A 57,073-nucleotide genomic window follows, 5' to 3' on the forward strand; every position below is an offset into this window, starting at 1 on the left:
TTAACTTCATCACCCGCCTGGCCAAGCAATACGACTGCACCGCCAAGGTGGCCGAAGGCAAGCTGCTGGTCATGCCGCGTCAGGGCGGGCAGAGCACCACCGGCAAGGCCATGTCGGTGGTGACGATCAACAAGACCGACGTGAACCGGTACCAATTCCGGCTTGGCGATCGCAGCACGCAGAAGGCGGTGAAGACCCAGCACCAAGACCAGAAGACCGGAAAGCTGCAGGTGGTCGAGCTGGGCAACGACGACGCCCCGGACAGCCTGCCGCCGGTGCATACCGATCGGCACGTCTACCCCAACAAGACCGCTGCCCAGCAGGCCGCCAAGGCGCGTTTGGCAGCGTTCAACCGCAGCACCGCCGGCGTGCGCATCGAGATGCCTGGGCGCACTGATCTGTTCGCCGAACGCTCGATCAACGCCCAGGGGTTCAAGCCTGGCTTGGACGGCGAGTACCTGGTGGATGGAGTCGATCAAATGTTCACCCAGTCCGGGTGGACCACGACCGTGGAGTGCAACGGCGGCAAGAAGGGCAAGGCGAAAGCCAAAGGCAAGAAGACCAAGAAAACCGACAAACCGCTTCGTGCGGTGCAGGTGTAACGCGGGGCTATGCCCCCTATCTGGAGAAGCAAGATGACCATCACCGTTCGACAGCTGCAGCAGATTTTCCCCAACGCCGGCCGCAACGCCGGCGTTTTTGTTCCTGCGCTCAATGCGGCCATGGGCAAATGGGGCATCGTCACCCGACTGCGCCGCGCGGCCTTCCTGGCCCAGGTCGGGCACGAGTCCGGGCAGTTCCGCTATGTGCGCGAGCTGGGCAGTGACAAGTACCTGTCCAAGTATGATACCGGCCCCCTGGCCGCGCGTCTGGGCAACACGCCCGAGGCCGACGGCGACGGGCAGAAGTATCGCGGCCACGGCCTGATCCAGATCACTGGGCGCGACAACCACGCGCGCTGCGGTGAGGCCCTGGGCCTGGACCTGCTCAACCACCCCGAACTGCTCGAGCAGCCAGAGCATGCGGCGAACTCGGCGGCCTGGTTTTGGCATAAGGAGGGGCTGAACAGCCTGGCCGACAAGGGGGCTTTCGTGACCATCACCAAGCGGATCAATGGCGGCACCAACGGCCTGCAGGAGCGTCAGGCGTTCTACGAGGCTGCGCTGAAGGTGCTGCAGTGACCTGGTTAGCGCGGCTTGGCTTGCTGGCCCTGGTACTGGCGTCGTATTGGGGGGCCTACCAGCACGGTCGATCGGTGGAGCGCAGCCTGGGCCTGACTGCATCGGCGCAGCGCGACAGCGGCGAATGGCAGGCCGAGGCCCTGGGCCAGCGCGATGCCCGCGAAGAAGAACAACGACGCGCTCAGGCGCAGGAAGAGGCAAGAACCCATGCACACGAACAAATCCAAATGGCTGACGCTGGTGCTGCTGGCGCCGCTGCTGCTGGCCAGCGGCTGCAGCACGCCGCCGCCCAGCTCGCCGCCACCGTCAGTTGCCCCAGCCCGGATCCCGCCGCTGTCGCCCGAGGCCAGGCAGCCACCCGCGCCGCCATGGTGCTCTCCGACCTGCTCGCACGGGCTGATGCTCGAGCGGGAGAGCTGGCGAAAGCGTATGACCGAGCTGAGATAGCTGGCCTAGCCTGCGAAGCCTCCTATACTGCGCTGATCAACAGCAGGGAGCAGTTGCCATGAGCAATCGCGAGCAGATCATGCCAGACCATCCACTGTACTTACAGGCCAGAGGCGCCCATCGGGACTACCTGGAGGCAAAGGAACGTGGCGATCCAGCGGCCGCAATTAACCGATTGCGCTTGATTTATGAAGCGCAAATGAAAGCTGCGATCCACTATCATATGCACGCAGGTACGGCCGTCCTGCCTGTCCAATAATGGCTAAAAATTAGCCACGTCACATTATTGGTTTTGGTTCTTCCGTGTGGACTGGCCACTCAAGCTAGGAAGGCAGATTTTTCTGCCTTCGCAGCAGTAGAATGGATTGTAGTGATGAAGTGTCGAGAATTGCATAGAAAGGAGTTCTAAATTGAGTACAAAGGTAGAAGGTTGGATTCTTGATGCGGCTGTTTCACCATGCGCCAGTTTAACGCAAGGGGATTTGATTTTTTTTGAAAAAGAAGAAGATCCTCTTAGGAGGAGTGGAATAGTCGTAACTGCTGATTGCGATCTGGAAAAGGGTAAGCATGCTAGGCTAGTAACCTTGATTCCGGTTGTTTCGGTAAGAGAGCTTCTTGAGAATTACTTATTTCTTGAAGATTGTGAAGGCAAGCGAGATTCGATTAGGCATTTTGCCTTCAGGAGCTTTGAGGTTGAAAAGTCTTCTGAGGTTGAGGTCAGGCTTGCAATTTTGAAAGATAAGGTGGCAGGCTGTAGTTTGCGTGAGGATGATCCAATTCTCTTAGCAGCAAAAGTTGCTTTGGGTGACCTCAATTTCATCTCGGTTGCTAGTTATAAGGCTCTTATGAGTGCCGTTAAGAGCGATTTAAAAAAGGCAAGTTCGTTGAGTCAGCAGATAGGAAGCAGAGGCGACGTTTTAAATCTGCCCTGTACCAAGGCCTTAGGAATTGAAGGTAGTATTGCTTGGGTAAGGCACATTTGGCAGGTTCCGTTAAATTCGATAGCAATTAGGACGTCGGAAATAAGCAAAAGACCTGGCGAGAGGATAGCCAGGCTAGATTCTCCTTTTCGTTATAGGCTAACCCAAATCATGGCTCAGGTTTTCTCGGATATTGGGCTGCCCGATATTCCTAAGGTCCTTGAAGAAAGTGTTGACGAGGTATACCGCAGTGTCTAAATATATTATTGTTACTGAGGCTGCGTTAGACTTGTGTCTCTTGTCTGGAGGCTTCGATGAGTACTTCTTTCCCGTGAGCCAACAAGGCGTGCATAAGCTGGAATTATCAAGCAGCATAGATGCATACGTGACCGCAGAAGAAGCTGATCGACCATATTTTGCTCTTATTAATTCAGATTGCTTGCTAGATTTAGCAGGTATGAATGTAAATCCAAGTGACATATATCGCAGAATAGCTAGGGTGGTAAAAGGATTCAAAACTCCACCGATCCATTTGCCAAGGCAGTGGTCGGAATATCATCATAAAAATTTCTTAGCCTTTTTTGTATTGTCGAAGCTGAATTCCTCTAAAAGATGGATTGCAGACTTGGATGGTGATAAGAATTGCGTTAGGTTCGACTTGTTGGCATCGAGTGGATCAGAGGTGAATTTGGCAATGTATACGCCGTCACCTTGGCCAGAAAACCTATCTAATTTAATTCCTGCGCTTAGCCGTGTTAAGCCTGAAGCCTCTGACCAGCAGCATGCGAATGCTCTTGCTGCTGAAGTTGACTTAAAGGCAATTGGCAGTACGTCTGTAACGCATAGTAGAACTTATGAGCAATGGCTAGGGGATCTGACTGAGTCTCAAAGAAGAGCTATTAGCCATCCTTCTACGATATCCATCCGCATAGTGGGTCCAGCGGGTTCTGGGAAGACTTTAGCCCTATGCATGCGAGCTATTCAGCTGTCACGAGATGGTGAAGTGATAGCAAAAGGTAGTAAGATTTTAGTGGTGACCCATAGCTGGGCAATGGCTGAGCGGATTGATGGGGTTCTTACTACTTTGAATGGTGGTCAGATGTGTCTGAACATCACCACCCTCCCCTTAATTGCGTTGCTCGAACAGCATGTTGGCAGTTTTGGGAATAACCGTATTGAATTGATTGGGGATGACTCAAGTGATGGGAGATTAAAGTCCCTGGAAATAATTAAAAAAATTGTTTCTAGTAGCTATGAAACCACGCGCGAGGAGAGCCTGTCAGGCTGGATAAAAGATGCGCTTGATTCCGATGAAGGCAGTCGCGCTAGGCTTGAGCTTTTGCTTAATTTATATGAAGAAATATCAGGTGTGCTGAGCGCATCTGGAGTAGCTACCGATGATCAGGAGTCAGTACGAAAATATATAAACAGTCAGCGAGAAGACTGGATGCCTCCTTTTGTCACGGCCGTTGATCGAGGGTATGTTATAGCCGTGTACAAAAAATTTATGCAGGAATTGATAGATAGATCTTCAATTACAACTGATCAATTTATACTAGATGCTATTAGGGTGCTTGAGACGTTCTCATGGCGGATGCGTAAAGAAACTGAGGGCTACGATTACATTTTTGTAGATGAATTGCAGCTTTTTGATCCGCAGGAGCGTTCCGCATTAGAACTTCTAGGAAGAAGTAGAGAAGGCGTGCCATTTATCACTGCAGAAGACCCTTCGCAGGGCGTTTTTGCTGCGCTAAATACTCGCACAGGAATTGCTCAGAATGAACCAGTCTACTTGGACACTGTTCATCGCTTCAATGCAGAAATTTTTGAGCTTATTAATTTTTTCTACCAGAAGTTTCCCTTGAATGCACTGCCTCTGAAAATTGAGGATTATAAGAAAACTGGCAATAAGAGACCCGTTCTTTACTCGTTTGATAATGATATAAAGGCTGTGTATGAAGCGGCCAAGCTGGCTCAGAAATATTATTCGGAGGCAACTATAAATGATCGGATTTGTATAGCAACTTTAGGGGATGTGGATGGGTTGTTGATAGAGAGCCTGGAGCTAAAAAAGCTTCCTGTAAAGCGTCTTGCAAGCTTCGATGATGTAGAGCAGCTTTCTTATACTAAGCGTTCAGTGATCGTCGCGCCTTGGCAGTTCGTAGGTGGTACTCAGTTTAGTCATGTAATATTAGTTGCTGCAGGAGCGATTCAGCCAGCATCGCAATTCGGAAGATTACGTGAGCTAATCTCGATTTACCTATCCTGCAGTCGCGCTGCTCAATCGCTGAGTATAGTTTGTGCTACTTACGTCCCTTCAGTAATTTCTGAGGCTAAAGATCAAGGGTTGCTGGAGTTGGAGGGTTAGGCTGATCATGAAAATGCCGAGCTACATTTGTTGTTCGGCATCAAGCTTATGCAGGTGGTCTATCTGGTTTCCGCGATAGTTTTACCTCAAAATCAATTCCGCAACTGGGTGGCAATCTATTGATTTTAAAGGCTTTTGGGTCATTTGAAATATTAGCAATGCGGAAATGGTATCTTCGCAAGTAATTGAAATTTAAGGAAATTAATATCGGATTGCAAATCCGTCTACGCCGGTTCGATTCCGACCTCGGCCTCCATATTCGAAAGCCCCGCAGCCATTGAGGTTGCGGGGCTTTTTTGTGCCTTCGGATTTTGTCCCAGGCCGGATTTGGGACAAATTTGGGACACCGATGGAAATTGCGTGTCCCCGGCAAAATCCGGTGCATGGCTATTTATGAACAGCAATGAGCTGCTGGGCCTGCGCCGCGAGACCGTTAAGGCAAGCACGCGCTGCTGGAGGACACCAAGAACGGCACCCGTCGGCTGGTGCTGCTCTCTTCGACGGCGCGGGCGCTTCTGGATGGCCTGCCGGCGTGGCTGGGCGGCAAGGTCTTCTCCCTGGCGCCGCACTCGGTGAGCCAGTACTTCAACCGCGCATGCAAGGCGGCCGCTGCCTATCAGATCGCAGCCGTGCTTCGTAGCAGCGGGCCGCCGAGTGCCCATTCTTCCTGGGGTTGTGCCGCTCGAGCCTGTCGGTTGATTCGCCAGCGCGGCGCAGAAACATGCGCAAGAGGTTGCCGTACTGCGGCGGCTCGATATGCACCTGGCGCCGCGGCGCATTTCTTCATGCCTTCGCCGTTGACCAGCAACCTCAACGCCCTAAGCATTGGCGCCGGCAACTACATCGAGGTGGTTTCCAGCCCCGCCGATGGCTGGGCATGGGTCAAGGTCATGGCCGGAGCTACTTACACCTTCAGCGTCTACGTGCGCGGGTCGGATGCGCCTGGCTTCTTGCGCATGTACCCCCATTTCCTCGACACCGATGGCGGGGTGCTGGGCGAGAGCTTCGCCTGCTACACAAGCGCGGGCACATCACTATCAAGGGCTACATGACCGGGGTGGAGGCCAAGACCAACGCTGGAAACTATGGCCTGACCTACTGTCCCGGCGCTCTATTTGGTCGGGCTGGCCACCTCACCCACCCGACGAGAGCCCCGCTTGGTGATCTGCTACTCCGAGTGCCCGAGCAGCCTGCTGGCGTTTATGATGCCATCGATCGCTGAAGCCGCTTTCGGTCTAATATCCCGGAACTGAACTGCCGGGTCTTGGCAGCCAGCTCGGCGTTGTCGAAGCGATAGGCACACCATGGCACACCGGGCACGGCAGGGCCTCATCGACTTTTCCCTGACTGACGCGTTTTCGAAGGTGAGGCTCTGGCCGTCATGGCTGATGCCCTCTAGCTGCAACTCAAGGTGGCTTGGCACAGAAGCTGCTACGGCCATCTGAATGCCAGTTTGATGACGCTTATGAAATCTTCATTCCCCCTGTCGACGCCTCTTCGCCGCATGCTGCTTACAAGAGCGGTCATTGGGTTCATAGCGCTCGTGTGTCTTTCACTGATTCTCGCCACGGCTTGGCAAATGAACCAATCCAGGGTTGAGCGCAGAGCCAACGCCGAGATGACTGTTCGCAATATCGTTCGCGCTGCTGAGCAGCACGCTCAGGACACGGTAAAGCAGGCAGATAACACGCTGCGGGATCTCGTTGAGCGTCTAGAGCATGATGGGATTTTGGAGGGCGCCGAAAGAGCGCGACTCACCAAGCTCATGGTTCAGAACGTCGTGAATAATGAAGGTCTCCAGGGGCTCTTTGTCTATGACAAGCAAGGGACGTGGGTGGCTAATTCATTTGCCAGCAATGTGAATTCTGGAAATAACAGCGATCGCGCTTATTTCAGGTATCATCGAGAGCATGTGGATGACGCCGTGCATATCGGCGCCATTGTGGAGAGCCGTACAACCGGAGAGTTGATCATTCCGGTCAGTCGGCGCATCAACGCGGCGGATGGCAGTTTCGGCGGTGTGGCCTTGGCCACGATACCTGTCGCTTACCTTCAGAATTTTTTTGAGCGGCTGGACGTGGACGCAAATGGTGTGATCTTCCTGGCACTGAACAATGGTGACTTGTTGGCCAGGCGGCCTGCTCTGGCCCAGTTGAAGACTACCAATGTGTCCAAAGGTGAGCTCTTCAGTCTCTACCTGCCGCGTCACAACAGCGGCACTGCCGTGTTCAAATCAATAGTCGATGGCGTGGAGCGCGTGTATGCCTATCGTCGACTTGCTGAACTACCGATCGTCGCCGCTGCGGGGGTGTCATTTGAGCAAGTCTTTGCCTCCTGGTGGACGTATGCATACCGATCAATTGCAATGGTCAGCCTGATCGTGTTGGCCTTGGCTTTTCTGGGCGGGTTGCTGTATAGGCACATCCAACGATTGGTCGACGCGGAGGTGGAACTCAATGCCGCCAAGAATGAGTTGGAGATTATGGCTCATACGGACAGCCTGACGCGTTTGGCCAATCGCCGCTGCTTTGACCTGGCTCTACAAAAAGAGTGGGGGCGAGCAGGCAGAAACCAATCCCCTCTGTCGCTGATATTGCTGGATGTGGACTGGTTTAAACAGTTCAATGATCACTATGGTCATCTCCAGGGCGATCACTGCTTGACGCTGATTGCCGACCTCATAAGGGTGCATGCCAAAAGGCCAATGGACATGCCCGCTAGATTCGGTGGAGAAGAATTCGTAGTCATGTTGCCTGACACGGATCTCGAGGGCGCGCTGCGTGTCGCTGAACACATAAGATCTGCGGTCACCAATGCTCAGATAGAGCATGCGGGGAGCCCGTTAAAGAAAGTAACCATTAGCGCAGGCGTGGTGGCCATCCAGGCGCCTGAAAAAGAGGGTTATACCATGGCCTTGGCTGAAGCGGACAGGCTGCTTTACGTTGCGAAAAGCAAAGGTCGCAATTGCGTTCAAGGCCAGTTATTGCACAACTGTTCGGCGGCACCTGGATTGGATCAGTCCTCGTCTGAGCATACGGATGCATGAGCGTCACTGTATTCGAATGACGTAGGCGTTGCTGGCCATCCAGTACGTGAACGGCCTGCCACTTCATCGTTTCGAAAAAGTGCTGGGACGTCACGACCTTACGTCAAACCCTGACACGTTGGGTCATCCCGTGCGGCGGGCACATGCAGCCGCTGCTCACTGCCTACGAAACATAGCGCCCACCCCCGCATTGGACTGTTCGGCCCATTTCACCCAGTAAGCTGTGCGATGACATCGTCCGAGGACATAATGGTGGCATATTCAGCGCCGAGTATGGCTAACGTCAACGCGTGAACGGTGTCGGCATCCCAAGACCTTTCTTGATGCCCAATGACAGGCACGGCCGTCGTCGCGTCTGCGGGGAGAATGATGCTGTATCCCAGCGCTTTCCCTGCCCGGATGGTGGCATCCATGCTGTTGTGAATGACTACCCCTGTCAGCACGAAGCGCTTTGCCTGCATCTCGCGAAGAAGGTGATCCAGCTCGGTGCCGATAAAGGCACAATTTTCGTGCTTGGTGACGATTGCTTCGCCTTCGATCGGCATGACCTCTTTCTTGATACCGTTCCAGGGGCCGTAGGTAAAATAAGGAGAGGACGAGGTGGGTTCGTCGTGCTTGATATGAAGAACCGGCCAACCGTTCGATCGCCAGTGGGCAAGCAGGCGTTGGATCACCTCCAAATAGCCAGGGTTGTTCTTGCCGTTCCAGCAGGGGAGGTCAATCGCATCTTGGACATCCAGGATGACAAGGGGCGTGGGACAGGATCGATCCTTCATGGGTCCATTTCCTTCGATGGGGCTTGAACGTACCGTAATGACTGTCAACATTCCAAGTAGAGTAGAACCCCAGAGGGCGTGGGCAGGGGCGACATCCACTCAGGCTCGTTTCGCCAAGATGAAACGAAACGCCTGGCGCTCGACTGGGCGTATAACCCATTGACCTGCTGCTCGCCCATCAAGGCGTACCAACGACGTACGACGTAGCAAAATCCAGGCTGCTCAAGCTGAGTGAGCCCATGCACCCGAAAACGAGAACTGCATCGATCGTGAACGCATGATCATTGGACCCATTGAGCATGTCCCGCGTAACGATTCCGATATCCTCAGGTAGTAAGCGTCCCCCGTGAAGCTAAAAGCGCCAATGACTGCAAGCGTCCAATCGTTCAGGTCTGCATGCGTCATTGAAGTGGGCGCTTGTCCATTCCAGCCCTGGGTCTACCAGGGTGTCAATGGTCGGTGGCGCTTGGCTTTTTGACGTGCACGATAAGCGACAAGCGGTAGCTCAGGTCACCGCAAACACGCCGCGCGCCTTTCGCTATACCTTTCCATCAACGCGAAGTAGGCCTTGGGCCAACCCGACATGGCCGTACTCGCTTGGTCGATGGAGGCCAGCTTCTCTTCCGGGGTGCGGGCCATGAGCCCAAGCTGTATCACCCTGGCGAGTTTGAACGTTTGGGCCGCGAGCTCCCCGGGAGCGTATGCCGTAAAGCGCATGGCGCTGTCCAAGACATCCTGGCCCAGTAGGTGGAAGCCCTCCAGCGTCATGTGCGGCGCTTGCGATTTACTGCCCATCGCCGCAATGCTTGCCAGGAGCAATTCAGCTTTTTCCCTGATCAGCGTTTCTTGCGCGTCCACGCGTCTTATGCAGCTTTCCGAGGCCGCTTGCTGGGTCGATCGGTAGGTTGCATACCATGTCATGGCGCCACCGGAGAGTGTCACGACCAACCCCAATACGGCGATCAGTGTCGGCCATCTGACATTGGGTGCATCCTTGACCATTGGTGTTTTCTCCTTGATAAAGGGCCGGCTCGCTGTCAAGGCCTGCGACAGGATTTCGTCATCTCTGACATCCATGCCGCAGGCGACACGCTCGACGGTGTAATATCCAGCGTCCATGGACGCGTACCACATCCCTGGACGAACGCCAGCCTCAGCGCTGCGCTCGAACCGCCTCGACGAGTGGGTTGACCAGGCCTGTCTCATTCGCCATCCCGACTACCGAAAGTCCATCTTTCATGGGTCAGTCTCATGCACTGATGAATGCTGATTGGACGAACGTATGCGTCAAAAGACACATGCGCCTCGCTTCGTGCCGATGCTTTCATGCCCATGGAGCAGGAGGGTAGGGCATTGTGGACAGGGCGAATGGTAGACTCCAACGCTGACCCGGCAGCAGGAGGCCTGATGCGCTTGCAAGAAAAGCACAAAGCGTTCCAGCGATGGTTCACACCGAAGCGCAAGCGCTGGGCGGGGGCAGCACTGACCTTGCTTGCCCTGGTCGGAATGGTCTTAAACCCAGAGAGCCGGTGGTCGTGGGTGCTTGCGACAGGTGTCATCTGGCTCCTCTCCGCCTGGCGTCGACCATGTCACCGAGGGCACCGATAAGACGCAGGCCGAGGACCAGAAGCGCTCCACACCCTCACGGCACGACAGCCAACCCCGCCACCCGCCATTGCCTCAACAGCCACCCCCCCTGACCCTTGAACCCTTCCTCGAGCAGCGTCAGCGCCTGGATACGGTCCAGTCTGAAATGCCGAAAGTCCTGCCGGGTCTCGCACCAGGCGGCCAGGATGTCCGCCTGGTCGAAATAGCCGATCCCTACCGGCCTGACGACACGCACCGACAGGCTGGCGCTGTCACCGTGGTACGACACTCTGACCTTGCGTTCTCCCCGAATGGCCTCACGCAAGATCCGTGGATCGAAGGCAAGAGGGGTGTCCGGTCGAGCGCCGGCGGCAAACAGCGCCGTGCGGTTCAAGCGTTCGGCGCCACCGGGCGGCAAGATGGCCTCGGCCTTGGCCAGCACGTCATGGGCCGCCTGCGACAACGCCGGATCCGCACGGTGTGCGACCCAGCGCATCCCCAGCATCAGCGCCTCGAGTTCGTGTTCGGTGAACATCATCGGCGGGAGGGTGAAACCGGGGTGCAACACATAACCCAGGCCGGGTTCGCCACGGATGTCTGCGCCCTGGGCTTGCAAGGTGGCGATGTCGCGGTACAGGGTCCGCAGGCTGATGGAGAGCGACTGGGCAAGCTGCTGGCCCGTCACGGGATAGCGGTGCGCGCGCAACAGGCGCACCACGGCAAGAAGGCGTTCGGCACGGGTCATGGACGGATGCTGACAGGTTCTGTCAGCAGTGTCGAATAGCCTTGTGGCTTCTTCGAACCAGGAGGTGTCATGAGTCATCAGCATCTGATCTTGTTGTACGTACGCGACCCGCAGGCAAGCGCTGCTTTCTATGAACAGCTGCTAGGTACGAGCACGCAGTCAATGTTTCCGCACTATGTCTCTTTCGCGCTGAATGAAGGGACAGCGCTGGGGCTATGGTCCATCGCGGCCCGTGACTTCAGAAGTGGAGGTCGTGGTCATCGTGGCGAGGTCGCGTTCTTGGTGGATACGCCTGAGCACGTGGAGACGCTATACCGCCAGTGGGCCGAACACGGTGTGCGTATCGAGCAACCGTTGCACGAAGCGGTGTTCGGGCTGACGTTCGTGGCCCTGGATCTGGACGGTCACCGCCTGCGCGTCTGCCTGCCCGATTGAGCACGTCACACATGACAGGGAGCGGTCAGTCGCAGCTGGCCCCGCCATCGCTCGAGCTGCCACTGTCGCTCGATGAACTGCCGCTGTCGTGATTGCCAGAGTGCCCTGGTTCGCATGCGCTACTCGAGCGGGAAGGCTCGCATGCGTCCGGCAGCAGGACGAGCGGCGCAAGAAGGGCAGGCGCGGGCACGTCGGACACGTGACCGGTGCCGGACGCCGTCGAGGTACGCTGCTGTTTGCGCACCTTGCGGCGTTCGAACAGAGCCGTCAGAAACTCGAACATCCCTTATGCTCCTTGGCCATCGAAGCCATCAGCGTGTCGTCGCTCGCTCGTTGAGGGCAAGCGACGATGAATTGCCCGGGCCGCGCACCGTACGAAAACGACGCGCTGCGCGCAACCCGGTGAGCAGGTATCGGCGTCTCGATTCAGGCGGGCTGAACGGGATGAGGGCGTGCCAGCGTCCAGTTGCCCAGCAGCGTCAACAGCACGATACCTGCCAGGTACACCTGGGCTGCACCTGCCAGACCCAGCCAGGACACGGTCACGCTGACCAGCAGTACGGGCACGCAGAAGGCCAGGTAGCTGAGCGCGTAGAACGCTGCCAGCAGCCCTGCGCGCTGGTCGGGTTCGGCCAACGGGAACAGACTGCGCGTGGCGCCCAGGAAACCGCTGCCGAAACCGATGCCGGTGATCAGGGTGCCGAGGGCGAACAGCCAGAGGTGGCCGCTCGCCACGGCCAGCCACAGTACCACTGGGCCCGCGCACAGCGCGCCGCTGCCCAGGCGCAGCAGGCGCTCGCCGGGCCAGTGCCTCAACCCATGCAGGCAGACTGCGCCGCTCAGAGTCAGGCCCGCCACGACCGAACCGCCGACGAGCACCGACGTGGTTCCGGTGGCGGCCTTGATCAGGCCTGGCATCAGGGACAGGTAGAACCCGCTGATGGCCCACACCGCCAACTCGACCGGCAGCACACGCCAGAGCATCGCGCGTGCCTGGGGCGGCACTGCCAGCCGAGGTCGCAGGCCAGCCAGCAGACCAGGGCGTGGCCGCAGCACATCAGGCAGCATCGCCAGCCCGATGCCCAGCACCAGGAAGACCCCGAGAAACACCTGGTAGACCCGCTGCAGTGGCGCCGGGGCAAAGGTGACCAGCAGGCCACAGCCCAGCGCCCCCGCCGTCATGCCCAGCAACGGTGCCAGGCTGTTGAGCCAGGGGCCACGGCGTGCATCGCTGTCCAGCAACGCTGCGCCCAGGGCACTGGTGGCGATACCGGTGGCCCACCCTTGCAGGGCCCTGGCCAGCAGCAGGTCGGCCATCGCTTGAGCCTGGTGAAACAGTACCAGTGCGCCGGCCTCCATCACCACGGCGGCCAGGATGACGACGCGACGCCCCAGGTGATCGGACAGCCGACCGCCAACCAGCAGGGCGGCGAGCAGCGCAAAGGCATAGACGGCAAAGACCCAGGTCAGCCAGAACGTCGAGAACCCCCAGGCCTCCTGGTAGCGTGCGTATAAAGGGGTCGGGGCGCTGGAAGCGGCCATGAAGGTGAAAAGTAGAGCGCCCAGCACGATCAGACGCGTGTGGGTATCGAAACGAGAAAGGGTCATCCACTCACCACTAAAGCTAAAAAGTTGCGTTAGGGTAGGGTGTCTTCCTCTTAAAAGCAATTAATTAGCTTTATTGGTGGGGTATCATGCCCGCATGACGACCAAACACTCTCGCCCCGGTGGCCGTAGCGCCCGGGTGCAGCATGCCATCCACGAAGCGGTGCGGGCGCTACTCGACGAGCAGCCCCGTGATGCGCTGACGGTTCCACTGATCGCCGCACGCGCGGGTGTAACGCCTTCGACCCTCTACCGTCGCTGGGGCAACCTGTCGAGCCTGCTGGCCGATGTCGACCTGCAACGGCTCCAGCCCGACGCGCCGCCTGAGGATACCGGCAGCTTGCGCACAGACTTGGTGATCTGGCTCGAGCGCTATGTCGACGATCTGGTCTCCCGGCCTGGACAAGCCATGCTGCGTGATGCACTGACGGCGACCAACATGGGATGCCCTGTACGCTGCACCGAACCGACCCGCGAGCGGCTGACGATGCTGCTCGAGCGTGCACAGGCTCGCGGTGAACCTGCGCCATCGATCGACATCCTGATGGATGGCCTGGTGGCGCCGTTGATCTTCAGGACCCTGTTCGGTGGTGAGCAGCCAGACGCCGCGCTTCAGCGGCGCCTGCTCGATCGAGCGCTGTATGCCGAGGACGAAACCGGGGCCGTAGGAGGGCCGTCCTGAGCCTTCAGCCTTTCAGGCGCGTCGCGCAGTCAGCAGCAGCGAGGCCGCCAGCGATAGCAGCATTGCGCAGCCGCGGTTGAAACGTCGGCAGGCGACAGGTTCGCGTGTCCAACGTTGCAGGCGCAGCCCCATGTAGGCATAAAGCCCGATGGCCACGGCTTCCAGCACCAGGAACAGGGCACCTAACAGGGCCAGTTGTGGGCCGGCTTCCTGCCCAGGCTCGATGAACTGAGGGAGAAACGCCGTAAAGATCAGAATGGCTTTGGGATTGCCCGCCGCCACGAAGAACTCCTGCCTGGCCAGTCCCCACAAACTGTGGGTTACGCCACCCTTCGAACCCTGCTCGACGGTGACATTCGCGTGCCAGAGCCGATACGCCAGGTAGAGCAGGTAGAGCCCGCCGACGATCTTGATGGCCTGGAAAATCGCCTCCGACGTCCGCAAGACCACGGCCAGCCCCGCCGAGGCCAGGGTGATCATCAAGGCGAAGGCCAGCAGGCGGCCCAGTCCGGCGACGCACGAGGAACCCCATCCATAGCGTGTCGCGTTATGGATCGAGAGAAGGTTGTTGGGCCCCGGGGCCAGGTTGAGTGCGAAGCACGCGGGCAGAAAGAGCATCAGGGTCGTGGCGTTCATCGGCATCCTTGCAGGCCGGTCCAGGATCGGGATACTGACCGCACCCGACCGATCGGACGCGGCAGTGCATCGAGCGTAGCTCAATACCTGACGTCCCTGAACCTGTTTTTGCCAGAGCAGTCTCAACCAGGCCATACCGTGCAATCGATACCGGTACGGGCACATCCAAGGCATGATTTTTCCAGTCATTCAAAAGAGGCGGCCATGACACTCTCCCTGAGAAGCGCATCATTTTCACTGTTGGCCTTGATCCTGTCGGGGTGCGATGCCAACACGTCCTCGAAAACCAACGCAGCGCAGCTGATCTCGACCTTTCAGGGCGACTGGAAGGTGACGAGCGTGGCCGTCTCGGATACCGGCGTGCAGGCGTTGCAGGACAACGATCCTACCTTCATGGGCAAACACGCCAGCTTCACGCCCGATGCATTGACCTGGGTGCCCGCAGACAGTGCCGAAGACGCCTGCAAGCAGCCCACCTTCCGCAAGCTGACCGTGGCGCCGGACCCGGATGTCCAGGGCCGGCTCGACAAGCTGGGGCTGTCGCGTGGCACGCCCTATAGCGTACGGTGTGGCTCGGGCAGCTGGGGCCCAATGGGTGAGGAAGACCCTGCGTTCTTCGTCGGTGCGGACGGCACGCTGGGTCTGCTCTGGTACGACGGCGGGCTGCTCAAGCTGACACGTACGGCGCGCTGAAGCGAGTCCCTGCAATGGGGCATGTATACGGCCAGGTCAACGGTTGAGCGTTCCACAGGGGTATTCCTGTCTCCAATCATGAGTGCCCCTGTCATTAGTCCCCCTCATCGGGGAATCGACTTTTCTCTGAACCATGACATCCCACATCAGGTCACCCGCATAAGCAGTTGTAAAAACACTTCTTTCCAGGGAATCGATGTCATGTCGCCAAAAGACGATGCTGCACAGTTCGAGGCGTATCAGTTGATCAAGCAACTGAATGAGGTCGTGACGGACACCATGAAGCATGTTGCCTATGGCCATCTACCTGATGTGCAGTGGCGCGAGGTCGTCAGCACCCATCGCCAGGCCTTTGAACAATGGCTGGCCTTTGCCGAAAGCAAGGCTGTGACGCAGGAGATGGAGCAGCGACGTGAAGGGATGCGTCATGAGGAGCAACACAGAAGGCGCGAGCTGATGATGCCCGTGCACGAGACCTGCGAAGGCCGCGATCGTGACGGCTGATCCCAGGCGGGTAGTGACTTGAAGGTTGATGAGGTCAGTGGTCACTTCATGGCGAGCATGGCAGCCTGCTGGCCCTGTTCAGCCGACAAGAGGCCATCCTTGATCTGCTTGTTCAACGCTGTGCTGGCCGTGGTCAGTGCGGCAGACAGTGAGCCCAGTTCCGATTGCATGCCAGCGGCCTTCAGCTGCCGCATCTGCGGATCCAGGCCAGGGTCCACCAGCACGGTTTGCAGCTCGGCCTGCTTTTCCTGAATCTTCTGCTTCAGCTCGCGAATCATCTTCAGAATCTTCTGAGTCGTGTCCGGCAAACCGCTTTCTTCGATGTCCCGGTTCGAAGCCGCCTTCTGCGCGGAGGCCGCCTTCTGCAGCGCCAGGCCCGAGAGCGATACCTTGACCGCTTCGGTGCGTTGACGACCCTCTGAAGGCGGGCCACCGGTCGACGTCTCACGGCCTTGGGTCAGGGTAGAAGTCTGGGAAGCATTTAGCACCGTCTGGTTCGACGCTGGGGGAAGGGTCAACATGTACCGGCCTTGGAGGTGAGGGGCGCCTCTGTATCGGCCTGCTCGAACGATGCTTGAATGCGCTGCGCCAGGCTCATCGAGTCAGGCATCAAGCCTGATCTTCGCTGGCCACGGTACCCCATAGCGATGCCCGATGCGGACCGTTCATCGACCTTGGGGACACTTTGCCAGGGTAGATGCCTCACATGTAGGCACTCAGCCACTTTGCAGCCAAGAAGGAGAGCCAACATGATCAAAGACAACAACGGTCCGACAGCGCCCTACCCAGGCCCGTCGGAACCCCGCGATACCGGTGACGAGCACGGCTCCGGCATTGAGCAAGCCAGTTCGGAACCCAAGCAGGGTACCGGCGAGCAGGCCGAAAAGCCGGAAGACTGGACCCCGCCGGCCGGCAACCCGGGCTCCGATCAGGATTCGCTGGTCGACCGCGACAACGGGACAGCCAAGACCCAAACGCCAACACCCAACCGTTGACGCGTTTGACGGTGCGCAGGCGCATTCGATGCCTGTGCGTTCCCGTCGAGCAGGCTGCCTGGGCAAATAGGATGCACCAGGCGTAAGGGGCACCATCGGTGCCCCGGCCGGCGCCTCAGTTTTTCGATGTCTTCTCTGCTTCCTCCTGCGCCTCCTCGATCTGCTGCTCTGCCATCGCCCTGTAGGCCTTTCGCAGGCGCTGCAGCTCACGGCTGCTCATGGTTTCCAGGTCGAGTACCGAGTTTTCCGCCGACTTGGTGGCGCGGATCAGCTCATCCAGCTTCACATGAAGGATGTCGTTGTCACGATTTTGCGTATTCTGGATCAGGAAGACCATCAGGAACGTGATGATGGTGGTGCCTGTGTTGATGATCAGCTGCCAGGTGTCGTTGTAATCGAAGTAGGGGCCGGTGGTGGCCCAGACGATGATCAGCGCCAGGGCGAGCAAGAAGGTCCCTGAGCTGCCAGAGCGGTTGGACAGCCATTGGCAGAATCTCGAGAACGTCATGGTGTGGCTCCTTTTTGCAATGATTGGAGTGTGTGACAACCGTGGCGCGCTGAAATTTATTTTTACATTCATGGACGGCACTCGAATGCCAGCTCGGACTGAACCGTGTGGGCTCGACAGTGCCCAACGGAAACCACTCTGGAGATCACGACCATGACAGACCCAAAGACGGACGAGCAGCCCGCCAAAAACCCTGAACCGGACGACGTGCCCGCGCATTCGACCCCGGAGGAGCGCGAGCGACTGAAGGACGTCAACAAGGACGGCATTCCGCCAGGTTCCTGCTGAGCCGGCCGACGTCGTAACGAGTTCGCCCCAGATCCGGCCCAGGCCGGGTCTCAATCAAGCGGGCGGATCAGTTCAGGTCCTTGATTACGCACGTTGCCCACCGCAGGGCTCACCCGGTACCACTCGAAGACCTCGGCCGGCTCACCCAGATGCAACACCATCTGCTCGGCGCGCTCGCCTTCCAGCGTCTCACCAAGCCATGAGCGCGCCAGCTCAGGTGCCAGCACCACCGGTCTTCGGTCGTGCACATCGACCATGCCGCCTTGCGCATCGGCCGTGATGATCACGAAGCCATCCTGCTCGTCCCCCTTGAAGCGACCGATGCTGGCACACAGGGCAGGGCGACCGTCCCGTCGGCGAATCAGGTAAGGCTGCTTGCGCGGGCCGCCTTCATCGACCCATTCGTACCAACCATCGATCGGTGTGATCGCGCGGTGGGGCCAGATGGCGCGGAAAAAGGCGCCATGGGCGACTTTCTCTGCCCGTGCATTGATCGGCGCGGCCCGGTCCGTCGCCCAGTGCGGACGCCAGCCCCACCGCACACGTTCGGCACGCAAGGCCTGGGCCTCCTGGCGCAAGACGGTAACGGACGTGGCAGGCGCGACATTGAAACGCGGCGCTGCCTGCCCTTCGAGCCTGTCATGCCAGGTGCGTTCCCATCCCAGGGCAGCGACAAATTCGGAGGTATCGCTGTATTGGGTCACTCGTCCACACATGGGGCGTTCCTCTTCGACAGACATTCAGACGGGCCAGCCCATGGATCACCCTCGATGAGCAGGAGGGCGATGCTGTCAGGCAGGCACCCATGGATGCTCGATTGGACCTTGCAGGGCGGAAAGCATTCGCTGTAATGTAATAGTATTACATAAACAGGAGCGTCATCATGCAGGTGTTGTCATCTCTCAAAAACGCCAAACTGCGCCACCGCGACTGTCAGGTCGTCAAGCGCCGCGGTCGGCTCTATGTGATCTGCAAGTCCAATCCACGCTTCAAGGCCCGTCAAGGCGGGGTCAAAAAACGCGGTTGAAAGGGCACCGATCCGCGTACACTGCGCCTCATTCCGGTCGAAACGAATCGAGGGTGCGCAAGCGTGGAATGGCAGCAAGGCTTCGTCCTCACGCGGCATTGGCAGGACCTGCCAGAGGGCACCCAGGTGACCTTCTGGCTGGCCACCGAGGCGGGGCCGCGCTGCGTACGGCTGGCGCTTCAGACTTCGGTGGCGTTCGTGCCGGTCGAGCAGCGCGACCTGACCTTGACTGTCGTGGGCGACGAACCGGGCGTCGAACTCAAGCCGCTCGCACTGCGCGACTTTGCCCGGCGCCCGGTATTCGGTCTGTACTGCCGCCATTACCGGCAACTGCTGGCCCTCGAGCATCGCCTGAGGGCCGCAGGCGTGGACGTGTTCGAAGCCGACATCAAGCCGCCCGAGCGCTACCTCATGGAACGCTTCATCACCGCTCCCGTGCGTTTCACCGGCACGCTCCGGGCCGATGGCGCGTTCGACGACGCCGTGCTCAGGCCCGAACCCGATTACCGTCCCACCTTGCGCGTGGTGTCGCTGGACATCGAGACCACCGCCCAGGGCGAGCTCTACTGCATCGGGCTGGAGGGCTGCGGGCAGCGACAGGTCTACATGCTCGGCCCGCCCACTGGATCAGACGACGATCAGGACGTCGAGCTGATCTACCGCGCCACGCGTGCCGAGCTGATCGAATGCCTGGACCACTGGCTGCAGCAGCATGACCCCGACGCGATCATCGGCTGGAACGTGGTGCAGTTCGACCTGCGCCTGCTGCACAAGCACGCAGCCAATCTCCAGATGCCCTTGCGCATGGGTCGTGACGGCAGCCCCCTGCAGGTGCGCGAACAAGGCCAGCATGGGCATGCCAGCATCAGCGCCGTCGGGCGCTTGCTGATCGACGGGGTCGAGGCCCTGCGTGCGGCAACCTGGAACTTTCCGTCCTTCAGCCTGGAAAACGTCTCGCGCACCCTGCTGGGCGACGGCAAGGCCATCACCACGCCCTACCACCGCATGGACGAGATCAATCGCCTGTTCGCCGAGGACAAGCCCGCCCTGGCACGTTACAACATCAAGGACTGCGAACTGGTCACACGGATCTTCGCCCACACCCGGTTGATGGCGTTCCTGCTCGAGCGAGCGACGGTGACCGGGTTGCCCGTGGACCGCAGTGCCGGTTCGGTGGCCGCGTTCAGCCACCTCTACTTGCCGGCGATGCACCGCCAGGGGTTCGTCGCGCCCAATCTGGGTAGCCAGCCGGACCTGCCCAGCCCCGGTGGTTTCGTCATGGACTCACGCCCTGGCCTCTACGACTCGGTGCTGGTGCTCGACTACAAGAGCCTGTACCCCTCGATCATCCGGACCTTCCTGATCGACCCGGTCGGTTTGGTCGAGGGGCTGGCCGACCCTGACCCCACGCACGCGGTGGAGGGCTTTCGCGAGGCCTGGTTCTCCCGGACCCGACATTGTCTGCCGCACATCGTCGAACGCGTGTGGCAGGGGCGCGAAGCGGCCAAGCGGGACGGCAACGCGCCACTGTCACAAGCACTGAAGATCATCATGAACGCGTTCTATGGCGTACTAGGGACGCCCAGCTGCCGGTTCTTCGATGCACGCCTGGCGTCGTCCATCACCCTGCGTGGACACCAGATCATGCACCAGACCCGCGCCCTGATCGAGGCACGTGGCCTGGAGGTGATCTATGGCGACACCGACTCTACCTTCGTGTGCCTGCGCCAGGCGCTCAGCGAGGAGGAGGCGATGCACCTGGGGCACACGCTGGTCACCGAGATCAACCAGTGGTGGCGCGATCACCTGCGCCAGACCCAACAGCTCGACAGCGCCCTGGAGCTGCAGGTGGACACGCATTTCCGTCGCTTCCTGATGCCGACCATCCGCGGCGCAGAGGAGGGCAGCAAGAAACGCTACGCCGGCCTGACACGCCATGGCGAAGGTGAGGACAGGCTGGTGTTCAAGGGCATGGAATCGGTGCGTACCGACTGGTCGCCTCTGGCGCGCGAGTTCCAGCGTGAACTGTACGGCCGCATCTTCCGCCGCCAGCCTTACCAGGCGTACGTGTGCGAGTACGTGCGCCAGACCCTGGCCGGCGAGCACGATGACCTGCTGGTGTACCGCAAGCGGCTGCGTCGGCCCCTGGCAGACTACGAGCGCAACGTACCGCCGCACGTGCGCGCCGCGCGCCTGGCCGAGGCCTACCATGCCGGGCTGGGACGGCCCAGCGCCTACAAGAAAGGTGGCTGGATCAGCTACCTGATCACGCTGTCCGGGCCTGAGCCCCTGGACCATCATCCGTCGCCGATCGACTACGAGCATTACGTGTCGCGCCAGCTCAAGCCCATCGCCGATGCCATCCTGCCGTTCGTGGACGATGACTTCACGGCGCTGACCGGACAGCAGATGCCGTTGTTCTGACGGCGTTCTGTCATAGGCTAAGGCGCCGGTCTCGACCGTCAGCGGGTGGCCATGGGCTATGCTCAGGGAAGCAGGGCAGGCCGAGGCGCTCAAGACGCCCGAGATCATCCATTACAGGTTTCGGCGTGAGCCGAGCGGCCAGATGGTTTAGGCTTTCATGACAGATATTTCGTTTTGAACTGTAGTCACGGATACATAAGGAGAGACCCATGCTCGCGCGGTCATTGACCTTCGCCACGTTGCTCGCCGTTGCCGGACCGCTATGGGCGGCCAACAACGATGGACCCTTGACCAGTGAGCTGGGTAAGTCGAGGCCGCTGGTGGTGATTGCACCGAGTACCGCCGACCCGACGCTCAAGCAGCTGACCGAGGCCTTGAATGCACCCGAAACCCAGGCAGGGTTCAAGGAGCGTAGCCTGGTGCTGTTCAGCGTCGCCGGCCTGGTGGGCAAGCGGGACGACAAGTTCCTCGAACAGCAAGCGACCATGGCATTGATCCGCGAGCTGAAGCTGAGCGCCAGCAAGGGTACCAAGGTCATTCTGATCGGGAAGGATGGACAGCAGCACATGCTCAAGGACGAGCAGACGACCGATGCGATCGATGCGCAGGCGGTGTTCAAGGCAGTGGATGAGTTGCCGGCCAGTGAGAAGGCAGTCTCGACGCCCGAGCCGGTGGCCAGTGCAGCCGAAGCGGCCACAAAGGACGCCAAGGCAGGCAAGCCGGCTAAACCCGCCGCACCTGCCAAGCCGCCAAAACCGCTGGAAGACTGAAAGGCGCGTCGCCTGGCGATCCCTTCGCCAGGCGACGCCGTCCATCATTCCTCGTCGCGTTGCAGCTCCAGCAGCAGCAGGGAGCGACCCGTCACGTCGAACGTCGAGCCGAACTCCAGGCGCTCCTTCTTGCGTAGCGTCGGACGATCAGTGTCGATCAGGCAGTTCCAGTATCCGCCCTCGGGCACTTCAGGCAGCTGGAAGGGCACGACATCGTGATGGGCGTTGACGATCAGCAGCAGGGTGGCGTCCGAGCCGGGGCGCGCGATGTCACTGACCTGGGCACGCCCGTCCATCAGCATGCCCAGGCAACGGCCGTTCGGGTCTTCCCATTGCTCAACCGACATCTCGTTGCCATCCGGTGCGAGCCAGGTGACGTCCTTGACCCCGATAGCTTCGTTGTACTCACCCACCAGGAAGCGCGAGCGGCACAGGATCGGGTAGGCACGGCGCAGCTTGGTCAGGCGCTTGACGAAGGCCAGCAGCTCGGTGCCTTCCTCGTCCAGCTCCCAGTTGATCCAGCCGATCTCGCTGTCCTGGCAGTAGGCGTTGTTGTTGCCGCCCTGGGTGCGGCTGAACTCGTCGCCTGCCACGATCATCGGCGTGCCTTGCGACAGCAGCAGGGTCGAGAAGAAGTTGCGCATCTGGCGCATGCGCAGCGCCTTGATCTCTGGATCGTCGGTCTCGCCTTCGGCACCACAGTTCCAGGAAATGTTGTTGCTGGTGCCGTCCTGGTTGTTCTCCTCGTTGGCCTCGTTGTGCTTGTCGTTGTACGACACCAGGTCGCGCAAGGTGAAGCCGTCGTGGGCGGTGATGAAGTTGACCGATGCGTAAGGACGGCGCCCACGGTTGTTGAACATGTCGCCCGAGGCGGTCAAGCGAGCGGCGAAGTCGGCCAACTGGCCTTCGTCACCTTTCCAGAACGCCCGTACAGTGTCGCGGAACTTGTCGTTCCACTCGGCCCAGCCTGGTGCGAAGTGACCGACCTGGTAGCCGCCCGGACCACAGTCCCACGGTTCGGCGATCAGCTTGACTTGGCGCAGCAGGGGGTCCTGGCGGCAGGCGACCAGGAAGCTGTGGCGTTCGTCGAAGCCGTCGTGATAACGACCCAGAATGGTCGCCAGGTCGAAGCGGAAGCCATCGACGTGCATCTCGGCCGCCCAGTAGCGCAGCGAGTCGGTCACCAGCTGCAGCACGCAAGGGTGGCTGAGGTCGAGGGTGTTGCCGGTGCCCGAATCGTTGATGTAGTAACGCTTGTCGTCCGGCATCAGGCGGTAGTAAGAGGCGTTGTCGATGCCGCGCATGGACAGCGTCGGGCCTTGCTCGTTGCCTTCGGCGGTGTGGTTGTAGACCACGTCCAGGATGACTTCCAGGCCGGCCTTGTGCACGCGCCCGACCATTTCCTTGAACTCGGCGATCTTGCCGCTGGCCAGGTATTCGGGGTGCGGTGCGAAGAACGCGATGCTGTTGTAGCCCCAGTAGTTGTTCAGGCCCTTGTCCAGCAGGTGCTGGTCGTTGACGTAGGCATGGATGGGCAGCAGCTCGATGGACGAGACGCCCAGGTCCTTGATGTGCTTGAGCAACTGGTCGTTGCCCAGGCCGGCGAAGGTGCCACGGTCTTTCTCCGGCACGTCCGGGTGACGCATGCTCAGGCCACGGGCGTGGGCCTCGTAGACGATGGTGCGCTCCCACGGGATCTGCACACGCTCATCACGCCCCCAGGTGAACGCCGGATCGATGACCTTGCACTTGGGCACGAACGGCGCGCTGTCGCGCTCGTCGAAGCTCAGGTCGCCATCGGGGTGACCCAGGGTATAACCGAACAGCGCTTCGGACCATTTCAGCTCGCCGACCAGTTGCTTGGCATAGGGGTCGATCAGCAGTTTGTTGTGGTTGAAACGGTGACCGTTCTGTGGCTCGTACGGACCGTACACGCGGTACCCGTAGACCATGCCAGGGTGCGCGTCGGGTAGGTACCCGTGGTAGATCTCGTCGGTGTATTCCGGCAGTTCGATGCGCTCGAGCTCGTGCTCGCCCGTGGAGTCGAAGATGCACAGCTCGACCTTGGTGGCATTGGCCGAGAACAGCGCGAAGTTGACGCCTACGCCATCCCAGGTGGCACCCAGCGGGAATGGCAGGCCTTCACGGATGCGCGTAGGCGCGACGGAGCGGTTGGACTTCTTTTTTTGCGTTTGCGAAGACATGGCGTTCTCTCATTCGACCGAACATTGCAGTGGAAGCGTGTGACTGAAGCCCTTCGGCAGGTCGAGTGATCTGACATCAGGCGAGTGACAGCAGTTGTGAGCGCCTCCCTGCGCCTTGAAACCCCACACAGACCTCATGAAACGGTTGAGCACCGTGATGCGCGCACAGGCGCACCGCAGCTCAGCAGGAGCCGTGAAAAACACAGTGGGGGTTCAGTGGAAACCAGGCGCGTGGTGCACGCCTGGGTCAATCGAGCCGGGTGCTGCCGACTTAGCCAGCCTCGGGCTTCTTGGCAGCGCGAGGCTTCTTGGGGGCAGCGGGCTTGGCCGACGCCTCAGGCTTGGGAGCCGGTGCCTTGGCAGGCTTTGCCGATTTCGCGGGCTTGGCAGGCTTTGCCGCATTCGATGCGGTCTTGCCAGCCTGCGCCGACTCGAGCGCCTCGGCCGCTAGCTTCGACTTGGCAGGCGCCGGCTTCTTGCGTGGTGCTTCCTTTGGCGCCTTGGACTCGGCCTCGGCCAGCTTGCGGGCCTTGGTCCAGTGTTCGTCTTCACGGCCCTCGGGTTTGCCCTCCGACTCCCAGATCTGGTAGGCGAATTCACGGATACGTTTTTCATCGACACTCATCACGACGCTCCTGGTGTTCAAAAGTGTTCAATCAACAGGTTGACCGGAAACTCTGCCAGTACTGCGCTCAACATCAGCTCCCTTGATTGGCTGACCACATCACCGGCAAAAAGTCCCGTGCAATTGCCAGCGGTCAGGTCGAACGGCAGACTGACCCGCGTGTCGCCCCATTGCTCTTTCGAGATCCACGGTATCGTCGCCTCCTCCAGCAGCGGGCTGGCCAGACGCGGCATGACCACGATCGCGCGTGCCTCGTCGCCCACTCGGGCAAAGGCCAAGACGCGGTCGGCATGCCGGCCTTCGACGGCCAGCGGCACGTAGTCACCGCGTGCGAACAGCTGCGGATGACGGCGTCGGCAGTCCAGCACGCGTGCGATCAGGGTCTGCTTGATGTGCCCGTCCCGCCAATGCTCCAGCAGGGTCGGCAACGGCGTCTGCTGTTCGAGCGACGCCTCCCGGGCGGGGTAGTCCACGGGGCGACGGTTGTCCGGGTCGACCAGCGTGAGGTCCCAGTATTCGTTGCCCTGATACAGGTCCGGTACGCCCGGCACGGTCATGCGCAGCAACGTCTGCACCAGGCCATTGAGTGCGCCCGCGCTGTCGATCGAGTGCGCAGCGTCCGCGATGGCCTGGCGCAGAGCCGTTTGTCCGGCATCGAGCAGCAGGGCATCGATGTAGGCCGCGCAGAGGCCTTCGTAGGTCTCGTTTGCCGCACTCCAGCTGCTGCGCAGCTTGGCTTCGCGCAGGGCCTTCTGCTGCCATTGACGCAACCGCTCGGCGTACTGTTCGAGCGCCGGCTGGTCGTCGAAGGCCAGTTCCAGCGGCCAGCTGGCGAGCAGGGTCTGGAACAGCAGCATCTCATCGCCCGGGCTGGGCGCCGGTCCATCGTCGAGGTCCTGACGCAAGGGTGCGGCCAGCGTGCGCCACTGCTCGACACACTGGGCGAACCACTCGCCACGTTCGCTCACCACGGCCAGGCGTGCCCGGCAGTCTTCGCCACGCTTGTGGTCATGGGTCGCCGTGGTCAGCAAGTTGTCCGGAAAATCACGCAGGCGCCGCTGGGCTTCGTCGTTGAAGTGAGCAGGGTCGGCGCTGAAGATGTCCGCCTCGAAACCCACGTCGTTGCGCGACAGCAGCCGCGCCGAGCGATAGAACGCCGTGTCCTCGACCGCCTTGGCCGCGCTCGGTGCAGTCAACTGCTGGAAGCGCACGCAGGCGTGGCGCAAGCGTTTGCGCGCACGACCTGGCGGCAGGCTGCGCCAGCGCTGGCCGCCCAGCCAGCGCTGCAGCTGCTCGAGCATGGGCCAGTCGTTTTCACTGAGGCTTTCCCGGGCGCCGTTCACAGCCTGCTGGAAGAACGGCTCGTCTTCGGCCGGACGGCCCAAGGCGTTGATATAGGTCCGGTAGACCGGGTAGTGCTCGACCAGCGCCATCAGCGTGCGGCGAATGGCGCCCAGGGTCAGGTCGCGGGTCATCAGGTCGTCGCGCGCCACGGCCAGCAAGGCCTGGGCGACCGATTCGAAGTCGCCGGCCAGGGTGCCATTGAGCACCAGGTTGCGCGCTTGACGAACCTCTTCCTCGAACGCCGGGCGCTCGCTGACGCGGTGCCACAACTCGGTGAGCGGCGCTTCTCCGGCAGGGTCATGCTGCAACAGCGAGACCTGGTTCATGAATTCGTAGCCAGTGGTGCCATCCACCTGCCAGTCCGTGTGAACGTGCTCGCCGCTGCCAAGGATCTTCTCGACGTAGATCGGGAAATGATCCAGTGTGGCCTCGGCAGGACGTGTCGCCAGCAGGCCCTCGACACGACGGCGTAGCTTGCGGCAATAACCCCGAGGATCGGCCAGGCCATCGATGTGGTCGATGCGCAGGCCGTCGACCAACCCACGCTCGATCAACTCGAACAGCTTGGCGTGGGTCGCTTCGAATACGGTCGCGCGCTCGACCCGCAGGCCGCCCAGCTCGTTGATGTCGAAGAACCGCCGCCAGTTGATGTCGTCGGCTGCCGTGCGCCAGCTGGCCAGGCGATAGGTCTGGCGTTCGAGCAAGGCGTGCAGGCGCTGGAAGCCAGCGTCGGTACGGCTGTCGAAGACGGCTAGGGTCTCGTCGAGCGTGACGCCGTTACGGACCGCTTCAGCCAGCGCCTGGTGCAAGGGCGCGGCCTCGGCCAAGGGGTCGGTGCTGTCACGCAGCGCCGCGAAGCGCTCACCCAGCGTCTGCAACTCGGCCGACGAGCTATGGCCCAGTACCCGACCGTAATCCAGCGGACAGATCGGGAAGCGGTGTTCGTAGTGTTCGATCTCCAGCACGCCATGCTTGGCATCGAAGGTCAGCGGAATTTCGCCGTCCTGAAGCGCCTTGCCATAATCGTTGCCGAGAAACGGCAGCAACAGCTGGCCTTCCATCAGCGGGTCGCTGGAGTGCCATTGGATGTCGAAGAATTCCGAGTAGGGGCTGCGTCGGCCCCAGGCCAGCAGGCTCTGCCACCAAGGGTTGTCGGCACCGCCCACGGCCATGTGGTTGGATACGGTGTCGAGCAGCAGCCCCATGTCGTGCTTGCGCAGGGCGGCCACCAAGCGTTCCAGGGCCGCCTCGCCACCCAGTTCCGGGTTCACCCGGGTCGGGTCCACCACGTCGTAGCCGTGCCGGGAGCCGGCGCGGGCGGTAAGGATCGGCGAAGCGTAGACGTGACTGATGCCCAGACGTGCGAAGTAGGGCACCAGAGGGGTCGCGTCGTCGAGGGTGAAGTCACTGTGCAGCTGCAAGCGAATGGTCGCGGTCAAGGGCTTCACTGGTCGCGCTCCCAGGCTTGTTCGCGGGACTGCGCGATGATCTCGAGGCGCCGCGCGGCATGCGGATCGTCAAGCACCTCGCGGGCCTTTGCGTCGAAGCGACGACGCCAGTTGGGGTGGCCCTCGGTGGTGCCGGGCAGGTTGGGTTGCTCTTCGTTGCCCAGCAGGTCTTCCAGGGGAAGCAAGACGAGCGGTGCCTGGGTATGGCCGATGTAGCGAATGGCGGCGTCGATCATGGTGTCGTTGTCCTGAAGAGGGCCATATTCACGTTCAAGGCTGCTGTGCAGACCTGTCAGTTCGACCTGTCGCGAGGCCCGCCATTCCTTTTCTTTTGCCTCATCGATCAGCCCCAGTTCTTTCTGCCAATCGATGTCCCGCCCCTTGAGCCAGCCGGCCATCGTCGGCAGGTCATGGGTGCCGGTGGTGGCCAGTGCGTCGTCAGGCCATTGCTCGACGGGCAGGAAGTGCCCCGGAGGATCCTGCTCGAATTGCAGCACACGCATGCCCAGGATGGCTTTCTCGGCCAGGTCCTCGCGCAGGCCATCGGGCACCGTGCCCAGGTCTTCGCCGAGCACGATCGCTTCGTGTCTGTGCGATTCCAGCGCCAGCAGTCGCAGCATGTCCTGCACGGGCAGCTCGACATAGGCGCCTTCGTTGGGCTTGGCCCCCTTGGGGATCAGCCACAGTCGACGCAGCCCCATCACGTGGTCGATGCGCAGGCCACCGGCGTGGCGGAAATTGGCCTGCAGCATCTCGATGAAGGCGCGAAAGCCGTTGCGTTTGAGGCCTTCGGGCGAGAAGGCGCTGATGCCCCAGTCCTGCCCGGTACGGTTGAGGATGTCAGGCGGCGCACCCACGGTAAGGTCGGCCAGCAGCTCGTCCTGACGGCTCCAGGCCTGACTGCCGCCACCGTCGGCGCCCACGGCCAGGTCGGCGATCAGGCCGACGGCCATCTTCCCTTCACAGGCCACCTGCTGCACCCGCTGCAGGCTGCGTTCGGTCAACCATTGGCAGAAGGCATGGAAGTCCAGCTCCTGAGGTTGGGAGGCGGTCACCTCTTCCACGGCAGGGCTGGACGGGTCTTGCCACTGGACAGGCCATTGACGCCAGTCGGCGCCGTGACCTTCGGCCATGGTCTGGGCCTGCAGCACCTCAAAGCGGCAATGCAGCTCGAGCGCTTGCCCGGCCTCCTGGCGAAACGCCTCGAAATCCTGGCGCAGGCCGCGTTCGTCCACCTCGTGTTCCTGCGCCTGCTCGCTGACGAAATCCTTGTGCAGCGCGCGCAAGACCTGCAAGCGCGCTTCGGCAGCAGCGGGCCAGTCGACGAGCGAGTGTGCTTCCAGCCCACGCAAGGTGGCGGTCAGGCCACAGGTCTCGATGGCCTTTTGCACCGCGTGCTCGCCCAGCAGAATGGCCGGGCTGGCGTACAGGATGTTGAGCAACAGGCGGCTGGAGGGCGAGTAGGGGCTGAAGTGGCTCTGCTCGGCCATGGACAAGGCATGGATAGGGCTGATGGCCACGGCATCGGCGCCGCGCTCGGCCGCGCTGCGGACCAGGTCCTCGAGCGCCTGGCAGTCGCCATAGCCGCAGCCGTCGTCGCGGCGCAGGCTGTAGAGCTGCACGGCGATGCCCCAGCAGCGGGGCGGCGGTTCGACCGCATCCTGCAGGCCGTAGCAGCGTACGGGGGCCACGGCCAGGGTCAGGGTGTGCTGCTCGACATTGAGTTGGTGATAACCGACAGGCAAGTCGAGTGAGACGTTGCCATCGGCCTCCACCTGAGCCTCGTGGACGATGCCGTCCTCGCGTTCGAGGCGTACGGACATTCCGGCAAAGCGTTGACCCACTTCGATCGTGTCGCCCACGGTCACGCTCATCAAGGGTGGCAGGGCGTGCTGGCGAACGTGCTCGTCAAACGCCTGGAGGCTGGCAACGACGGCGGTGTCGTCGTCTGCCGGATGACCCAGGCCCGCCAGGACCTTGCGCAGGACCTCATCGCTCACCTGCTGGGGGTTGCCGTTGGCATCGGTCCAGTCACGGGCGATGCCGGCACGTGCAGCCAGATCGTGCAGGGGCTGAAGGCTCATACGGTGCCCTCGTCAGCAGGCATCAAGCTGGCGACACAGCTGGCCGGTGCCAGTTGCCCGGCCTGGGTGTTACTGCGTGAGCTGTCATACAGCCAGAAGGCCGCATCAGGCAGGTCGACATCGCACGGCGTCTCGCCCAGATTGAGGTCGATGCGCAGCAGATCGCCGTTCTCCAGGCGCCAGCGTGCGCTCAGCGCCTTGTCAGCGAGCACCGTGACGCCTTCGGATCTGATACCAGGCAGGGAGGGCACCACATGCTTGCGGCGCAATTCCAGCAGGGTCCGGTACAGCGCCTGCCACTCTTCGGCGGCGGGGGTATCGGTCAAGGGACGAGACGCCTCGAAGGTCTTCGGGCTATTGGGGTCGGGAATCTGCTCACGGTCCTCGGACGACTCGAAGGCGGCGAAGCCCTTGAACTCCGCGCGCCGGCCTTCGCGCACGGCGTCGGCCAGTTCGTCATGGTGGTCGGTGAAGAACAGGAACGGGCTGCGGCTGCCTTGCTCGTCGCCCATGAACAACAGCGGAATCATTGGCGACAGCAGCAGCAGGGTCGTGGCCGCGCGCAATGCTTCAGGCGCGCACAGCCGGGTCAGGCGTTCACCCAGGGCGCGGTTGCCGACTTGGTCGTGGTTCTGCAGGAACAGGACGAACGCGCTGGGCGGCAGGTGGCCGCTCGGCTCGCCACGCGCCTTGCCATGACGGTTCTGCTGGCCCTGGAAGACGAAACCCTCACCCAGGCAACGCGCCAGTTTCTGGATCGGCTGGTCTTCGTAGTCCTGGTAGTACCCTTCGGTCTCGCCCGTGAGCAGCACGTGCAGGGCGTTATGGCCATCGTCGTTCCATTGGGCATCGAAGCCTTCTTCGAGCAGGAATGCCTGGTTGTGCTCGTTTTCCAGCACCAGCCAGACCTTGCGACCCGGCTCGACGGCGGCGCGCACCCGGCGGGCCAGCTCCTTGAGGAAGTCCGGGTTGTCGATGGCATGCACGGCGTCCAGACGCAGGCCGTCGAAGCGGTATTCGCAGACCCACATCAAGGCGTTCTGGATGAAGAACTCACGGACCTCAGGGCGCTTGAAGTCGATGCTGGCGCCCCAGGGCGTCTGCTTGCCTTCGTCGAAGAAATCGTCGGCGTAGCTGTGCAGGTAGTTGCCATCGGGGCCGAAGTGGTTATAGACCACGTCGAGCATGACCGACAGCCCCAGGCCATGCGCCTGGTCAACCAGGCGCGCCAGTTCTTCAGGTTTGCCATAGCTGTTCTGTGGGGCGAAGGGCAGGACGCCGTCGTACCCCCAGTTGCGCTTGCCGGGGAACTGGGCGACAGGCATCAACTCGATGGCCGTGATCCCCAGCTCCGCCAAGCGTGGCAATTGTGCTGCCACGCCGGCATAGCCGCCATGCACACCGACGTGCTGCTCATGGATCACCGCTTCGTGCCAGGCGCGCCCCGTCCAGGTGTCGTGTTGCCATTCGAAGGCACCGGTGTCGACTGCCTGACTGGGACCGTGCACGCCGTCAGGCTGATACCGCGAAGCCGGATCGGGAACGTCCTGGCTTTCGCCTTGGGCATTGGTGAAGCGATAGAGGTAGTGGTCGCCTGGCTGGCACGCGACCTCACCGATGAACCAGCCGTCCGCCTCGGACCGCAGCGCGAACGCCTGCTGTCCAATGACGACGCTCACGTCACGCGCGTTTGGCGCCCAGAGGGCGAAGCGCGCCGACGTGGCGTCCAAGAAATGTACGCCATGCCTGTGCATCTTCGACTCCTCGAATCAGTAGTGAGCGGTCTGTGTCTGGTGCACCAGTTCTTCGTACAGACGGGCGTAGGGTTCGACCGCCTGGCACCAGTTGAAGGGCTGAGTCATCGACAGGCAGCGCATGGCATTGAGCAGGTCCTTCTTCTCGTAGACGTAGAAGGCACGGCTCAGCGCTTCGCGGTAGCTGTCGGCGGTGGATTCATCGAACAGGAAGCCGGTGACGCCATCTTCGATGGTGTCGGCCAGGCCGCCGGTGTTGCGTGCGACCGGCAGGGAGCCGAAGCGCTGCGCGTACATCTGGCTCAGACCGCAAGGCTCATAGCGCGACGGCATCAGCAGGAAATCGCTGCCGGCGAACATGCGCCGGGCATCGGTCTCGTTGAAGCCGATGCGTACGCCGATGCGCCCTGGGTGGCGCTTGGCCAACTCGCGCATGGCCTGCTCTTCTTCGGGCTCGCCTCGGCCGATGATCGCGATCTGGCCGCCTTGCTCGACGATATACTCGGCCACGGCCAGCGTCAGGTCCAGGCCCTTCTGGTAGACCAGGCGCGAGACCACGGCGAACAAAGGGCCTTCGCAGGCATCGAGCTCGAAGAGGGCGCGGACCTCATCGGCGTTGCGTGCCTTGCCTTCCCAGTCGTTGATGCTGAAGTTGTGTTGCAGGTGGCTGTCGGTGGCGGCATCCCAGCTTTCGTCGATGCCGTTGGGGATGCCGCCGAGCAGGCCCATCTCGGCCTTGCTGGCCAGGAAGCCATCCAGCCCGCAGCCGAAGGCCGGGGTGGTGATTTCGCGAGCATAGGTCGCGCTGACCGTGGTGATATGGCTGGAGTACGCCAGGCCTGCCTTCAGGTAGGACAGCTTGCCGTAGAACTCCATGCCTTCCTGTTGCAGCGCGTGGTCGGGAATCCCCAGCTCCGGGCAGCTGCCCAGGCTGTAGACGCCCTGATAGGCCAGGTTGTGGATGGTGAACAGGGTCGGCACGTTCACGCCACGCCAGTGCATGTACGCCGGTGCCAGGCCGGTCGGCCAGTCATGGGCGTGCACCAGTTCTGGGCGCCAATGGGTCATGCCTTCGCCAGCAGCCATTTCGGCAGCGGCCAGGCTCAGACGAGCGAAGCGAATATGGTTGTCGGCCCAGTCGCGACCTTCGTTGTCGCCATAGGGCGTACCTTCACGCTCGTACAGTTCGGGGCAGATCAGCACATAGATGACCAGTCCATCGGCCAGGTCCATGCGGCCGATCTGGCACGGCGGCAAGGCAGCATGGCCGCCCAGCTGACCGACGATGTGAATGGGGTTGTTGCTGTTCATTACCTGAGGATAGCCAGGGATGAGGATGCGCACGTCATGCAAGTGGCTCAGCGCGCGTGGCAGGGCGGCTGACACATCGCCCAGGCCGCCGGTCTTCACCAGGTCGGCGATTTCCGAGGTAACGAAGAGAACCTTGCGTTTGTTGGGGTTGTGCTGGCGCTGCGCGCCAGGTGCCTTGGCTGCCGTCACGATGTCCTTGCGCGGCACTTCGTGAGCGTCCTGGGTGAAGGTGGTTACATGGGGTTCGACAGCGGCACTGATCATACTTCTCTCCGTCCCTAAACGAGCGCCCTGCACTCGCGGTGTTGTCTCAAGCGTTGGTCTCTCTGAATGCGCGTGTACGTCTTGCAATCCATGCCCCGGTGAGTGGCTTACAGACACGGCACAGTGCGGCGATCCAGCCGCCAGGCGCTTGGTCTGTTCAGGGGTGGGCAGGCCCGGCAAAGGTGATGCCTTTTTCCGCAGCGTGCTTAAGTGCTGACCTGTGCCGATCTCGGAAAGTTCGACTTGTTTTCGTCATAAATTCCAAGTGGTTCATGGCCAGCCCTCCGAGTGTAGGAGACAACGTGACAAAGTTGTGACCCGTCGGTCACTTTTCGTGAGTGACAGGCTTATTCAGTTTTGTAACAAGTCGTCTCGTAGCCCCATTAGATGGCTTTCAGACACCGTTTCGACCCTAGACGCCTAGGGGGTTGCAACTCTTGTGCCTTGTGCGCGACGGTCAGTGACAAGGGCGCAGCGCCTGATACATCTTCAAGAACCCAACGGGCCCACGAAACCAGTCTCCCTGCTGTGCCAGGCAAGCCTGCCCCAGATAGCGATCTGCTCGTCAACACGCGAAGCCACGAAATCTACCTTCTTGACAGGACCGTTCATGGAACCCTTCACCCAAAACCCTGCCCCAGCATGGGGCATGCAGACGTCTGCGTGCTCACTCATTTGCACCCAGCACTCCAGTAGGGCTAGCCCACATGAATCTCGCCGACCCTGCCAGGCGGATGCTGAACCCTGGGCCACGCCGCTGGACTAACCTGAAACGGCACGTGTCCTGTCATTCGTTCTGGAAAGGAGCCATACATGCAACTGGGAATCGTCGGGTTGGGCCGCATGGGCGGCAATATCGCAAGGCGCCTGATGCGCGCCGGTCATGCCACCGTGGTCCACGACCGCAACAACGAGGCGGTCGGCACATTGGTGCAGGAGGGCAGCACCGGTGCCCACGACCTGGAAGCGCTGGTCAAGGCGCTCGACACGCCACGGGCGGTGTGGGTGATGCTGCCGGCCGGTGAACCCACCGAGCAGACCATCCAGAAGCTGGCCGAACTGCTCGAGCCAGGTGACGCGATCATCGACGGCGGCAACACGTTCTACAAGGACGATGTCCGCCGCGCCGCGATGCTCGCCGAGCGCGGCCTGCACTACCTGGACGTCGGCACTTCGGGCGGTGTCTGGGGCCTGGACCGCGGCTACTGCATGATGATCGGCGGCGAGAAGGACGCGTTCGAGCGCCTGGAGCCCTTGTTCAAGGCGCTGGCTCCCGGCGTCGGCGACATTCCCCGTACCCAGGGCCGTGAAGGCGAGCCTGGCCGTGCCGAGCAGGGCTACATCCATGCGGGCCCACCCGGTGCCGGGCACTACGTCAAGATGGTGCACAACGGCATCGAGTACGGCTTGATGCAGGCCTATGCCGAAGGCTTCGACCTGCTGCGCAGCAAGGGCTCAGAGCACCTGGCGCCGGAACATCGCTTCGACCTCGACACGGGTGAGATCGCCGAAGTCTGGCGACGTGGCAGCGTGGTCAGTTCATGGCTGCTCGACCTGACGGCCGACGCCCTGGTGGCCGACCCTCAGTTGGCACACTTCAACGGTGCGGTCGGTGACAGTGGCGAAGGGCGCTGGACCATCGATGCCGCCGTCGAACAGGCCGTGCCCGTGCCCGTACTGTCCAGCGCGCTGTTCGCCCGATTCCGCTCGCGTCAGCAGCAGGGCACCTACGGCGACAAGCTGCTGTCGGCCATGCGCCTGGGCTTTGGTGGCCATGTCGAGAAACCCGAATGAAGACAGACTCGATCCCTGCCGCCCCCGCCTGCACCTTGTTCCTGTTCGGCGCCAGCGGCGACCTGGTCAAGCGCCTGCTGATGCCAGCGCTGTACAACCTGGCCCGCGACGGTCTGCTCGACCCCGACCTGCGCATCGTCGGCGTGGACCACAACACCTCCACCGCCGCTGAATTCGGCGACCGCCTGCTGACCTTCATGCGTGAGCGCGACACGGGCGGGGAGGGCGCCACCCAGCTTGACGAAACCCTGTGGTCCAGCCTTGCCGAGCGTCTGGAGTACCAGACCGGCGATTTCATGTCGGTCGACACCTACACGGCCATTGCCGAGCGCATCGGGCAGACCACGCACGGCAATGCAGTCTTCTATCTGGCCACCGCACCGCGCTTCTTCCCTGAGGTCGCGCAGCGCCTGGGTCAGGCCGGTCTGTTGGACGAAAGCCAGGGCGGCTTCCGGCGTCTGGTCATCGAAAAACCGTTCGGCACCGACCTGGCCAGCGCCGAGGCACTCAACGCATCCTTGCTGAAGGTCATGGGCGAGCGGCAGATCTACCGCATCGACCATTATCTGGGTAAAGAGACGGTGCAGAACATCCTGGTCAGTCGCTTCTCCAATGGCCTGTTCGAATCGTTCTGGAACAACCATTACATCGACCACGTGCAGATCACTGCCGCCGAGACCGTGGGTGTGGAGACCCGCGGCGCCTTCTACGACACCACCGGGGCCCTGCGTGACATGGTGCCCAATCACCTGTTCCAGTTGCTGGCGATGGTCGCCATGGAGCCGCCGGCCGCCTTCGCCGCCGATGCCGTGCGCAGCGAAAAGGCCAAGGTCATCGGGGCGATCCGTCCATGGTCGCCGAAGATGGCATTGAAGAACTCGGTACGCGGCCAATACGTCGCCTCGGCGGGCGAAAAGCCGCTGCCGGGCTATCGCGATGAGGCCAATGTCGATCCCGACAGCCAGACCGAGACCTACGTGGCGCTCAAGGTGATGATCGACAACTGGCGCTGGGTCGGCGTGCCGTTCTACCTGCGCACCGGCAAGCGCATGAGCGTGCGCGACACCGAGATCGCCATCTGCTTCAAGCCGGCGCCCTACGCGCAATTTCGTGAGTCGGAAGCCGAGCGGCCCAAGCCGAATTACCTGAAGATCCAGATCCAGCCCAACGAAGGCATGTGGTTCGACCTGCAGGCCAAGCGCCCGGGGCCTGAGCTGATCATGGAGAACGTCGAACTGGGCTTCGCCTACAAGGACTTCTTCAAGATGACCCCGGCCACCGGTTACGAAACCTTGATCTACGACTGCCTGACCGGTGACCAGACCCTGTTCCAGCGGGCCGACAACATCGAGAATGGCTGGCGTGCGGTGCAGCCGTTCCTCGATGCCTGGGCGGCCGGAGGCGAGGTGCACACCTACGCGGCCGGCGAGGACGGCCCCGAGGCGGGCAAGGAACTGCTGAGCCGTGACAAACGCGAATGGCACCCGCTGGGTTGATCGATCTGTTCTGGAGAAGACATGCCAGCTTTGATCGAAGACTATGCCCTGCTGGGCAACTGCCGCAGTGCAACCCTGGTGAACCGCGACGGGTCCATGGACTGGCTGTGCCTGCCGCGTTTCGATGCGCCGGCCGTGTTCGCCGCGCTGCTGGGCAACGAGGAGAACGGCCGCTGGCGCATCGCCCCCACGGACCCGGTCGAGACGGTCGAACGCGCTTACCTGGAAGACACGCTGGTCTTGCAGACCACCTACGTGACCGCCGGTGGCCGTGCCCGTGTCAGCGACTGCATGCCCATGGGCGAGCACAATACGGTGGTGCGGATCATCGAAGGACTGGTTGGCGAGACCGCTTTCGAGATGGACCTGGTGCTGCGCTTCGACTATGGCCGCAGCGTGCCCTGGGTCGAGAAGCTCGACCCGTTGACCGTCAGCGCCGTGGCCGGACCGGATCGGTTGATCCTGCGCAGCACCGTCGAGACCCATGGCATGGACCACCACAGTGTCTGTCGTTTTCGCGTGGCGGCCGGCGAACGCCAGGTCTTCAGCCTGACCCATCAACCGTCGCACCTGCCGCCGGAAGCGCCCGTAGACGTCGAAGACGCTGTACGGCACAGCATCGAACAGTGGCAAGCCTTCGCCGCACGTTGCCCTGACGTCGGGGAATGGACGCCACTGGTGCGCCGTTCCCTGCTGACGCTCAAGGCCCTGACCTATGCGCCGACCGGAGGCATCGTCGCGGCGGCGACCACGTCGCTGCCCGAGCGCATCGGTGGCGAACGTAACTGGGACTACCGGTTCTGCTGGTTGCGCGATGCCACCATGACCCTGCTGGCGTTCATGAACCTGGGCTATTTCGAAGAGGCCCAGGCCTGGCGCGAGTGGTTGTTGCGTTCGGTAGCGGGGAACCCTGAACAGATGCAGATCATGTACGGCCTGGCCGGCGAGCGGGATCTTCAGGAATACACCTTGCCGTGGCTGGCCGGCTACGAGCACTCGCAACCCGTCCGTGTCGGCAACGGCGCAGCCGGGCAACACCAGCTGGACATCTATGGCGAGGTCGCCGACGCCATGACGCAAGCGGTCAAGGGCGGCTTGCCGACCCACCCGCGCAGCGCCTCCATCGCTCGCTTGATCATGCCGCATGTGGAGCGCATCTGGCGTGAGCCGGACGAGGGCATCTGGGAAGTCCGCGGCGGCAGCCAGCACTTCGTGCATTCCAAGGTCATGGCCTGGGTGGCCTTCGACCGCGTCGCCAGCCTGGCCGTGGATACTCCCGAGGATCATGAACGGGGCGTGCACTACCGACAGGTCGCCGACCAGATCCACCGTGAGGTCTGCGAGCGCGGGCTGGACCCGACGGGCCAGCACTTCGTGCAGGCCTATGGCTCGAGCGAAACCGACGCCAGTCTGCTGCAGATCGCCTTGACAGGCTTTCTGCCAGCGGACGATCCCCGCTTCCTGCGCACGCTGGAACAGATCGAGCAGCGGTTGCTGCACAACGGCCTGTTGCTGCGCTACGACACCGAAAGCGCATCCGATGGACTGTCGACGGGCGAGGGGACGTTCCTGGTCTGTTCGTTCTGGCTGGCCGACGTCTACGTGCTGCTCGGCCGTCGGGACGATGCGCTGACCCTGTACCAACGGCTGACCGGGCTGTGCAACGAGGTCGGCTTGCTGGCCGAGCAGTACGATCCGGTGAGCCAGCGCATGCTGGGCAACTTTCCGCAGGCGTTCAGTCACATCGGCATCATCAACACGGCCCTGAACCTGCACCGTTCGTCGTGTCCCGTGCGCGATCGGGCCCATTGTGCTGAGGAGCCCGTGGTGCGGTGGTCGCCGGTCGGCGAAGGCGCGCACGTCGGCTAGGCAGACGGGTGGATCCAAAAATGGCATAGTGGCCACATTTCAACGCCGATTCCGCGGGGGGTCGGCGTGTGTCATGAGGTCGTCCGCGATGTTGCCCACTGCCAGTTCCGACACGATGTACCGCCTGCTTGTCCAGGGCGTCATCGACTATGCCATCTACATGCTGACGCCTGAGGGCGTGGTCGCCAACTGGAACACGGGTGCACAGCGGGCTAAGGGATATGCCGCCGAGGAGATCATCGGACGACACTATTCGGTCTTCTACACCGAATCGGAGCGCAAGGCAGGCGTCGCGCAACGCAACCTCGACCGGGCGCGCCAGGAAGGGCGTTTCGAGGACCAGGGCTGGCGCCAGCGCCAGGATGGCTCCACGTTCTGGGCCCATGTGGTGATCGATGCCGTGCATGACGAGGCCGGCGAGCTGATCGGCTTTGCCAAGATCACCCGGGACATCAGCGAGCGGCGCCAACACGAACTGGAGCTGCTGGCGGCCAAGGAGCTGGCGGAGAGCTACAGCCACGAGATGCAAGTGCTGTCGCGGTTCCTGGACTCGGTGATCGCACACATTCCCGCCAGCATCGTCGTCCAGGACATCCATAGCCAGCGCATCCTGCTGGCCAACCCACAGGCCGAGCAGCTCTTCTGCGGCGCGCTCGGTGGCATGGTCGGACGCCTTCCGGAGGACACGCTGGCACCGGAAACCGCGCACTACCTGCGCCAGCAGTTGGCCTGGGGGGCCGAGCGTGCCCAGGCACAGGTCAGCGAGGTTCGCGTGCCGACCCTGCTGGGCACGCGCACCCTGCGCAGCCGCGTCTTGCGCTGCGAAAACGATGTCGCCACCGACAGTTACGTCTTGTTCATCGCCGAGGACGTCACGGAAGAGCGCGCCGCCCATGCGCGGATCCAGCACATGGCCCACCACGATGCGTTGACCGGGCTGCCTAACCGCACGCTGTTCAACGAGCACCTGCGCAAGGCCCTCGAACGTGACGGTGCCAATGGCCGGGTCACCGCGACCCTGTGCCTGGACCTGGACAACTTCAAGAACGTCAACGATGCCCTGGGCCATGCCTTCGGCGACAAGCTGTTGCGCGCCTTGAGCGGGCGCCTGCGCCGTGAGTTGCGCGACCAGGACACCCTGGCGCGTCTGGGGGGCGATGAGTTTGCGGTGGTGCTCTGCGACCTGGCATCCCCGACGCTGGCGCAAACCACCGCCCAGCGGCTGATCGACGCGGTCGTCCCTCCGTTCCACATCGAAGGTCACCGTTTCTCGTTGGGCTTGAGCATCGGCATCGCCTTCGCCCCGGCCGACCATTACCAGGCCGAGCAGCTGCTTGGCTATGCCGACATGGCGCTGTACGAGGCCAAGCGTCGAGGCCGCAACCGCCACGAAAGCTTTCACGTTGCCCTCGATGCCGCCGCGCGCAAGCGACGGCTGGTCGAGACCGACCTGCGCGCAGCCTTGCACCTGGGGCAATTGCACCTGCATTACCAGCCGATCGTCGACCGCACCGGCGAAGTGGTCACCGGCTACGAAGCGCTGGTGCGCTGGGACCATCCCAGCATGGGCCTGATCATGCCCATGGACTTCATCCCCATCGCCGAGGAGTCCGGGCTGATCCACGAGGTCGGCAGTCGCGTGCTCAACCTGGCCTGTCGCGAAGCTGCTCGCTGGAGCGGCGAGCAGACGATCGCGGTCAACCTGTCACCCAAACAGTTCAAGAACAGCCACCTGGTGGAGGACGTGGCCCTGGCATTGTCGGACTCGGGCTTGCCGGCGCAGCGCCTGGAGCTGGAGATCACCGAGTCGGTGCTATTGGAGAACAGCGAGGAGAACATCCGTACCCTGCGTGCGCTCAAGCAGATGGGTGTCGGCATTTCCCTGGACGACTTCGGCACTGGGTATTCCTCGCTCGGCTACCTGCGTTCGTTCCCGTTCGACCGGATCAAGATCGACAAGTCGTTCGTTCACGAGATGGGCGAGAGCCGCGAGGCGCTGTCGATCATCCGCGCCATCACCGGTTTGAGCAGCAGCCTGCTGATCAAGACTACTGCCGAAGGCGTGGAGTCGCGTGAGCAGATGCTGCGCCTGGCGGATGAAGGCTGCTCGCACCTGCAAGGCTATCTGTTCGGGCGGCCCGGCCCGATCATCGAACACGCAGTCTGTCCACCGACGCGGGCGACGTGACGCCAGGCCCTGCCATGACGACAGGGCACCGGGCTGAGGTATAGTCCGGGCTCTGGCTCATTCTTCGCAGGAGTGTCGCGTGAATCCCTACACCGCCTTCAAGGTCGAACTGACCGACCACATCGCCCACATCCAGATCGACCGTGCCGACAAGGTCAACGCCATGCATGCGGCGTTCTGGGAGGAGATCGTCGAGGTCTTTCGCTGGGCCGACGAGACCGATGCCGTGCGCGTGGTGGTGCTCAGCGGCGCAGGCAAACACTTTTCCGCCGGCATCGACCTGAGCCTGCTGGCCTCGGTGGCCGGCCAGCTGGGGCCTGACGTCGGCCGCAATGCACGCACGCTGCGCCGTACCATCCTGCGCCTGCAAGCTTCGTTCGAGGCGGTCGATCAGTGCCGCAAACCGGTGCTGGCGGCCATCCAGGGCTATTGCCTCGGCGGGGCCATCGACCTGGTCTCGGCCTGCGACATGCGCTATTGCAGCGCCGATGCGCATTTCTCGATCAAGGAAATCGACCTTGGCATGGCCGCCGATGTCGGAACCTTGCAACGCCTGCCCCGGATCATCGGCGATGGCCTGCTGCGCGAGCTGGCCTACACCGGGCGCGCGGTCGAGGCGCAGGAAGCCTTGCGTATCGGGCTGGTCAACCGCATCTATGGCGACACGCCCGCGTTGTTGCAGGGTGTGTTCGAGATCGCTGCGCAGATCGCTGCCAAGTCGCCGCTGGCCGTGGCCGGAACCAAACGCATGATCAGCTACATGCGCGACCACAGCGTGGCCGATGGGTTGGAATACGTCGCCACCTGGAACGCGGCGATGCTGCAATCGCAGGATGTGCGCGTGGCCCTGCTGGCGCACACGAACAGACAGACACCTGATTTCGCCGACTGACGATGGTCGGCACTGCTCAAGGAACCCTCGAATGTCGTCACGTTGGAGCACTGCGGTACTGGATCCGGCCCTGCCCGGTGGATTGGCCGTCGCCCGTGGGCCGGAGGGCTTCCTGGTCGGCGAACGGGGCCCGGTGTTCGACCGAGGCTGGCTCAAGCGCCAAGGGCTGGACGTCCTAGGTGAGCATGGCATCGGGCATCTCGAGGGACAACCGCTGTTCCTGCTCGAGCTGCGCCATACCGCCAGCGTGCCGGGTCACCGCTGGCAAGGGCTGCGCACCTTCATGCTGGAAGGCGACTACACCGTCTACCAAGTACTGGGCTACGCCGCGCAAATCGGCACCTGGGCGCGCGAGCACCGTTTTTGCGGCAGTTGCGGCCAGCCGACCACCCAGGTGCGCTGGGAGCGGGCGATGCACTGCGCCGCGTGCGGCCTGCGCAGCTATCCACGGATTTCACCCAGCATGATCGTGCTGGTGACCCGAGGCGACGAGGTCCTGCTGGCGCGTTCGCCGCGCTTCGTGACCGGGGTCTACAGCACCCTGGCCGGTTTCGCCGAGCCGGGCGAGTCGGCCGAGGACTGCCTGGTGCGCGAGGTGCGCGAGGAAGTGGCGGTGCAGGTGCGCGACATTCGCTATGTCGGCAGCCAGTGCTGGCCGTTTCCGCATTCCATGATGCTGGGCTTTCATGCCGAGTACGCCGGGGGCGAGATCGTCATGCAACCGGAGGAGATCGAGGATGCCCGCTGGTTCGACATCCACGACCTGCCGCCACTGCCGGCCACGCGTTCGATCGCGCGCCACCTGATCGACCTCTATGTGGCGCAGCGTCTAGGCCTGCCCGAACCAGTGCTGCCAGGCTAGGCGCACGGTCAGGGCCAGCACCACGGTGATGAACACCGGGCGAATGAACTTGCTACCACCGCTGATGGCCGTACGGGCGCCGAAGAAGGCGCCGCCCATCACCGACAGCCCCATGGCCAGGCCGACGATCCAGTCGACCTGACCAGAGAAGACGAACACCGACAGTGCCGCCGCGTTGCTGACGAAGTTCATGCTGCGCGCCACGCCGCTGGCGCGTACCAGGTCGACCGGGTAGAGCAGCAGAGTGCTTACCGTCCAGAACGCGCCAGTGCCGGGACCGGCGACACCATCATAGAAGCCCAGCGACAGGCCCTGGGGCAATTGCCAGGTCTTGCGGATCGGCGCGTCGGCCTCGGCAGGGGCTTTCGGCGTACCGCCGAACAGCAGGTACAGGCCACAGGCGAAGACCATGACCGGCAGCATCTTGTTCAGCCATTCGGCCGGCAGGTAGTGAGCGACGATGGCGCCCAGCAGCGCACCGACCAGGGTGCCGCCGATCGCCAGGCGCCAGTGCGCCGGGTGGAACAGCTTGCGCCGGTAGTAGGTGAGGGTGGCGGTGGCCGAGCCGAAGGTGGAGCTGAGCTTGTTGGTGCCCAGTACCAGGTGGGGTGGCATGCCGGCGGTCAGCAAGGCAGGCACGGTCAGCAGCCCGCCGCCGCCTGCGATGGCGTCGATGAAGCCGGCGAGAAAGGCGACGCCGATGAGGATCAGCAGGGTGAGAGGTTCTACGGTGAGTTCGAAAGGCATGGGGCAAGGCGCGCTTGAAGGGTGGGGGAGGTCAGGTTCTGCAGCAAGGTGGGTTCATCGCTGTCAAGCCGACGCCCCTGTCGATCGCGCATCCCTGTTCTTGGTCTGCAGTGTTGAGGGGCGCGCCAGGCGCACGGGCGTCTGTTTCCCGCTCGTCACTGCCTGCCACGCGTATTGCCCTTCAACCGCCCCATGGTAACCAGCAACGGACGGTCCTGTCAGCCTCGAAACGCCTGCCTGTCCAGCCTCTGGGCTCAGCGCCTCATGGGGCTGTGTGAAAACAAGGCAGATGAAAGCAGGCCGTCAATCTGCCTTGCGTGCTCGCCGCTGCCGGGGTGCCCCCGATGCCGCCTTGCCAGTGGTATTTTTGGCCGTGGTCCCTTCGCCCGAACGGGCTGCACTGGGTTTACGCTTCTTCTTCCAGGGCGTGCCTGCTCGGCCCGCCGGCGTAGCGGGGCCCGTGATGGTCAGGCGCATGCCCGCACAGCGTTCCACCAGTTTGCCCACCCAGGCCGACTGCCGCGTGACGAACTCCTCCAAGGTCATCTCGCCACTTTGCACCATGTCCAGCGCCTGCTCCCAGATCGCCGTGGTTCCAGGGTCGGCGATGGCCTTGGGCACGGCGGCGATCAGGCTGCGGGCGGCCGGCGTGGCGACCAGGGCCTTGCCGTTCTTGACCAGGTAGCCTCGGTCGAGCAGCCCCTGGATGATGTTGGCCCGGGTCGCCTCGGTGCCGATGCCGGTGGTTTCCTTGAGCTTCTGTTTGAGTCGTGGATCCTCGACCCACTTGGCCACGTTCTTCATGGCCTTGATCAGGTCACCTTCGGTGAACGGTTTGGGCGGTTGCGTCCACAGGTCCTTGAGCAGTACATCAAGCATCCGGCAGACCACGCCCTGGCTCAGCGCAGGCAGCACCTGGGCAGGCGGGGCTTCACGGCCCTTGGCAGGCGTCAACGCTTCCGGCAGGGCGCGGCGCCAGCCGGGTTCGACGATCTGCTTGCCCACCGCACGCAGGGCGTGGCCGGCGCTGTCGAGCTCGGCCTGGGTGCGGTCGTACTCGTGGTGAGGCAGGAACTGCGCCAGATAACGCGCTCGAATCAATGTGTACACCGCCTTGGCCGTGCGGGGCAGGCGTTCCGGGTCGCTGGCGGCAGCCGTCGGAATGATGCCGTGGTGCGCGGTGACCTTGGCATCGTTCCAGGCACGCGAGCGGCGCTGTGGCTGCAGGTACGGTTGCAGCGAGGCCAGGCGTGCGTCGGCGCGTTGCAGGGCCGACAGGATGCTGGCCGCCTCGCCATGCTGGCTCAGCGGCAGGTAGCCGCAGTCGCTGCGCGGGTAGGTGATCAGCTTGTGCGTCTCGTACAGCGACTGGGCGATGTCCAGCGTTTCCTGTGCGCCCAGGCCCAGCTTCTTCGAGCACACCTCCTGCAGGGTGCCAAGATCGAACGGCAGGGGCGCGACCTCACGCACACGCTCGGTGGCCACCTCGAACACCGTCGCTGCGCCTGCGGCACACATCGCCTGTGCCGCTTGCTCGGCGACCTCGCGCTTCAGGCAGCGACCCTGATCGTCGCTCTGGTCCTCCGGCACACGCCAGTGGGCGGTAAAGGAGGTGCCGGCATGGTCGAGCTGTGCTTCGATGGCCCAATAGGGCATGGGGACGAACGCCTCGATGCTGTGATCGCGATCGACGATCAGGCGCAAGGTGGGCGTCTGCACGCGCCCGACGGGCAGCACCCCTTGATAGCCGGACTGGCGCCCGAGCAGGGTGAACAGACGGCTCATGTTCATGCCGATCAGCCAGTCGGCGCGCGAGCGCCCCAGCGCCGAATGGTAGAGCGTGAAGGTTTCCTGGCCAGGCCGTAGTTGCCCGAGCGCCTTGCGGATCGAGGCTTCGTCCAGCGCCGACAGCCACAGCCGCTGGATCGGGCCGCGGTAGCGGCAGTGCTCGACCAGTTCACGGGCGATCATCTCACCCTCGCGGTCGGCGTCGGTGGCGATCACCAATTCGCGAGCTTCACCGAGCAGGCGCTTGACCACCTTGAACTGGCTTGCCGTCTTGGGCTTGACCAGCATCTTCCAGGCGGGCGGGATGATCGGCAGATCGCTCAACACCCAGCGCTTGTAGCGCTCGTCATAACTGTCCGGTGGGGCGGTCTCCAGCAGATGGCCAATGCACCAAGTGACGCAGACGTCAGTGCCCTGCCAGCAACCGTCACCTCGCCGACGGGCGCCCAGGACGCTGGCGATGTCCTTGGCTTGGGAGGGTTTTTCGCAGAGGAACAGGCGCATGGGGCGCAAACGCTTCGTGAAGGGTCGAGGCCTGTCAGGATGGGGAAAATCGGGGCGGGAGGCAAGCGTTATCTGTACGGATGTACAGGTGAGCGGGGAAGCAGTGGCCAGTTGCACAAGGTATCAGGGTGATTGCCCGAAGGACTCTGCAGGTCATCGCGGGCAAGCCCGCTCCACAAACGGCTTGCGCAGCCATGCCTGCAACTACAGTCTGCAGAGATCTGTGTGGGAGCGGGCTTGCCCGCGATGACGGTAGCAGCCTCGCCACCGTCCCGCAGGTCAGTCAAATCAGGCTTCGCGCACCATGTCCACGTGCGGAATCCCTGCCTCGAGGAACTCTTCGCTCACCACGCGAAACCCGAACTGCTCGTAGAACGCCGTCGCGTGCACCTGGGCGCTGAGCGTCTGCTGCGTCAGGCCTTGCTGTTCGGCTTCCTGGATCACCGCCTCGAGCAACAGGTGGCCCACCTTCAGGCCGCGCCAGTCCTTGAGCACCGAGACCCGGCCGATGGTACCGTCGCGCAACAGGCGTGCGGTGCCGACCGGATAATCCCCTTCGAGCGCCAGGAAGTGCAGCGCCGTAGCATCCTCGGCATCCCATTCCAGCTCGGGCGGCACGTGCTGCTCGGCCACGAACACGGCCTCGCGGATGCAGCGGATGGCCGCGTTGTCCTTGTGCCAGTCGGCCAGGCGCACGCGTACCTTATTCATCGGCGAAGCCCAGGCTGCCTTGCTTGACCAACTGGCAGACCACGGTCAGGCCGTCTTCGTCTTCCAGCCACGGTGCCAGGTTCTCGATGTGCAGGGCGTCGGCGGCGCAGACCAGCTTGAGCAGCTCGCGCAAATGCCCCGGCAGCAGGCGGCTCTGGCCGCTGGCGAACAGCAGCAGGTCATCGTCGACTTCCGACCAGGCCATCCGCGCACTCGGGTTGCGAATCAGGATGGCGCCTTGCTCGAGGCTGTCGATCAGGTCCTCTTCGGTCAGTTCTTCACCGCTCACCAGCTCAGGGTAGCGTGGTTCTGTCATGAACTGGCCGAACCAGGTCAGCAGCAGGCGCTCGTCGCCCATGTGCTCGCTCAGCAGGGCCTTGAGGCGGTCGAGCGAATCACGCTGGATCTGGTGCGGGTCGCGCACCGGCTCGGCGTCGGCATCGCTGTAGCGCTCTTCGTCCGGCAGGAACTGGCTGAGGAAGTCGGTGAAGTGGGTCAGCACTTCGGCCGCGCTCGGTGCACGGAAACCGACCGAATAGGTCAGGCAATCGTCTTCGGCCACGCCGTAGTGCGCCAGGCGAGGTGGCAGGTACAGCATGTCGCCAGGCTCGAGCGTCCACTCGTCGCTCTGCTCGAAGTCGGCGAGGATGCGCAGGTCGGCATGGGCGATCAGCGGGCTGTCGCTGTCGCACACCTGGCCGATCTTCCAATTGCGCTTGCCCATGCCCTGCAGCAGGAACACATCGTAATTGTCGAAGTGCGGACCGACGCTGCCGCCCGGCGTGGCGAAGCTGATCATCACATCATCGATGCGCCAGCTGGGCAGGAAGCGGAAGTGCTCCAGCAGTTCGGCCACTTCCGGGACGAACTGATCGACCGCCTGCACCAGCAGCGTCCAGTCGCGCGCGGGCAGCTCGGCGAACGTCTCCTCGGTGAAGGGGCCGCGGCGCAGTTCCCAAGGGCGCTCGCCATGCTCCAGCACCAGGCGCGATTCGACTTCGTCTTCCAGGGCCAGGCCGGCCAGTTCGTCGGCGTCGATCGGGCTCTCGAAGTCGGTGAAGGCCTTGCGCACCAGCAACGGCTTCTTCTGCCAGTAATCGCGCAGGAACTCGCGTGCCGTCAGGCCGCCCAGCAGCTGAAGTGGGGTATCAGGATTCATGCTCAACCTATTGATAAAACTGGATTTGGGGTCGCGAATAAAAACGCCCGGCCAGGCCGGGCGTCGCACGCAAGGCGTCGATCAGATGCGTCTGGCCTGCTCGGCGGCATTGCCGATGTAGCGCGCCGGGGTCAGCGCCTTCAGCTCGGCCTTGGCCTCGGCCGGCATGTCCAGGCCGTCGATGAAGGTCAGCAGCGCCTCGGGGGTGATGCCCTTGCCACGGGTCAGCTCCTTGAGCTTCTCGTAGGGGTTCTCGATGTTGAAGCGGCGCATCACCGTCTGGATCGGCTCGGCGAGCACTTCCCAGCAGGCGTCGAGGTCGGCGGCGATGCGCTGGGTGTTGATTTCCAGCTTGCCGATGCCCTTGAGGCTGGCTTCGTAGGCGATCACGCTGTGCGCAAAGCCCACGCCCAGGTTGCGCAGCACGGTGGAGTCGGTCAGGTCACGCTGCCAGCGGGAGATCGGCAGCTTGCTCGCCAGGTGCTGGAACAGCGCGTTGGCGATGCCCAGGTTGCCTTCGGAGTTCTCGAAGTCGATCGGGTTGACCTTGTGCGGCATGGTCGAGGAGCCGATTTCGCCCGCGACGGTCTTCTGCTTGAAGTAGCCCAGCGAGATGTAGCCCCAGACATCACGGTCGAAGTCGATGAGGATGGTGTTGAAGCGCGCGATGGCATCGAACAGCTCGGCAATGTAGTCGTGCGGCTCGATCTGGGTGGTGTAGGGGTTGAACACCAGGCCCAGTTCGTCTTCGATGAAGGCGCGGGCATTGGCTTCCCAGTCGATCTGCGAGTAGGCCGACAGGTGCGCGTTGTAGTTGCCCACGGCGCCGTTGATCTTGCCCAGCAGCGGCACGGCAGCCACCTGGGCGATCTGGCGCTCCAGGCGGTACACCACGTTGGCCAGTTCCTTGCCCAAGGTCGTCGGCGAGGCCGGCTGGCCATGGGTGCGCGACAGCATCGGCACGTCGGCGTGCAGGTGGGCCAGGGCGCGGATGGCGTCGGCGATCTGGCGCATCAGCGGCAGCAGCACGTCGTCGCGGCCGGCGCGCAGCATCAAGGCGTGGGACAGGTTGTTGATGTCTTCGCTGGTGCAGGCAAAGTGGATGAACTCGCTGACCTTGTCCAGCTCCGGCAGTTGCGCCGCCTGCTCCTTGAGCAGGTACTCGATGGCCTTGACGTCATGGTTGGTGGTGCGCTCGATTTCCTTCACACGCTCGGCATGCTCGAGCTGGAAATCGGTGGCCAGGCGGTCGAGCAGGGCATTGGCCTGCGCGGAGAAGGCTGGCACTTCCTCGATCTGCGGGTGGGCGGCCAGGCGTTGCAGCCAGCGGACTTCGACCAGGGCCCGGAAACGGATCAGACCGTATTCACTGAAGATCGGGCGCAAGGCCTGGGTTTTGCCGGCGTAGCGGCCGTCTACGGGGGAAACCGCGGTGAGCGAGGAAAGCTGCATGGCGTATTCTCGGACAGTCAGGCTTTTGGAGGGCGCATATCATACATGAAAAGCGCGACCTTGCGTCGCGCACTGCACACCATCGGTCTCGGACAGCCGGCTTGGGCCCAAGTGCCGCGCCGTGAATGCGAACATTCCGCCGTCCGTCGGTGCGCCGCGTGGCACCCGTACCCTTGGGCCGACACCGCGACCGCAGGCCCTTGTCGTCAGGTGCGCATCATCCCGTACAGCTCGTTGAGCAGCTTGCGTCGGCTGAACACCAGCTGCCAGCGATGCCCGCCCACCTGGCGCCACAGCCGCGCGGCACGGATGCCCGCCAACAGGATGGCACGGATCTTCGAGGCATTGCTCGCCTGTTGCAGGAAGCGGGTATCGCCATGCACCTGAATGCGCTGGCGCAAGGTGCTCAGGGTGTCCTGGTACAAGGCCCCGCACGAGGCGATCACGTTGTCGTGCACCAGGCCGAAGTGGTCGGCCTGGGCCTGAATCTGCGGTAAGCGTTGGCCGATGATGCCCAGCAGGTCATCACGCTTGCCCAGGTGACGCTCCAGGCCAAGCATGGACAGCGCATAGCGCAGGGGCTCGCGCTGCAGGCTGCTGGGGTCGCGCTCGAGCGCGCCGGCCAGCGCGCGGTAACCGTCGCGCAGGTGCAGGTCGCTGCCGCCGAAGACCTGCAGCGTGGTGTCGGGGTCACGCACCAACAGGCTGCCGAGCATGCACCCCAGCTCGGCCTCGCCGGCCTGACCGGTGCGTGCGATACGGTCGACCAGCACGGCCGCCTGGAACACGGCGCCCAGTGCGACCAGTTGCTCCTGGGTCGTGTTCATGCGCGCGGGCTCCACGGCTCTGCCGTCTCGATCACACCACCGCCCAGGCAGATCTCGCCGTCGTAGAACACCACCGATTGCCCGGGCGTGACGGCACGCTGGGCTTCATCGAACACGGCGCGGTAACCGTCTTCAGTGCGCTCCAGTACGCAGCCCTGGTCACCCTGCCGGTAACGGACCTTGGCCGTGAGCCGGCGTGGGGTGGACAGGTCGACCGGGTTGACCCAGAAGATCTCCGAGGCCAGCAGCGCGCGGGCGAACAGCCAGGGGTGATCGTTGCCCTGGCCGACCACCAGCACGTTGCGAACGAGGTCCTTCTCGAGCACGTACCAGGGTTCGTCACCGGCATCCTTCATGCCGCCGATACCCAGCCCCTGGCGTTGGCCGATGGTGTGGTACATCAGGCCGTGGTGACGACCGATGACGTCGCCGTCGGTGGTTTCGATGTCGCCGGGCTGGGCCGGCAGGTACTGCTTGAGGAAGTCGCTGAAGCGGCGTTCGCCGATGAAGCAGATGCCGGTCGAATCCTTCTTCTTGGCCGTGGCCAGGCCATGCCGTTCGGCGATGGCGCGGACCTGGGGCTTTTCCAGCTCACCGACCGGAAACAGCGTCCGTGCGATTTCCTGGCCGCCCACGGCGTGCAGGAAGTAGCTCTGGTCCTTGTTTGGGTCCAACCCCTTGAGCAGTTGCGTTTCGGTCTCGGTGTCGCGTCGACGCACGTAGTGGCCGGTGGCGATCAGGTCGGCGCCCAGCGACAGGGCGTAGTCCAGGAAGGCCTTGAACTTGATCTCGCGGTTGCAGAGGATGTCGGGGTTGGGCGTGCGACCGGCCTTGTACTCCTCGAGGAAGTGCTCGAACACGTTGTCCCAGTATTCGGCGGCGAAGTTGGCGGTGTGCAGGGTGATGCCGATGCGATCGCACACAGCCTGGGCATCGGCCAGGTCTTCGCGGGCGGTGCAGTAGTCGGTTCCATCGTCCTCTTCCCAGTTCTTCATGAACAGGCCTTCCACCTGGTAGCCCTGCTCGATCAGGAGCTGGGCGGAGACGGAAGAGTCCACGCCGCCGGACATGCCGACGATGACACGGGTCTGGGCGGGGTCTTTGAGTGCTGGGCTGGTCATGGCTACCGGTGTGTATCTGGGAAAAACGCCGATTCTAGCAGGCCGCTTCGCGAACGTCAGTCGCGCAGCAGTGCAAGGCTGTGCAGTGGGCCGGCCAGGTAATCGTCGATGCAGCGTGGCACCAGCTCGCTGCGCCAGCGATCCGGCTCGGCCAGCAAGGCTTCCCGGCTCAGCCATACCGCCCGGACGATGTCGGCGTCCAGTGCGCGTTGTGGATGATGGCGTACGGCGCGTGCGGCGAAGCAGATGCGCTGGTAGGTCACGCCGTTGCTGGGCGCCGTATAGAGGTAGATACCGACCACGCCGGTCAGCTCGACCTCCCAGGCCGTCTCTTCGAGTGTTTCGCGCAGGGCCGCCTGGCATAGCGTCTCGTTCGGTTCGAGGTGCCCGGCGGGCTGGTTGAACACGTGCTTGCCGGCCTTGAATTCCTCGACCATCAGGAATCGGCCTTGATCTTCGATGACCGTGGCGACGGTGATGTGGGGGTGCCAGGGCATGGGGGCTCCTTAGGGGGGAGTGGCAAGTTACAAGCTACAAGCTACAAGCTACAAGCTACAAGCTACAAGCTACAAGCTACAAGCGGACGGTAGTGCGGTGAGTCAGGTGTTGACAGGACGTCGAGACGGCGCTGACGCTCTCGCTTGCCGCTTGCCGCTTGCCGCTTGCCGCTTGCCGCTTGCCGCTTGCCGCTTGTCACTCAAAAAGCAAGAACCCCGGTGCGTGGCCGGGGTTCTTGCCGATCGCCAGGTGGCTTACAGGGCCGCGAGGGCGCTGTTGAAGGTGGTGCTAGGGCGCATCACCTTGGCGGTCAGTTCAGGGTTCGGCGCGTAGTAGCCACCGATGTCGGCCGGCTTGCCCTGAACGTCGTTGAGCTCGGCGACGATGGTCGCTTCGTTCTCGGTCAAGGCCTTGGCCAGCGGGGCGAAGCGCGCTTGCAGCTCGGTGTCGTCGTTCTGCGCGGCCAGGGCCTGGGCCCAGTACAGGGTCAGGTAGAAGTGGCTGCCGCGGTTGTCGATGCCGCCGACCTTGCGCGCCGGCGACTTGTTGGTGTCGAGGAACTGGCCGGTGGCCTTGTCCAGCGTGGCTGCCAGCACCTTGGCTTTGGGGTTGTCGTAGACTTCGCCCAGGTGCTCCAGCGAGGCGGCCAAGGCCAGGAACTCGCCCAGCGAATCCCAGCGCAGGAAGTTCTCTTCCACCAGCTGTTGCACGTGCTTGGGGGCCGAACCGCCAGCGCCGGTTTCGAACAGGCCCCCACCGTTCATCAGCGGGACGATCGACAGCATCTTGGCGCTGGTGCCCAGCTCCATGATCGGGAACAGGTCGGTCAGGTAATCGCGCAGCACGTTGCCGGTCACCGAGATGGTGTCCTCGCCCTTGCGGATGCGGTCCAGGGAGAACTTGATCGCGTCGACCGGCGCCATGACGCGGATGTCCAGGCCGTTGGTGTCGTGATCCTTGAGGTAGGTCTGGACCTTCTCGATCATCACGGCGTCGTGGGCACGGGCCGGGTCCAGCCAGAACACGGCCGGCGTATTGCTCAGGCGTGCGCGGTTGACGGCCAGCTTGACCCAATCCTGGATCGGCGCGTCCTTGGTCTGGCACATGCGGAAGATGTCACCGGTCTCGACGGCCTGCTCCATCAGCACCTTGCCCTGGCTGTCCGACACGCGGACCACGCCGTCGGCCTTGATCTGGAAGGTCTTGTCGTGGGAGCCGTACTCTTCGGCTTTCTGCGCCATCAGGCCCACGTTCGGCACGCTGCCCATGGTGGTCGGGTCGAAGGCGCCATTGGCCTTGCAGTCTTCGATCACGGCCTGGTAGATGCCGGCGTAGCAACGGTCCGGGATGATCGCTTTGGCATCCTGCAGCTCGCCGGCGGCGTTCCACATCTTGCCCGAGTCACGGATCATGGCCGGCATCGAAGCGTCGACGATGACGTCGCTCGGCACGTGCAGGTTGGTGATGCCCTTATCGGAGTTGACCATGGCCAGGGCCGGACGCTCGGCGTACAGGGCCTGAATCTCGCCTTCGATGGCGGCCTGCTGGTCGGCCGGCAGGTCCTTGAGGCGCGCATACAGGTCACCGATGCCGTTGTTGGCATTGAAGCCGGCCTTGGCCAGGGCGTCAGCGTGGCGGTTGAGCACGTCGCCATAGAAGGCTTCGACGATGATGCCGAACATGATCGGGTCGGAGACTTTCATCATGGTGGCTTTCAGGTGCACCGAGAACAGCACGCCCGACGCCTTGGCGTCTTCGATCTGCTGCGCGATGAAGGCCTTGAGCGCCTTGCGGCTCATGACGGCGCAATCGACCACCTCACCCGCATTGACCGCGGTCTTTTCCTTCAGCACGGTGCTGTTGCCGTCTTTGCCCACCAGCTCGATGCGCAGGCTGCCGTCGGCTTCGATCAGCGCGGCTTTCTCGCTGCCGTAGAAGTCGCCGTTGTCCATGTGCGCGACGTGCGAGCGCGACTCGGCGCTCCAGGCGCCCATCTTGTGCGGGTGCTTGCGTGCGTAGTTCTTCACCGACAGCGGTGCACGACGGTCCGAGTTGCCTTCACGCAGCACGGGGTTGACGGCGCTGCCCTTGATGCGGTCGTAGCGGGCGCGGGACTCTTTCTCGGCGTCCGTGGCCGGTTCGTCGGCGTAGTCGGGAATGGCGTAGCCCTGGGCTTGCAGCTCCTTGATCGCGGCCTTGAGCTGCGGGACCGAGGCGCTGATGTTGGGCAGCTTGATGATGTTCGCTTCAGGGGTGGTCGCCAGTTGACCCAGTTCCGCCAGGTGATCGCCTACCTGCTTCTCGGCGCCAAGCTGCTCGGGGAAGGCGGCCAGGATACGGCCGGCCAGCGAGATGTCGCGCGTTTCGACGGCGATGTCGGCCGACGCGGTGAACGCTTCGATGACAGGCAGCAGTGAATAGGTGGCGAGGGCAGGGGCTTCGTCGGTGAAGGTGTAGATGATCTTGGAACGGGAGGGCATAGGCGGGTTAACTCTCTGTTTTGCCGAGCGTGCCCGGTCTCGAGAGGCGCTGTGTGGGCGCTACGTCCAGGCCTGGGCGTGGACGGCTCGAGCGGCAGCGAAGCGGTGATGGTGGATGCATCAGTCGAGCGTCATGGGCCTGACGTGCCAGGCACGTCGGGCAGGTTGGCCGTCAAGGCCGGTGGGCGAGCCGTGTCTTTCCATGGGTTCGCCCGGTGACCCTACGGTCAGGGCCGGAGTATAACAAACACGGCATCAAAATCGGCAAGGCGGGCATGATATCGATTCGTTTCTACGACCAAAGATGTAGTAAAAGGCGGGGTGGCGCGCAGGCGCGAGTACACCGATCGCTCGTCGAAACGACCGGTGGGAAGGTGGGGAGCATGGAGGCTAGCGGGTGTGCGCCAGCTCCGGAGCCTCCAGTGAAGCGTCTTCGACCGTGGCCGGTGCCGGAGTGATGTTGATGGCATGCAGGCCCTTGGGGCCCTGAACGATGTCGAACACGACTCGCTGGCCAGCCTTCAAGGTCTTGTAGCCGTCTATCTTGACCGCCGAATAATGGGCGAACAGGTCTTCGGTCGAATCGTCCTTGTTCACGAAGCCGTAGCCCTTGGCATTGTTGAACCACTTGACTTTACCGCTGGTCATCCTCATGTCCCTCTGCAAAGGCTCCATCACTGGAGTATCATCGACGTCATCCGCATACGAACCTGCGAAAAAATCGGGTTGACTGCGCGGATCTTTATTGACCACGGTGGGCTCTATATTGGTTGTAACACCGATTCGCCGATAGTCAAGGTCACGTGGCGGCTGCAGCGTCGCAGGCCTGCGCGATCCGACCCACTACCTTAACCTGTCGATGTGATGAAATTCTTTCCATGCATGCAACCAGCCAGATTCGACTAACATTCAATCAGGATCGCCAGCAGTCGCATGACGACGACGGCGCCGGTCTGGCGACTCAGGAAGCCAAGCCCGCCCTGCAGGCGCCACCCATGTACAAGGTGGTACTGTTCAATGATGACTACACGCCGATGGATTTCGTCGTCGAGGTGCTCGAAACGTTCTTCAATCTGAACCGCGAGCTGGCGACCAAGATCATGCTGACCGTCCACACCGAAGGACGGGCAGTCTGCGGATTGTTCACCCGCGACATTGCCGAGACCAAGGCCACGCAGGTCAATCAATACGCGAGAGAAAGCCAGCATCCGCTACTCTGTGAAATCGAGAAGGACGGTTAAACGCCGACCACTTGGGTATGAGGTGAAGCCATGTTAAACCGCGAGCTCGAAGTCACCCTCAATCTGGCCTTCAAGGAGGCCCGGTCGAAGCGCCATGAATTCATGACCGTCGAGCACTTGCTGCTGGCGCTCCTGGACAACGAGGCCGCCGCGACCGTTCTGCGCGCCTGTGGCGCCAATCTCGACAAGCTCAAGCACGACCTGCAAGAGTTCATCGACTCCACCACGCCTCTGATCCCGGTGCACGACGAAGACCGCGAAACCCAGCCGACCCTGGGCTTCCAGCGGGTTCTGCAGCGTGCCGTGTTCCATGTGCAGAGCTCCGGCAAGCGCGAGGTCACCGGTGCCAACGTGCTGGTCGCGATCTTCAGCGAGCAGGAGAGCCAGGCCGTGTTCCTGCTCAAGCAGCAGAGCGTGGCACGCATCGATGTGGTCAACTACATCGCCCACGGCATTTCCAAGGTGCCTGGCCATGGGCCCAGCACCGAGGGCGAACAAGACATGCAGGATGAAGAGGGTGGTGAATCGTCGTCCTCCAGCAATCCACTCGATGCCTACGCCAGTAACCTGAACGATCAGGCACGCCAAGGGCGTATCGACCCGTTGGTCGGTCGCGAGCAGGAGGTCGAGCGCGTGGCGCAGATCCTGGCGCGTCGCCGCAAGAACAACCCGCTGCTGGTCGGTGAGGCTGGCGTCGGCAAGACCGCCATCGCCGAAGGTCTGGCCAAGCGCATCGTCGACGGCCAAGTGCCCGACTTGCTGGCGCAGAGCGTGGTCTACTCGCTGGACCTGGGCGCGCTGCTGGCCGGTACCAAGTACCGCGGCGATTTCGAGAAGCGCTTCAAGGCGCTGCTGGGCGAGCTGCGCAAACGGCCGCACGCGATCCTGTTCATCGACGAGATCCACACCATCATCGGTGCCGGGGCTGCGTCCGGTGGCGTCATGGACGCCTCCAACCTGCTCAAGCCGCTGCTGTCGTCCGGCGAGATCCGTTGCATCGGCTCGACGACCTTCCAGGAATTCCGTGGCATCTTCGAGAAGGATCGAGCGCTGGCTCGACGCTTCCAGAAGGTGGACGTCTCGGAGCCGTCGGTCGAAGACACCGTCGGCATCCTGCGCGGCCTGAAGGGGCGCTTCGAGTCGCACCACGACATCGAGTACAGCGACGAGGCCCTGCGTGCCGCTGCCGAACTGGCTGCGCGCTACATCAATGACCGCCACATGCCCGACAAGGCCATCGACGTGATCGATGAAGCAGGCGCCTACCAGCGCCTGCAGCCACCGGCCAATCGTCTCAAGCGTATCGACGTGCAGCAGGTCGAGGACATCGTCGCCAAGATCGCGCGCATTCCGCCGAAGCATGTCAGCAGTTCCGACAAGGAGTTGCTGCGCAACCTGGAGCGCGACCTCAAGCTCACGGTGTTCGGCCAGGATGCGGCCATCGACTCGCTGGCGACCGCCATCAAGCTGTCGCGCGCCGGGCTCAAGGCGCCGGACAAGCCGGTCGGTTCGTTCCTGTTCGCAGGGCCTACCGGCGTCGGCAAGACCGAGGCTGCTCGTCAGCTGTCCAAGGCGCTGGGCGTGGAGCTGGTGCGCTTCGACATGTCCGAGTACATGGAGCGTCACACCGTGTCCCGGTTGATCGGCGCGCCGCCCGGCTACGTCGGCTTCGACCAGGGCGGCCTGTTGACCGAGGCGATCACCAAGCAGCCCCATTGCGTGCTGCTGCTCGATGAGATCGAGAAGGCCCACCCGGAAGTCTTCAACCTGCTGCTGCAGGTGATGGACCACGGTACCCTGACCGACAACAATGGGCGCAAGGCGGACTTCCGCAACGTGATCCTGATCATGACCACCAACGCCGGCGCAGAAACCGCGTCGCGGGCCTCGATCGGCTTCACGCACCAGGATCATGCCTCCGACGCCATGGAAGTCATTCGCAAGAGCTTCACGCCGGAGTTCCGCAACCGTCTGGACACCATCATCCAGTTCGGTCGCCTGAGCCACGAGACGATCAAGAGCATCGTCGACAAGTTCCTCATCGAACTCCAGGCGCAGCTGGAAGACAAGCACGTGCAGCTGGAAGTCAGCGACGCCGCACGTGGCTGGCTCGCTGCCAGCGGCTACGACGTGCAGATGGGCGCGCGTCCCATGGCGCGCCTCATCCAGGACAAGATCAAGCGGCCCCTGGCCGAAGAGATCCTGTTCGGCGAGCTGGCAGAGCACGGTGGCATCGTTCACGTCGACTTGCGCGATGGCGAACTGGTCTTCGAGTTCGAGACCACGGCAGAGGTAGCCTGACGGCCCAGGCGCCTGGCGGCAAGCTGATGTAGCCGGTTTTCAAAGCCACGCTACGATCAGCTTGTAGCTTGTAGCTTGTAGCTTGTAGCTTGTAGCTTGTAGCTTGTAGCTTGTAGCTCGAAACGAAAAAGCCCGGCGCCAAGGCCGGGCTTTTTCGTTGACGCAGGTGGAGCGGTTAACGGGCGCGGTAGGTGATGCGGCCCTTGCTCAGGTCGTAGGGCGTCAGTTCGACGCGGACCTTGTCACCGGTCAGGATTCGGATGTAGTTCTTGCGCATCTTTCCGGAGATGTGCGCGGTTACGACGTGCCCGTTTTCCAACTCCACGCGGAACATGGTGTTGGGCAGGGTGTCGACGACAGTACCTTCCATTTCGAAGCTGTCTTCTTTCGACATGCAGTTGAGTCCTCGATAATCCAAAGATCGCCCGATACAACCCTGCATCAGGCAAAAAAGTGGCGTGGATTATGCCCG

General features: G+C 62.4%; 51 protein-coding genes and 1 pseudogene. 26 read left to right on the forward strand and 26 right to left on the reverse strand.

What is annotated here, in order from left to right; all coding sequences use genetic code 11:
* The 9 genes and pseudogenes from G7007_RS04455 to G7007_RS04495 form a co-directional block, all read left to right on the forward strand.
* Positions 1–602, forward strand: a 602-nt coding sequence (locus G7007_RS04455; RefSeq protein WP_258198452.1) for a phage late control D family protein, incomplete at its 5' end; no start/stop codon positions are given.
* A 33-nt stretch (positions 603–635) separates the two neighbouring features.
* Positions 636–1,181 (forward strand): glycoside hydrolase family 19 protein, encoded by a 546-nt coding sequence (locus G7007_RS04460; protein WP_181099319.1) that lies wholly within the window; start codon positions 636–638, stop codon positions 1,179–1,181.
* The gene (locus tag G7007_RS04465; RefSeq protein WP_181099321.1) at positions 1,178–1,690 is read left to right on the forward strand and encodes a DUF2514 domain-containing protein; all 513 of its coding nucleotides are present in this window, start codon (positions 1,178–1,180) and stop codon (positions 1,688–1,690) included. Before G7007_RS04460 ends, G7007_RS04465 begins: the two co-directional genes overlap by 4 nt.
* Positions 1,687–1,887: a hypothetical protein gene (locus tag G7007_RS04470; protein ID WP_181099323.1), complete on the forward strand. Its 201-nt coding sequence runs from the start codon at positions 1,687–1,689 to the stop codon at positions 1,885–1,887. Before G7007_RS04465 ends, G7007_RS04470 begins: the two co-directional genes overlap by 4 nt.
* A gap of 151 nt (positions 1,888–2,038) precedes the next feature.
* Positions 2,039–2,806 carry a hypothetical protein gene (locus G7007_RS04475; RefSeq protein WP_181099325.1) on the forward strand — a complete coding sequence of 256 codons (768 nt, stop codon included), beginning with the start codon at positions 2,039–2,041 and terminating at the stop codon, positions 2,804–2,806.
* Positions 2,799–4,916: a UvrD-helicase domain-containing protein gene (locus G7007_RS04480; RefSeq protein ID WP_181099326.1), complete on the forward strand. Its 2,118-nt coding sequence runs from the start codon at positions 2,799–2,801 to the stop codon at positions 4,914–4,916. The genes G7007_RS04475 and G7007_RS04480 overlap by 8 nt, the downstream gene beginning before the upstream one ends.
* Positions 4,917–5,701: 785 nt before the next feature.
* A complete protein-coding gene (locus G7007_RS04485; RefSeq protein ID WP_181099328.1) occupies positions 5,702–5,968 on the forward strand; it encodes a hypothetical protein in 267 nt (88 codons plus the stop codon).
* Positions 5,969–6,381: 413 nt separating this feature from the next.
* Positions 6,382–7,962 (forward strand): sensor domain-containing diguanylate cyclase, encoded by a 1,581-nt coding sequence (locus G7007_RS04490; RefSeq protein WP_181099336.1) that lies wholly within the window; start codon positions 6,382–6,384, stop codon positions 7,960–7,962.
* A gap of 28 nt (positions 7,963–7,990) precedes the next feature.
* Positions 7,991–8,120, forward strand: a pseudogene (locus G7007_RS04495) (IS66 family transposase); the annotation flags it as partial.
* A 51-nt stretch (positions 8,121–8,171) separates the two neighbouring features.
* On the opposite strand, the gene G7007_RS04500 reads toward G7007_RS04495, so the two are convergent.
* The 3 genes from G7007_RS04500 to G7007_RS04510 form a co-directional block, all read right to left on the reverse strand.
* Positions 8,172–8,738, reverse strand: a complete 567-nt coding sequence (locus tag G7007_RS04500; RefSeq protein ID WP_181099338.1) for an isochorismatase family protein — start codon at positions 8,736–8,738, stop codon at positions 8,172–8,174.
* A gap of 510 nt (positions 8,739–9,248) precedes the next feature.
* The gene (locus G7007_RS04505; protein ID WP_181099340.1) at positions 9,249–9,857 is read right to left on the reverse strand and encodes a hypothetical protein; all 609 of its coding nucleotides are present in this window, start codon (positions 9,855–9,857) and stop codon (positions 9,249–9,251) included.
* A gap of 523 nt (positions 9,858–10,380) precedes the next feature.
* Entirely contained in the window at positions 10,381–11,070 is a 690-nt protein-coding gene (locus tag G7007_RS04510) for a helix-turn-helix transcriptional regulator (protein ID WP_181099342.1), read from the reverse strand.
* A gap of 69 nt (positions 11,071–11,139) precedes the next feature.
* Between G7007_RS04510 and G7007_RS04515 the strand changes: the two genes are divergently transcribed.
* Complete coding sequence (locus tag G7007_RS04515; protein ID WP_181099344.1) at positions 11,140–11,505, forward strand: VOC family protein; 366 nt, start codon at positions 11,140–11,142, stop codon at positions 11,503–11,505.
* 25 nt (positions 11,506–11,530) lie between these two features.
* Here the strand turns inward: G7007_RS04515 and G7007_RS04520 are convergent, their stop codons facing one another.
* Positions 11,531–11,788, reverse strand: a complete 258-nt coding sequence (locus G7007_RS04520) for a hypothetical protein (protein WP_181099346.1) — start codon at positions 11,786–11,788, stop codon at positions 11,531–11,533.
* Positions 11,789–11,931: 143 nt separating this feature from the next.
* The gene (locus G7007_RS04525) at positions 11,932–13,113 is read right to left on the reverse strand and encodes an MFS transporter (RefSeq protein WP_181099348.1); all 1,182 of its coding nucleotides are present in this window, start codon (positions 13,111–13,113) and stop codon (positions 11,932–11,934) included.
* 94 nt (positions 13,114–13,207) lie between these two features.
* On the opposite strand from G7007_RS04525, the gene G7007_RS04530 reads away from it, so the two are divergent.
* Positions 13,208–13,792, forward strand: coding sequence for a TetR/AcrR family transcriptional regulator (locus G7007_RS04530; RefSeq protein ID WP_181099350.1), 585 nt, complete (start codon positions 13,208–13,210; stop codon positions 13,790–13,792).
* A gap of 12 nt (positions 13,793–13,804) precedes the next feature.
* Here the strand turns inward: G7007_RS04530 and G7007_RS04535 are convergent, their stop codons facing one another.
* On the reverse strand, positions 13,805–14,428 hold the full coding sequence (locus G7007_RS04535; RefSeq protein WP_181099620.1) for a LysE family translocator: 624 nt from the start codon (positions 14,426–14,428) through the stop codon (positions 13,805–13,807).
* 204 nt (positions 14,429–14,632) lie between these two features.
* Between G7007_RS04535 and G7007_RS04540 the strand changes: the two genes are divergently transcribed.
* Together G7007_RS04540 and G7007_RS04545 are read left to right on the forward strand one after the other, a co-directional pair.
* On the forward strand, positions 14,633–15,121 hold the full coding sequence (locus G7007_RS04540) for a hypothetical protein (protein WP_258198453.1): 489 nt from the start codon (positions 14,633–14,635) through the stop codon (positions 15,119–15,121).
* Positions 15,122–15,322: 201 nt separating this feature from the next.
* On the forward strand, positions 15,323–15,625 hold the full coding sequence (locus G7007_RS04545) for a hypothetical protein (protein WP_181099351.1): 303 nt from the start codon (positions 15,323–15,325) through the stop codon (positions 15,623–15,625).
* Positions 15,626–15,666: 41 nt separating this feature from the next.
* Here the strand turns inward: G7007_RS04545 and G7007_RS04550 are convergent, their stop codons facing one another.
* Positions 15,667–16,146 carry a hypothetical protein gene (locus tag G7007_RS04550; RefSeq protein WP_258198455.1) on the reverse strand — a complete coding sequence of 160 codons (480 nt, stop codon included), beginning with the start codon at positions 16,144–16,146 and terminating at the stop codon, positions 15,667–15,669.
* 228 nt (positions 16,147–16,374) lie between these two features.
* Between G7007_RS04550 and G7007_RS04555 the strand changes: the two genes are divergently transcribed.
* The gene (locus G7007_RS04555) at positions 16,375–16,620 is read left to right on the forward strand and encodes a hypothetical protein (protein ID WP_181099353.1); all 246 of its coding nucleotides are present in this window, start codon (positions 16,375–16,377) and stop codon (positions 16,618–16,620) included.
* 115 nt (positions 16,621–16,735) lie between these two features.
* Here G7007_RS04555 and G7007_RS04560 read toward each other — a convergent pair whose 3' ends face one another.
* A complete protein-coding gene (locus G7007_RS04560) occupies positions 16,736–17,128 on the reverse strand; it encodes a low affinity iron permease family protein (protein ID WP_181099626.1) in 393 nt (130 codons plus the stop codon).
* A 153-nt stretch (positions 17,129–17,281) separates the two neighbouring features.
* Between G7007_RS04560 and G7007_RS22110 the strand changes: the two genes are divergently transcribed.
* A complete protein-coding gene (locus G7007_RS22110; RefSeq protein WP_258198456.1) occupies positions 17,282–17,416 on the forward strand; it encodes a hypothetical protein in 135 nt (44 codons plus the stop codon).
* 50 nt (positions 17,417–17,466) lie between these two features.
* Here G7007_RS22110 and G7007_RS04565 read toward each other — a convergent pair whose 3' ends face one another.
* Entirely contained in the window at positions 17,467–18,132 is a 666-nt protein-coding gene (locus tag G7007_RS04565; protein WP_181099355.1) for an SOS response-associated peptidase, read from the reverse strand.
* Positions 18,133–18,299: 167 nt separating this feature from the next.
* Here G7007_RS04565 and ykgO point away from each other — a divergent pair, with 167 nt between their 5' ends.
* The 3 genes from ykgO to G7007_RS04580 all read left to right on the forward strand — a co-directional run bounded on the left by ykgO (position 18,300) and on the right by G7007_RS04580 (position 21,637).
* Positions 18,300–18,443 carry a type B 50S ribosomal protein L36 gene (gene ykgO, locus G7007_RS04570; RefSeq protein WP_060393971.1) on the forward strand — a complete coding sequence of 48 codons (144 nt, stop codon included), beginning with the start codon at positions 18,300–18,302 and terminating at the stop codon, positions 18,441–18,443.
* A gap of 63 nt (positions 18,444–18,506) precedes the next feature.
* Positions 18,507–20,867: a DNA polymerase II gene (locus tag G7007_RS04575; protein WP_181099357.1), complete on the forward strand. Its 2,361-nt coding sequence runs from the start codon at positions 18,507–18,509 to the stop codon at positions 20,865–20,867.
* A 209-nt stretch (positions 20,868–21,076) separates the two neighbouring features.
* Positions 21,077–21,637 carry a DUF4174 domain-containing protein gene (locus G7007_RS04580; RefSeq protein ID WP_181099359.1) on the forward strand — a complete coding sequence of 187 codons (561 nt, stop codon included), beginning with the start codon at positions 21,077–21,079 and terminating at the stop codon, positions 21,635–21,637.
* Positions 21,638–21,681: 44 nt separating this feature from the next.
* Here G7007_RS04580 and glgX read toward each other — a convergent pair whose 3' ends face one another.
* From glgX to glgA, 6 genes are all read right to left on the reverse strand, one after another.
* The gene (gene glgX, locus G7007_RS04585; protein ID WP_181099361.1) at positions 21,682–23,841 is read right to left on the reverse strand and encodes a glycogen debranching protein GlgX; all 2,160 of its coding nucleotides are present in this window, start codon (positions 23,839–23,841) and stop codon (positions 21,682–21,684) included.
* A gap of 271 nt (positions 23,842–24,112) precedes the next feature.
* Positions 24,113–24,466 (reverse strand): DUF2934 domain-containing protein, encoded by a 354-nt coding sequence (locus G7007_RS04590; RefSeq protein WP_219858949.1) that lies wholly within the window; start codon positions 24,464–24,466, stop codon positions 24,113–24,115.
* Positions 24,467–24,483: 17 nt separating this feature from the next.
* A complete protein-coding gene (locus G7007_RS04595) occupies positions 24,484–27,258 on the reverse strand; it encodes a malto-oligosyltrehalose synthase (protein WP_181099364.1) in 2,775 nt (924 codons plus the stop codon).
* Positions 27,255–29,342 carry a 4-alpha-glucanotransferase gene (gene malQ / locus G7007_RS04600; protein WP_181099366.1) on the reverse strand — a complete coding sequence of 696 codons (2,088 nt, stop codon included), beginning with the start codon at positions 29,340–29,342 and terminating at the stop codon, positions 27,255–27,257. Before malQ ends, G7007_RS04595 begins: the two co-directional genes overlap by 4 nt.
* The gene (gene treZ, locus G7007_RS04605; RefSeq protein ID WP_181099368.1) at positions 29,339–31,096 is read right to left on the reverse strand and encodes a malto-oligosyltrehalose trehalohydrolase; all 1,758 of its coding nucleotides are present in this window, start codon (positions 31,094–31,096) and stop codon (positions 29,339–29,341) included. Before treZ ends, malQ begins: the two co-directional genes overlap by 4 nt.
* Positions 31,097–31,111: 15 nt before the next feature.
* Positions 31,112–32,671 (reverse strand): glycogen synthase GlgA, encoded by a 1,560-nt coding sequence (glgA, locus tag G7007_RS04610; protein ID WP_181099370.1) that lies wholly within the window; start codon positions 32,669–32,671, stop codon positions 31,112–31,114.
* Between the two features lie 813 nt (positions 32,672–33,484).
* Here glgA and gnd point away from each other — a divergent pair.
* From gnd to nudC, 6 genes are all read left to right on the forward strand, one after another.
* Positions 33,485–34,465, forward strand: a complete 981-nt coding sequence (gene gnd / locus G7007_RS04615) for a phosphogluconate dehydrogenase (NAD(+)-dependent, decarboxylating) (RefSeq protein WP_181099372.1) — start codon at positions 33,485–33,487, stop codon at positions 34,463–34,465.
* Positions 34,462–35,961, forward strand: a complete 1,500-nt coding sequence (gene zwf, locus G7007_RS04620; RefSeq protein ID WP_181099374.1) for a glucose-6-phosphate dehydrogenase — start codon at positions 34,462–34,464, stop codon at positions 35,959–35,961. The genes gnd and zwf overlap by 4 nt, the downstream gene beginning before the upstream one ends.
* A 21-nt stretch (positions 35,962–35,982) precedes the next feature.
* The gene (locus tag G7007_RS04625; RefSeq protein WP_181099375.1) at positions 35,983–37,830 is read left to right on the forward strand and encodes a glycoside hydrolase family 15 protein; all 1,848 of its coding nucleotides are present in this window, start codon (positions 35,983–35,985) and stop codon (positions 37,828–37,830) included.
* A gap of 88 nt (positions 37,831–37,918) precedes the next feature.
* Positions 37,919–40,018 (forward strand): sensor domain-containing protein, encoded by a 2,100-nt coding sequence (locus tag G7007_RS04630; RefSeq protein ID WP_181099377.1) that lies wholly within the window; start codon positions 37,919–37,921, stop codon positions 40,016–40,018.
* A gap of 79 nt (positions 40,019–40,097) precedes the next feature.
* Positions 40,098–40,910, forward strand: a complete 813-nt coding sequence (locus G7007_RS04635) for a crotonase/enoyl-CoA hydratase family protein (RefSeq protein WP_181099379.1) — start codon at positions 40,098–40,100, stop codon at positions 40,908–40,910.
* Between the two features lie 31 nt (positions 40,911–40,941).
* Positions 40,942–41,772 carry an NAD(+) diphosphatase gene (gene nudC, locus G7007_RS04640; protein ID WP_181099381.1) on the forward strand — a complete coding sequence of 277 codons (831 nt, stop codon included), beginning with the start codon at positions 40,942–40,944 and terminating at the stop codon, positions 41,770–41,772.
* Here the strand turns inward: nudC and G7007_RS04645 are convergent.
* The 10 genes from G7007_RS04645 to cspD form a co-directional block, all read right to left on the reverse strand.
* On the reverse strand, positions 41,740–42,519 hold the full coding sequence (locus G7007_RS04645) for a TSUP family transporter (RefSeq protein WP_181099383.1): 780 nt from the start codon (positions 42,517–42,519) through the stop codon (positions 41,740–41,742). The genes nudC and G7007_RS04645 overlap by 33 nt on opposite strands.
* A gap of 303 nt (positions 42,520–42,822) precedes the next feature.
* Positions 42,823–44,811, reverse strand: coding sequence for a DNA topoisomerase III (locus G7007_RS04650; RefSeq protein ID WP_181099385.1), 1,989 nt, complete (start codon positions 44,809–44,811; stop codon positions 42,823–42,825).
* Positions 44,812–45,099: 288 nt separating this feature from the next.
* Positions 45,100–45,522 (reverse strand): GNAT family N-acetyltransferase, encoded by a 423-nt coding sequence (locus G7007_RS04655; protein ID WP_060393957.1) that lies wholly within the window; start codon positions 45,520–45,522, stop codon positions 45,100–45,102.
* Positions 45,515–46,681, reverse strand: a complete 1,167-nt coding sequence (locus tag G7007_RS04660; protein WP_181099387.1) for a ribosomal protein uL16 3-hydroxylase — start codon at positions 46,679–46,681, stop codon at positions 45,515–45,517. Before G7007_RS04660 ends, G7007_RS04655 begins: the two co-directional genes overlap by 8 nt.
* Before the next feature lie 81 nt (positions 46,682–46,762).
* Positions 46,763–48,133, reverse strand: a complete 1,371-nt coding sequence (gene purB / locus G7007_RS04665; protein ID WP_181099389.1) for an adenylosuccinate lyase — start codon at positions 48,131–48,133, stop codon at positions 46,763–46,765.
* Between the two features lie 206 nt (positions 48,134–48,339).
* On the reverse strand, positions 48,340–48,960 hold the full coding sequence (gene hflD, locus G7007_RS04670; RefSeq protein ID WP_181099391.1) for a high frequency lysogenization protein HflD: 621 nt from the start codon (positions 48,958–48,960) through the stop codon (positions 48,340–48,342).
* On the reverse strand, positions 48,957–50,081 hold the full coding sequence (mnmA, locus tag G7007_RS04675; protein ID WP_181099393.1) for a tRNA 2-thiouridine(34) synthase MnmA: 1,125 nt from the start codon (positions 50,079–50,081) through the stop codon (positions 48,957–48,959). The genes hflD and mnmA overlap by 4 nt, the downstream gene beginning before the upstream one ends.
* 56 nt (positions 50,082–50,137) lie before the next feature.
* Positions 50,138–50,578: an NUDIX hydrolase gene (locus G7007_RS04680; RefSeq protein WP_181099395.1), complete on the reverse strand. Its 441-nt coding sequence runs from the start codon at positions 50,576–50,578 to the stop codon at positions 50,138–50,140.
* A 255-nt stretch (positions 50,579–50,833) separates the two neighbouring features.
* Positions 50,834–53,059: an NADP-dependent isocitrate dehydrogenase gene (locus G7007_RS04685; RefSeq protein ID WP_181099397.1), complete on the reverse strand. Its 2,226-nt coding sequence runs from the start codon at positions 53,057–53,059 to the stop codon at positions 50,834–50,836.
* A gap of 390 nt (positions 53,060–53,449) precedes the next feature.
* On the reverse strand, positions 53,450–53,713 hold the full coding sequence (gene cspD / locus G7007_RS04690) for a cold shock domain-containing protein CspD (RefSeq protein WP_375139476.1): 264 nt from the start codon (positions 53,711–53,713) through the stop codon (positions 53,450–53,452).
* A gap of 224 nt (positions 53,714–53,937) precedes the next feature.
* Here cspD and clpS point away from each other — a divergent pair, with 224 nt between their 5' ends.
* On the forward strand, positions 53,938–54,300 hold the full coding sequence (gene clpS / locus G7007_RS04695) for an ATP-dependent Clp protease adapter ClpS (protein WP_181099401.1): 363 nt from the start codon (positions 53,938–53,940) through the stop codon (positions 54,298–54,300).
* Between the two features lie 30 nt (positions 54,301–54,330).
* Positions 54,331–56,601, forward strand: a complete 2,271-nt coding sequence (gene clpA, locus G7007_RS04700; protein WP_181099403.1) for an ATP-dependent Clp protease ATP-binding subunit ClpA — start codon at positions 54,331–54,333, stop codon at positions 56,599–56,601.
* A 175-nt stretch (positions 56,602–56,776) separates the two neighbouring features.
* Here the strand turns inward: clpA and infA are convergent, their stop codons facing one another.
* Complete coding sequence (gene infA, locus G7007_RS04705) at positions 56,777–56,995, reverse strand: translation initiation factor IF-1 (protein ID WP_002553999.1); 219 nt, start codon at positions 56,993–56,995, stop codon at positions 56,777–56,779.
* Between the last annotated feature and the right edge of the window lie 78 nt (positions 56,996–57,073).

The sequence above is a fragment of the Pseudomonas entomophila genome (assembly GCF_013523125.1).
Taxonomy (GTDB): domain Bacteria; phylum Pseudomonadota; class Gammaproteobacteria; order Pseudomonadales; family Pseudomonadaceae; genus Aquipseudomonas; species Aquipseudomonas entomophila_B.

What these genes read in the sequence shown, in the direction of transcription:
- ykgO (WP_060393971.1), top strand. Translation starts at nt 18,300, where the DNA reads ATGCAGGTGTTGTCATCTCTCAAAAACGCCAAACTGCGCCACCGCGAC.
- infA (WP_002553999.1), bottom strand. Translation starts at nt 56,995, where the DNA reads ATGTCGAAAGAAGACAGCTTCGAAATGGAAGGTACTGTCGTCGACACC.
- G7007_RS04530 (WP_181099350.1), top strand. Translation starts at nt 13,208, where the DNA reads ATGACGACCAAACACTCTCGCCCCGGTGGCCGTAGCGCCCGGGTGCAG.
- G7007_RS04680 (WP_181099395.1), bottom strand. Translation starts at nt 50,578, where the DNA reads ATGCCCTGGCACCCCCACATCACCGTCGCCACGGTCATCGAAGATCAA.
- cspD (WP_375139476.1), bottom strand. Translation starts at nt 53,713, where the DNA reads ATGAGGATGACCAGCGGTAAAGTCAAGTGGTTCAACAATGCCAAGGGC.
- nudC (WP_181099381.1), top strand. Translation starts at nt 40,942, where the DNA reads ATGTCGTCACGTTGGAGCACTGCGGTACTGGATCCGGCCCTGCCCGGT.
- G7007_RS04545 (WP_181099351.1), top strand. Translation starts at nt 15,323, where the DNA reads ATGTCGCCAAAAGACGATGCTGCACAGTTCGAGGCGTATCAGTTGATC.
- G7007_RS04625 (WP_181099375.1), top strand. Translation starts at nt 35,983, where the DNA reads ATGCCAGCTTTGATCGAAGACTATGCCCTGCTGGGCAACTGCCGCAGT.
- mnmA (WP_181099393.1), bottom strand. Translation starts at nt 50,081, where the DNA reads ATGACCAGCCCAGCACTCAAAGACCCCGCCCAGACCCGTGTCATCGTC.
- G7007_RS04650 (WP_181099385.1), bottom strand. Translation starts at nt 44,811, where the DNA reads ATGCGCCTGTTCCTCTGCGAAAAACCCTCCCAAGCCAAGGACATCGCC.
- G7007_RS04535 (WP_181099620.1), bottom strand. Translation starts at nt 14,428, where the DNA reads ATGAACGCCACGACCCTGATGCTCTTTCTGCCCGCGTGCTTCGCACTC.
- malQ (WP_181099366.1), bottom strand. Translation starts at nt 29,342, where the DNA reads ATGAGCCTTCAGCCCCTGCACGATCTGGCTGCACGTGCCGGCATCGCC.
- glgX (WP_181099361.1), bottom strand. Translation starts at nt 23,841, where the DNA reads ATGTCTTCGCAAACGCAAAAAAAGAAGTCCAACCGCTCCGTCGCGCCT.
- G7007_RS04515 (WP_181099344.1), top strand. Translation starts at nt 11,140, where the DNA reads ATGAGTCATCAGCATCTGATCTTGTTGTACGTACGCGACCCGCAGGCA.
- purB (WP_181099389.1), bottom strand. Translation starts at nt 48,133, where the DNA reads ATGCAGCTTTCCTCGCTCACCGCGGTTTCCCCCGTAGACGGCCGCTAC.
- G7007_RS04590 (WP_219858949.1), bottom strand. Translation starts at nt 24,466, where the DNA reads ATGAGTGTCGATGAAAAACGTATCCGTGAATTCGCCTACCAGATCTGG.
- G7007_RS04655 (WP_060393957.1), bottom strand. Translation starts at nt 45,522, where the DNA reads ATGAATAAGGTACGCGTGCGCCTGGCCGACTGGCACAAGGACAACGCG.
- G7007_RS04630 (WP_181099377.1), top strand. Translation starts at nt 37,919, where the DNA reads ATGTTGCCCACTGCCAGTTCCGACACGATGTACCGCCTGCTTGTCCAG.
- G7007_RS04580 (WP_181099359.1), top strand. Translation starts at nt 21,077, where the DNA reads ATGCTCGCGCGGTCATTGACCTTCGCCACGTTGCTCGCCGTTGCCGGA.
- G7007_RS22110 (WP_258198456.1), top strand. Translation starts at nt 17,282, where the DNA reads ATGACAGACCCAAAGACGGACGAGCAGCCCGCCAAAAACCCTGAACCG.
- G7007_RS04525 (WP_181099348.1), bottom strand. Translation starts at nt 13,113, where the DNA reads ATGACCCTTTCTCGTTTCGATACCCACACGCGTCTGATCGTGCTGGGC.
- G7007_RS04470 (WP_181099323.1), top strand. Translation starts at nt 1,687, where the DNA reads ATGAGCAATCGCGAGCAGATCATGCCAGACCATCCACTGTACTTACAG.
- glgA (WP_181099370.1), bottom strand. Translation starts at nt 32,671, where the DNA reads ATGATCAGTGCCGCTGTCGAACCCCATGTAACCACCTTCACCCAGGAC.
- G7007_RS04485 (WP_181099328.1), top strand. Translation starts at nt 5,702, where the DNA reads ATGCCTTCGCCGTTGACCAGCAACCTCAACGCCCTAAGCATTGGCGCC.
- G7007_RS04565 (WP_181099355.1), bottom strand. Translation starts at nt 18,132, where the DNA reads ATGTGTGGACGAGTGACCCAATACAGCGATACCTCCGAATTTGTCGCT.
- zwf (WP_181099374.1), top strand. Translation starts at nt 34,462, where the DNA reads ATGAAGACAGACTCGATCCCTGCCGCCCCCGCCTGCACCTTGTTCCTG.
- clpA (WP_181099403.1), top strand. Translation starts at nt 54,331, where the DNA reads ATGTTAAACCGCGAGCTCGAAGTCACCCTCAATCTGGCCTTCAAGGAG.
- G7007_RS04510 (WP_181099342.1), bottom strand. Translation starts at nt 11,070, where the DNA reads ATGACCCGTGCCGAACGCCTTCTTGCCGTGGTGCGCCTGTTGCGCGCG.
- G7007_RS04540 (WP_258198453.1), top strand. Translation starts at nt 14,633, where the DNA reads ATGACACTCTCCCTGAGAAGCGCATCATTTTCACTGTTGGCCTTGATC.
- G7007_RS04520 (WP_181099346.1), bottom strand. Translation starts at nt 11,788, where the DNA reads ATGTTCGAGTTTCTGACGGCTCTGTTCGAACGCCGCAAGGTGCGCAAA.
- G7007_RS04645 (WP_181099383.1), bottom strand. Translation starts at nt 42,519, where the DNA reads ATGCCTTTCGAACTCACCGTAGAACCTCTCACCCTGCTGATCCTCATC.
- gnd (WP_181099372.1), top strand. Translation starts at nt 33,485, where the DNA reads ATGCAACTGGGAATCGTCGGGTTGGGCCGCATGGGCGGCAATATCGCA.
- G7007_RS04685 (WP_181099397.1), bottom strand. Translation starts at nt 53,059, where the DNA reads ATGCCCTCCCGTTCCAAGATCATCTACACCTTCACCGACGAAGCCCCT.
- G7007_RS04460 (WP_181099319.1), top strand. Translation starts at nt 636, where the DNA reads ATGACCATCACCGTTCGACAGCTGCAGCAGATTTTCCCCAACGCCGGC.
- G7007_RS04490 (WP_181099336.1), top strand. Translation starts at nt 6,382, where the DNA reads ATGAAATCTTCATTCCCCCTGTCGACGCCTCTTCGCCGCATGCTGCTT.
- hflD (WP_181099391.1), bottom strand. Translation starts at nt 48,960, where the DNA reads ATGAACACGACCCAGGAGCAACTGGTCGCACTGGGCGCCGTGTTCCAG.
- treZ (WP_181099368.1), bottom strand. Translation starts at nt 31,096, where the DNA reads ATGCACAGGCATGGCGTACATTTCTTGGACGCCACGTCGGCGCGCTTC.
- G7007_RS04660 (WP_181099387.1), bottom strand. Translation starts at nt 46,681, where the DNA reads ATGAATCCTGATACCCCACTTCAGCTGCTGGGCGGCCTGACGGCACGC.
- G7007_RS04550 (WP_258198455.1), bottom strand. Translation starts at nt 16,146, where the DNA reads ATGTTGACCCTTCCCCCAGCGTCGAACCAGACGGTGCTAAATGCTTCC.
- clpS (WP_181099401.1), top strand. Translation starts at nt 53,938, where the DNA reads ATGCATGCAACCAGCCAGATTCGACTAACATTCAATCAGGATCGCCAG.
- G7007_RS04500 (WP_181099338.1), bottom strand. Translation starts at nt 8,738, where the DNA reads ATGAAGGATCGATCCTGTCCCACGCCCCTTGTCATCCTGGATGTCCAA.
- G7007_RS04560 (WP_181099626.1), bottom strand. Translation starts at nt 17,128, where the DNA reads ATGACGTTCTCGAGATTCTGCCAATGGCTGTCCAACCGCTCTGGCAGC.
- G7007_RS04505 (WP_181099340.1), bottom strand. Translation starts at nt 9,857, where the DNA reads ATGGACGCTGGATATTACACCGTCGAGCGTGTCGCCTGCGGCATGGAT.
- G7007_RS04555 (WP_181099353.1), top strand. Translation starts at nt 16,375, where the DNA reads ATGATCAAAGACAACAACGGTCCGACAGCGCCCTACCCAGGCCCGTCG.